Below are 56642 nucleotides of genomic sequence, written 5' to 3'. Positions count from 1 at the left end.
CCTGGTGCTCGACGAGCGTGGCGGTGAAGGCCTTCCAGAACTCGCGGTCCACGTGCTTGGCGGTGTCGATGCGGAACCCGTCGATCCCGAAGTCCATCCAGGTCGTGTAGATGTCCTCCATGGTCGCCAGCACCCGCGGGTCCTCGGTCATGAGGTCGTCCAGGCCGTCGAAGTCCCCGAAGGTCACCGACTCGCCCTCCCACGTCGAGTTGCCGCGGTTGTGGTACATCGTCACGTCGTTCAGGGCGTCCGGCACCATGGCGGGCTTGGACTCGTCGCGAACGGGCGTGTAGGGGAAGGACGTGGCCGGATCGAGCTGCGGGAAGTCGGGGGACTGGGCGAGCGCGGTGACGTCCACGGGGTTCCCGGCCGCATCGCGGTAGGGGGAGGTGGCCTGGTCGATGTAGGAGTACTGGCCCTCCTCGTAGTCGATGAGGTCCGCGGTGTGGTTGACGATGATGTCGAAGTACACCTTGATGCCGCGCGAGTGCGCGTCCTCGATCACCGCCTTGAGCTCCTCGTTCGTGCCCAGGTGCGGGTCGATCGTGGTGAAGTCGGTGATCCAGTAGCCGTGGTAGCCGGCGCTCGCGTCCGCGCCCTCGCCCTGCACGGGGTTGTTGGTGAACGAGGGGGTCAGCCAGATCGAGGTCATCCCCAGGTTTTCGATGTAGTCCAGCTGCTGGTGCAGGCCGGCGATGTCGCCGCCCTGGTAGAAGCCCTTGTCGGTGGGGTCGAAGCCGTGCTGGAGCCGGTCGCCGTCGATGCCGCCGGTGTCGTTGTCCGGATCGCCGTTCTCGAACCGGTCGGTGAGCACGAAGTAGAAGATCTCGCCGCCGCCGGGGTGGCGGTAGGGGGCCGACGCGAGCTCGGCGTCGGCGTCCGTGTATTCCCCGCCCTGCTCGGCGAGGGCCACGGACAGCCGCTTGGTCGCGGCGTCGAAGCGGAAGGTCACCGCGGTGGGCGCCGCGACGGCGAGCGGGATGTTCTGGTCCCCGCCGTCCAGGCCGTAGGACTCGTCCCAGCTGCCGCCGAGCGCGGCCTTGACCTCCCACTGCCCGGCGGGGACCTCGAGGGTCGACTGCCACACGCCGGCCTCGGCGGTGGGGGCGAGGGCGGTGGTCTCGCAGGCGGCCATCCAGTCCTCTGCGCAGCCGAGCTCGTCCTGCAGGGACCCGACCAGCACGGGCTGGTCCGGTCCGAGGGCGAGCGCGGTCGGCACCGCGGCGAGGAAGGCGGCCGACGCCATCACCAGGGCGGTGACGAGCGCGAGCGGGCGGCGGAGGGCGGGGATGACCGACATGCGGGGACTCCTCTGTCCGGGCAGTGGGGGAGAGCTGCGGAGACCTGCAAGCGGCTTGCAATCTTGCAAGGGGATGTCTCCTCGTGCGCACTGCGACGTCGCGGTGATCTACCTCAGCGACTATACGGCCTGAGAGGTCGGCCCTCAATGGGCTCGCCAGATCCTGCAAGAACTTTCTGTCCACAGAGCCTCATGGGGAATCCACGGGGATCGAAACAGGTCAATTGAGCGGCTCAAGCACTTATCCGATCCCCGGGGAGGGCAGGTCATGGATCGAGATCGGCCTTCGAGGGCATCGATCCATGCGCGACTGGATGCGGCACTCGCCCAGCTCCACGACAACCTCGGCGGTCTGCCCACGCGCCGTCAGGCGGCGTACGTCTGGGACGGCATCTGGCATGAGGAAGCACACCATTCCACGGCGCTCGAGGGCAACACGCTCGTGCTTCGCGAAGTGGAGCATCTGCTGGACAGCAACCGTGCGCTGGGAGCCAAGACCCTGACGGAGTACGCCGAGGCGAAGGGATACGGCGCGGCGGCGACCTGGGTCTACGGACAGGCACGCGAACCCGGCGAATGGTCGACGGGACAGCTGATCACCATGACGGAGATCCGGAGGATCCACCATGAGCTGATGGCACCCGTCTGGGCGTTCGACCCGCACCCGGACGCCACGGAACGGGAGGCACCGGGACCATTGGGGGAGCATGACATCCATCCGTTCGAGCAGGGGATGACCCCTCCGTCCTGGCCCCTCGTGCCGGCTGAGCTCGCTGCCTGGGTGGACGGCGTCAACAGTGGAGTGCTCGAGCGCGGTGACGGACCGCTGCCGGAGCGGCTCGCGAAGATGCACAACGACGCCGAGCGGATCCACCCGTTCGTCGACCGCAACGGGCGGACCGGCCGGCTGGTGATGAACCTGCTGCTGGTCCGGCTCGATCACCCGCCTGTCATCATCCTCAAGAAGCAGCGGGACAGGTGCCTGGACGCGATGGGGAAAGCGGATGTCGGCGATTACGACCCCCTGGGAGAGCTCCTCGCTCGGGCGATGATCGACAACCTGAACCGGTTCATCCTCCCGAGCATCGCGGGGCCCGCAAAGCTCGTCCCACTCGCTGCCCTGTCGGACATGGCGCTCAGCGTCGCCGCCCTGCGCCTTGCCGCGAGCAAGGGGAGGCTCGATGCCGAGAAGAGATCCGACGGTCAGTGGCTCAGCTCCCGGGCGGCCGTAGAGACGTACAAGGCGAGCCGCAAGCATGCCGGGAGGCAGCCCCTCGAGTGATCGCGCTCAGCGCGTGACCGCCTCCAGCAGCTCGAGCACGTGCCGGTAGCTCTTCCCGGTCGCGGCGCGCATCCCGATCTCGCAGGTGCGGTTCGCCGACACGTACCAGTCGGTCTGCCGCCGCGCCACCTCCGCCGCCTCCGCGCGGGTGGCGGAGGCGGTGAGCTCGGGGTGCAGCATGCCGCGGTCGCCCGCATAGCCGCAGCAGCCCCAGTCGGTGGGGACCACGACCTCGTCGGCGCAGGCCTCGGCGATCGCGACCAGATCCGCGGTCGCCCCGAGGTGCGTGGTCGAGCAGGTGGGGTGCACGGTCACGGAGGCGACGCGTTCGGTCACCTCGAGCCGGTCCAAGAGGTGCTCGCGCACGAAGGTCACCGCATCGACCACCTCGATCCCGGTGCCCTCGAGCGCGCCGAGGAAGCCCTCGGTGCAGCTCGCGGCGTCGACCACCACGGGGAGCTCCCCGCCGCGGCTCGCCGCACCCGCCGCCTGCCGCACCCGTTCGTGCATCTGTGTCTTCGCGTCCGTCATGCCCTTGGAGGAGAAGGGGGTGCCGCAGCAGAGCGAGGCCGCACCGTCCGGGACGACGAGCCGCACCCCCGCCCGCTCGGCGAGGAGTCCGAGGGCCGGCGGCACCCCGCGGCCCTGGTCCTCGCTCTCGGCGCCGAACATGGTGTGCACGCAGGCCGGGAGGTACACGGCGATCTCGTCGGCCGAGGCTCGGCCGCGCCCGCCGCCGCGCCGCACCGGCCCGCCCCGTCGGGGCAGCTCGGGCCGGTAGTCGGGCACGAGATCCTCCCCGAGCACGGCCCGCGCTGCCGTGGTCGCCGCCCGCGGCAGCGCCCTGGGCAGGGCGCCCGCCACGCCCATCGCGGCCGACGCCCCGCGGGTGACGAGGTCCCAGTTCCCCGCCGCCGCGGACCAGGCGGCGTTGGGGGCCTTCCCGTTCCCCTCGGCGCGCAGGCGCCGCACCAGGTCACCGGTGTCGATGCCGACGGGGCAGGCGGTCACGCACATCCCGTCGGCCGCGCAGGTCTGCAGGCCCTGGTACTCGTAGGCGCCGCGGATCGCCGCGGCGGTCGCTGCATCGCCGCGCTGCTCGGCCAGCGCCGCATCGCGCCGCAGCACGATCCGCTGGCGCGGGGTGAGGGTGAGGTCGCGGCTCGGGCACACCGGCTCGCAGTAGCCGCATTCCACGCAGCGGTCGGCCTCCTCCTCGATCCCGACCACGGGCTTGAGGTCGCGCATGTGGGCCGACGGGTCCTCGGTGAGCACCACGCCCGGGTTCAGGATCCCGGCGGGGTCCACGAGCCGCTTCAGCTCGCGCATGACGTCCGTGAGCTCGGGTCCGTACTGCCGCTCGACGAACGGGGCCATGACCCGCCCGGTGCCGTGCTCGGCCTTGAGGTTGCCGCCGTGGCCGAGCACGAGCTCGACCATGTCCTCGGTGAACGCCTCGAGCCGGTCGCCGCCGCTCTCGAGCCGCTCGTTCAGCAGGAAGTGGATGTTGCCGTCCTTGGCGTGCCCGAAGATCACCGGCGCCTCGTAGCCGTGGCGGTCGAACAGCCCCTGCAGCCCGGCGCAGGTCGCCTCGAGCGCCGGCACCGGCACGGCCACGTCCTCGAGCAGGGCGGTGGAGCCGGACGGCCGCGCCCCGGCGACCGCCGCGTAGAGCCCCTTGCGGGTGGTCCACAGCGCCGCCCGCCGGGCGGGATCGGTGGTCATCGCGAAGGGCGCGGCGAGCCCGAGCCCGTCCGCGAGGTGCTGGGCGGAGGCGCCGAGGTCCGCGAGCGCGCCCTCCTCGTCGGCCCGGTGCTCGATGAGCAGCGCCGCATGCCCGTCGACCGCGAGGCCCCGGATCTCCTCGGGCGCGCCGGGCAGGGCCTGGGCGACCTGCAGGGAGCGGGCATCGAGCAGCTCGGCCGTCGCGACCTGGGAGGCGACCACCTCGGGCAACGCCGCGGTCGCGGCCTGCAGCGAGGGCAGCACGAGCAGGCCGGTGGTGACATGGGCCTGCACCGGAACGGTGCGGAACACGGCCTCCGCGACGAAGCCGAGCGTCCCCTCGGAGCCGACCATGAGATGGGCGAGCACCTCGACGGGCTCGTCGAAGTCCAGCAGCGCGTTCAGGCCGTAGCCCATCGTGTTCTTCAGCGCGAAGCGCTCGCGCAGCACCCGCACCGACTCGGAGTTCTCCCGCACCCGTCGCATCAGGCGCACGAGCCCCGCGTGCAGAGCCGGCTCCTCGCGCCGCAGGCGCGCGTCGGCCGCCTCGTGGGAGGTGTCGACGACCGTGCCGGACGGCAGCACGAACCGCAGCGACTCGAGCGTGCGGTAGGAGTTCTCCTGGATCCCGGCCGCCATGCCGGAGGAGTTGTTGGCGATGACCCCGCCGATCGTGCACGCGATCTCCGAGGCCGGGTCCGGGCCGAGCCGGCGCCGGTAGCGGCGCAGGTGAGCGTTGACGCGGGCGAGGGTCACGCCGGGCCCGACGCGCACGCGCGCCCCCTCGTCCAGCACCTCCAGCGTCCGGAACCCGGTGCGCACATCGGCGAGCACCGAGGCGGACTGCGCCTGCCCGGACAGGCTCGAGCCGCCCGAGCGGAAGGTCAGCGGCCGGCGGGACCTCGTGGCCTCCGCGAGCAGCGCGACGACCTCCGCCTCGGTCGCGGGGGAGGTCACCGCCTCGGGGACGAGGAGGTAGTGGGAGGCGTCGTGCGCGAGGGCGTGACGGGCGACGACATCGGTGTCGAGCTTCGGCGTGCGGGGGTGCGGCGGTGCGACGGTCATGGCTCACGGTATCCCGGGCCGGGTACGGTCGGGGCGTGAGCGATGCACCCACCGCCCTTGCCCGCTATCTCGACGGCCTCGTCGCGGCCCTGTCCACCGCGACCGGCGAGTTCGACCCCGACGCCGTCCAGCCCGACCGTGGCATCATCGGCGGGGTCGAGACCGGCGGCGACATCCCGGAGCTGTCCTACCTCTCCGGCGCCCGCGAGGACCACCTCGGCGCGGCGATCTGCTCCGTGGACGGGGAGATCACCGCCTCCGGCACCGACCACGCCTTCCCGCTGCAGTCGATCTCCAAGGTCTTCGCCTACGGCGCCGCGATCGACCTGCACGGCCTGGACTACGTCGTCTCCGTGGTCGACGAGGAGCCGACGGGGGAGGAGTTCAACGCCCTCAGCATCGACCGCACCACGAAGAAGCCCAAGAACCCGCTGGTGAACATCGGCGCGATCCGCACCCACGCCATGCTCGGCACCTCCCGCGCCGAGCGCACCGAACGGCTGCGCGCCGCGATGGACGGCGCCGCCGGCCGGTCGCTGGACCTGCACCGCGAGACCTGCGAGGAGGAGCGCCGGAGCGCCGACCGCAACCTGGCGCTCGCCTACATGCTCCGCGCCGCCGGGTCCATGACCGAGGACTCGGAGGAGGTCGTCTCCGGGTACATCGAGGGCTGCGCCGTGCTCACCACCGTCACCGACCTCGCCGTCATGGCCGCGACCCTCGCCTCCGGCGGTACCAACCCGCTCACCGGCAAGCGGGTCTTCTCCCAGGTCGCAGCCCGGCAGGTGCTCTCGGTGATGCTCACCTGCGGCATGTACGACAACGCCGGCGACTGGGTCAGCGACGTGGGCCTGCCCGCGAAGTCCGGGGTGGGCGGCGGGATCATCGCCGCCCTGCCCTCCCGCTTCGGCGTCGCCAGCTACGCCCCGCAGCTGGACCTGCACGGCAACTCGGTGCGCGGCACCCTGTTCTTCGAGCGGCTGAGCGCCGACTTCTCCCTCCACATGCTCGACGGCACCGAGCCGCGACACCTCGAGGAGGCCGCGCGGGAACTGGTCGAGGCGGGCCTTCCCGGCGGAGCCCCTGCTGGTCGGTAGACTCCTGGCCATGAGTTCCACCTCCCGCAACGACCTGGTCCGCCGCCCCTTCGAGGGCCTGCCCAACGAGCAGGACCTGGTGGCGATGCGCCAGCTGATCCCCGCGGCCACCATGCGCGCCACGACCACGGCCGAGCACGGCGCCGTCGCCGTGCAGCTCGCCACGATCCTGCCCATGGCCTGGCCCGCGGTGCGCCGCACCGACGGCACCATCACCGTCGGCATCCAGGCCCCCTACCCGGGCGGCGACCTCTCCCGCGGCCTCGGCCAGGCGATCCGCCAGGCCCTCGCCCTCGAGCCGGGCACCCCGATCACCACGGTCACCCTCGAGGACGACTCCCCGCGCCTGCAGGACGTCCTCGACCTCTCCGGCGACTTCGCGATCGAGGTCCAGGACACCTTCGACTTCTGGCTCGACCCCAGCGCCGAGCGCACCGACGAGATCGAGGCCGCCATCCAGCAGGCCAACGACTCGATCATGACCACCCGCCCCGTCACCGGCCTCCCGCACGCCTACTGGGTCGACGCCGGCGCCAAGGAGCACGTGCGCTGGGTGCTCGACGCGGACGAGGAGAAGGTCATCGACGCCGTCACCCGCCTCCACGCCCGCCGCGAGTCGGCGCTGTGCGAGGGCGCGAAGTACGTCGGCTCCTTCCGCGCCGAGGGCCTGGCGATCCCCGTGTGGGACCTCGCCAAGGGCTCCGGCGTCGAGGCCGCCGAGGCGGAGGCCGAGGCCTTCCGCGCCCGCTTCGAGGAGGCGCTCGCCTCCGACGAGCCGCTGACCGCCAAGGAGCGGCGCGCCCGCGGCGGCATCGTCGCCCGACAGGTGACCCTGCGATGACCGGCGCGGGGCCGCTGACCGCGCACCGCCCCGAGCGGGTCGCGGTCGTGATCCCCGGCAAGAACGAGGCGGAGCGGATCCAGGCGACCATCGTCGCCGCCCGGGAGATCCCGGGCGTGGACATGGTGGTGGTCGTCGACGACGGCTCCACCGACGCCACCTCCGCCGTCGCCATGGGGACGGGCGCCCTCGTGGTGCGCCACAAGACCAACCGCGGCAAGGCCGCGGCCATGGCGACCGGCGCCCAGATGGTCGCCATCCGCGAGGACGCCCAGCGGGCCGACGGGGGCGAGGGCTTCACCGAGGAGCTCCACGCCGAGCCGCGCGTGCCCGGGCACACCGGCCCGCTGCCCGTGATCGACGACCGCGAGGCCGTGCCGCGCGCGCTGCTCTTTCTCGACGCGGACATGGGCGCCTCCGCCACCGCCGCCCACCCCCTCGTCGAGGCGGTCCTCGAGGAGGGCGTGGACATGGCCATCGCCACCCTGCCCCCGCAGGACGGCGCCGCGGGGATGGGCATCGTGGTGCGCACGGCCCGCCGCGGCATCGAGAAGGCCACCGGCTTCGCGCCCACCCAGCCGCTCTCCGGCACGCGCTGCATCACCCGCGAGACCTGGGAGGCGTGCCTGCCGCTCGCTCCCGGCTGGGGTGTGGAGACGTCCCTGACCATCGACGCGCTCACCGCCGGGTTCTGGGTCAAGGAGATCCCCGCGGACCTCCACCACCGCGCCACCGGCAAGGACCTGCGCGGCCAGCTGCACCGCGCCGCCCAGCTGCGCGACGTGATGCGGGCGCTCGCCCGCAAGCGCCACCTGTCCCCGGACCTGGGGGAGGAGGAGGCGGAGGTCGAGGAGGAGCCGCAGACCCCGTCGGCCGAGACGCTGCCGGCCGGGAGCGACGACCACGACGAGGCGAAGGTCTGGGCCGGCGTCGCGCCGGAGGTCGCGGAGGAGCAGGCGGAGGCGACCGCGGAGGCGCGGCGCCTCACCCTCGCCGACCTCCCCGTGGACGGCGAGTTCTCCGACGACGAGACCCGCGAGCTCGGCGACGTGGACGTGGACGCGCTCGATGCCCGGCTGCGCGCGCTCAAGGTCGAGGGCCTCTTCGCCCCCGATGACGTCGTCTACCTCGCCGGCGTGGACCTCGGCGCCCTCGCCGCCCGGCTCGACGAAGCCCCCGTGGAGGGTGCTTTCGCCCCCGAGCACGCGGTCATCATCGCCTCCCACCTGGACGCGGGCACCCCGTCGATCCCGGAGGGCGTCACCACGCCGCTCAGTGCGGACGAGTACACCTCCCTCGTCATCCACGCGGCGGTCGACGCGGAGAACGCCTGATCAGACCGCGCCGTCGCGCGCGGCCGGATCCGGCAGCACCGCGGGCAGGTAGGCGAGCCAGAGCCCGAGCATCGCGGCGACGAGCACCGGCCCGGTGTCGTTGACGGCATAGCCGACCCACGCCCCGACCACGAGCGCGATCCGCACCCGGTGGGCGGAGGGGTGGGCCGCATCGAGCGCGGCGAGCCGGCGCCAGCGCAGCCGTCCCGGCATGAGGATCGCGCTCGAGAGCAGCACCGCGATCAGGAGAAGCAGCCCGAGGATCCAGAACCCGGTCGCCATCGCCACGTTCTGGGCGAGCTTGCGGACGATCACCGCGAACAGCTCCCCGGAGAGCAGCTCGTCGATGAAGCGGCCCAGGTGGGTGCGGTCCTCCGGCGGACGCAGCCAGTCCAGGAAGGACACCCCGAGCACCACCGCGGCGCTGCCCGCGCCGAGCGCGAGCACATGCCAGGGCCGCAGCCGGATCCCGGAGACCAGCAGCGCGAGCAGCCCGAAGGCGGGGATGGTCGCCAGGCCCGAGCCGAAGTCCGCGCCCATTGACGGGGTGATGCACACGATCGCGACCGCCGCGCCCACGACCACGGTCGCGAGCACCCGGGCGCGGGCGGTGGCGAGCATGGTGAACAGGCACAGCAACGCCATCAGCGCCGCGGCGAGCACCATGCCGAACAGGTGGTTGGACAGCCCGTAGAAGCGCCCGCCGGAGATCGGCTGCGCCCCGAGCGGGGAGGAGAGCTGCAGGCGCGACCCGGTCGCGGACTCGAGCAGGATGATCCCCGCGACCAGCGCCGCGGAGACGCCCACGGGGCCGAAGCGGGAGCGGCGCCAGGGCCCGCCGAGCACGAGCACCGACAGCAGCGCGCACCCGGCCCACACCACGCCCGCAAGGGCCAGGGTGGGGTGCTCGGCCCGCCACCAGGGCACGAGTGAGGCGCACAGCCCGACGGGCAGGGCGAGCGGTGCGATCGCCGCGAAGGCCCGGCCGACGGCGGCGAGCCGCGGCCGACGGGCCAGCGCCGGGACCAGCACGATCACGATCCCGGCGACGCCCAGCAGCAGCCAGGACCCGAGCGCGGGGATCGTCGCGCGGTCCACGAGCCGGCCCGCCTCGGAGCGGTCCCAGGCCAGCTGCTGGGGATCGGCGTGGTCGACGCCGCGGAAGGGCTGACCGGGGATCAGACCCTCGGGGGAGGCGTCGTGGGAGTCGAGGATCGTGGCGAGCACGTCCGTGAGCACCACGATGCCGGTCTGCTTGGAGGCGCCGGAGGTGAGGGCCTGCCCGGGCAGGGCGGTGTCCATCGCGACCTGCAGGCCGACGGTGCGGGAGGCGACCGCGCCGGTGCGCTCGACCTGCTCCGGGTCCTCCGGGTCGGTCGCGGCGACGGAGACCAGCAGGGTGCGGGGCAGGTCCGCGGCCTGGCAGCCGCCGAGCGCGTCGAGGGTCTGGCCGACGGCGTCGTCGAGCACGGCGAGCTCCTGCTCCCGGGCAGGGTCCTCGTGGTCGGGGACCGAGGGCAGCTCGAGCTCCACCAGGTCCCCGGCGGCGAGGGCGGGAGCGACCGCGGCGGGGTCCCCGGTCACCGTGACCGGCACGTCCAGCTGCTTCCACTGGTCCGTGGGCGGGGTGGGGATGCCGCTCGTGCGCGGCGCCTCCTCGGCCAGGCCCCGATAGCCGGTGTGCAGCGTCTCCAGGCCCTGCCGCTTTGTGGAGACCACGGTCGTGGAGGTGGTGTTCATGGCGCCGACGCCGGAGCGGTCTGCGAGGCACTGGAGGTGCGGGGTGGTCTCTGCGTCGATGTCCTCCCAGGTCAGCCCCGCGGTCGCGAGCACGAGGCGCACGGGCGCCTCGGCGGTGTCGGCGTCGGCCCGGGCGGCGGGGGAGGGGACGAGCAGCAGCGCGCCGAGCAGGGCGAGCAGCAGTGCGCCGAGCGCACGGGCGGCGGGGCGGGGTCGGACGAGGGAGGGCACCCGTCGATGCTACGGGGCGAGGCACGGCGGGGCCGGGGTGCGCCGTGGAGAACTTGTGTCGGCCTCTTGACACAAGTGTGGCGGAGGCCGCATTGTGTCACCACCTCGATACAAGAAGGAGTGCCGCCATGTTCCTCGGTTCCCTGATCCCGCTGCTGATGCTGCTGCTCATCCCGCTGCTCGTCGTGGTCGCGGTGCTCCTGATCGCCGACGCCCTCGGCCACGAACGCACGGGCCTGCACCGCGGCGCCCTCATCGCCCGCTGGATCGGCGTTCCGCTCGGCATGATCGTCACCGTTGCGGTGGTCACCTGGGCCCAGACCGTCAGCGCCGGCAGCGAACACTTCGCCACCGGCGCCTTCGCCGCCGCCGGTCCCTTCCTCGGCGGGATCGTGCTGGTCCTCGCAATCGCCATGGGGGAGATGTCCCTGCCCGCGCCGCGCACCGCCGTGCGCCGCGCCAGCCTCCAGCGCCGCACCGCCGGCTCCATCGTCCCGCGCGGCGCCCTGGTGCTCGCGGGCCTCGCCCTCGCCGCGCTCGCCCTGGTCACCGCCACCGGTGCCCTGCTCGCGAGCGGCGGGAACACGTTCATGGTCGTCGAGGGCGTCGGCGACGACGGGGTGCCCTGGGGCGCGGTCTACGGTCCCTTCCCCGGCTGGCACTACACGGTCGTCATCGCCGTGGGCACGGTCGCGCTGCTGCTCGTCGCCCTGCTCGCGCTGCGCCTGATCCTGCGCCGCCGCCCGAGCGACGACCCGCAGGACATCCTCCTGCGCCGCCGCTCCTCCACCTCCGTCGCCGGCGCCGTCGTGCTGGCCGCGGCCGCCTGCACCCTCCCCGTCTCGGTGTTCCTCCTGCACCCGCTGGTGCTCGTGCGCGGACTGTACGAGATCACCCCCGCGATGCAGGCCGGCACCGCGATCGCCGGGATCGGCATCCTCGCCGCGCTCCTCGCCCTCCCCGTCGGCCTCGTCATGGTCGTCTTCCCCCAGACGATCGCGCGGCGCGCCCCGCGGCGCCGTCCGTCGGCCGCGCCCGGCGCCGGCGTCGCCGGAGTCGAAGGGGTCGCGCGATGACCCATATCGTGGTCGACATGAACAACCCCACCCCGCCCTACGAGCAGGTGCGCCGCGAGATCGTCGAGCAGATCCGCACCGGCGAGCTGCGCCCCGGGGACCGGCTCCCCGCGATCCGCGTCCTCGCCGGCGACCTCGGCCTCGCCCCCGGCACCGTCGCCCGCGCCTACAAGGCCCTCGAGGAGGCGCAGATGATCGTGACCCGCCGCGGCGCGGGCACCACCATCGCCCCCGGCGCCCAGGCCCTCGCCCGACGCTCCGCCGCGACCACCCTGCGCGAGTCCGGCGGTGAGGTCGACCCCGCGCTCATCCCGCTGTTCGCGGACCCTGTCGCCGAGGCCCGCGCCCGCGGCGCCCGCGACGTGGAGATCCTCGCCGCCGTGCGCGCCACGCTCGCGGGGGAGAGCACCGCGACCCTCGCGTGAGCGGGGGTGCGGGCGGGGGTGTGAGCGGGCTGCGGCTCGAGCCGCTCGGCCCGCAGCACGGCCTGGCGCTGCTCGCCGGGCAGGACGAGCAGCTCGCCCGGGAGATCATCGGCGGGCGCTGGGAGCCGGACGCGCTCGCCGACTTCCTCGATCGCGCCTCGCGCTGGCGGGCCGACGGGCCGGTGCGGGAGTACGCGGCGCTCGTGGATGGGGAGCTGGTGGGCGGGGGCGGCCTGCACCTCCTTGCTCCCGGTCTCGCGCGGGGTGAGACGGCGCTGAACTACTGGGTGCTCCAGGGGTGTCGGGGGAGGGGCCTCGGGCACGCGATCGCGGCGCTGCTGGTCGCGCAGGCGCGGGCGGACGCGGGGATCGCCCGGCTCGTGCTGCGTATCGCCCCGGGGAACGCGGGGTCCCTCGCGGTCGCGCGGGGGCTCGGGGCGCAGTCGACGGGGGCGGTCGAGCGCCACCCGGCCGACGGGCGACGTGCGGTGGAGCGGTGGGAGCTGGGGGTGCGATGAGGGGGTGAGGGGTGTGGTGTGAGGGTGTCAAGGCCCCGTCGAAAATGTGGATACATGGGGGAGGAAATGTGGACGAACGCCTTTTCTGTTGCGACCGTTCCTCCCCAGTCGAAGTTATCCACAGATTTCCGAGAAAAATACCCCAGCTATGGTGCTGAGGGGGTCGCGGGAGTAGAATTCAAGGGTGTTCCGGGAGGGGGATCTCCGGGGCGCGAGGGGTGATCCATCCCGTCGTCCATCGGTCGATCCCCGCTCGTTCGACGAGGAGAGGGGGAGGGTCCGATGGCTGCCATCGCAGAACCTGCATCGCGGCGCGACGACGCCTCCGCTGCTCCTGGTCCCGCCGCTCCTGGCGCCCTCGACCCCGCGTCCGCCTCCGGCGTCACCGCGGACGGCACCCTCCCGCTCGACCTCGGCATGCCGCGTCCGCGCGTGAAGGCCCGCGCCCCGCTCACCGAGGACTCCCTGGTCAGCCGCGGCGGCCTCGAGCCCGCCTCGGCGGACGCCACCACCGCCTCGCGCCTGCTCCACGCGGTGCAGGAAGACTCCCGCCGGCACGCCCTGCACCTGAAGCGGCTCGCCGCGTTCCACGTCGCCGAGGACGATTTCGAGCGCGAGGAGCACACCCTCGCCGTCGCGATCGCGCTGCGCACCACCACCGACAAGGCGCGCAGGCTCATCCTCGACGCCCACATCGCGTACACCGAGATGCCGCGCACCCTCGAGCGGCTCGCCCGCGGTGAGATGCCCGTGGAATGGCACGAGAGAATGCTCCACGCCACCCGTGACATGACCCCTTTCCGGCGCGGAGAGATCGACGAGAGAATAGGGGCATGGGATCTCGCCTCGATCCCGTCGGACCGATTCTTCGCCGAGCTGCGCACCCTCGTCGCCTGGTGCGATTCCCGCGACGCGGCACCCGATCCTGTGCAGTCCCGCTGCGTCGAGCTGGAGAAGGGCTTCCGCGACGACGGCACCGCGAGCCTGCGCATCACCGGTCCCATCCCCGAGATCCTCGCGCTCGCCCGCCGGCTCGACAGCTCCGCGCGCAGTGTCCAGGCCGCGCAGCGCCACGCCGTCCGCGACGGGGCCCCGATCCCCTTCGATCTCGACGACGCGGTGACGACCACGGGGAGAGCTCTGTCCCTCGCCACCCTCCGCTACGCGATCATCACCCGCACCGTGCTGGACACCGCCGGGGTCGAGGTGCCCGCCCCGCGCTACCGCGTCAATGTCACCGTCCCGGCGCTGACCATGATGGGCCTGGCCGACACCCCCGCCACCTTCGACGGCCGCACCCCGATCCCGGCGAAGCTGGCCCGCGACCTCGCCGCCGCCGAGCCCGTCTGGCACCGGGTCCTCACCGACCCCGTCACCGGCGAGTTCCTCCCGCTGCCCGCCGAGCGCTACACCCCCACCCCCGCGATGGTCGAGCACCTGCGCCTGCGGAACGCCAGCTGCGCCGTCCCCGGCTGCACCCGCTCCACCACCGACGACGCGGAGACCGACCACATCCACGAGTTCGACCACGAGGATCCCGCCCGCGGCGGCCCGACCCACCTCGCGAACCTCCACCGCCTCCACTTCGGCCACCACGACCTGAAGACCGCGGGGCACATCGACCCGGTGCGCCACCCCGACGGGACCACCGAATGGACCGTCGGCTCCCCGCCCCTCGTCAGCACCCGCGTCGCCCCCGACCGCGACCTCGCCACCCCCGAGATGGCAGGGTGGCTCATGGAGCAGTGGGACATCCACCGCGCCGACGAGGACTGGAAGGCGATGGTGGCCTGCGGCGAGGTCGACCGCCTCATGCGCGAATGGGGACCCGCCTACGAGGACTTCGGCGACCCGCCCGGCACTGCCGAGCTGCTCGCCGAGGTCGCCGAGGAGGAAGCGGCGAAGAAGCGCGAGGCCGGGATCGACCAGCCCCCGCCCTGGGCGTCCGCGCCACCGTTCTGAACGACGCCTTCCTGACGTGGGCAGTACCCTTCCCTGCATGCGGTACGGATTCCTCGGCCCCGAGACGACCTTCACTCACCAGGCCCTTCTACAGGCCCTCGCGGAGACCCCCGAGGAGTTCGCCGCGGAGGAGCCGGAGCTGGTGCCCTTCTCCTCGGTCGCCACCGCCACCACCGACCTCCTCGCCGGGGACATCGACGCGCTCATGGCCCCCATCGAGAACTCCGTCGAGGGCGGGGTCTCCGGCACCCTCGACGTGCTCGCCGCGACCGACTCCATCACCATCGTCGCCGAGCAGACCGTGCAGATCACCTTCGTGCTCGCCGCCCGCGAGGTCACCCCCTTCGAGCAGATCACCTCCGTCGCCTCCCACCCCCACGCACAGGCACAGGTGCAGGGCTGGCTGCGCGCGAACACCCCGAACGCCCAGATCGCCGCCGCGTCCTCCACCGCCGGCGCCGCCCGCGACCTCGCCGCCATGAGCGAGGACGAGGCCTGGGGCCGCGCCGCCGTCTGCTCGCCGCTGGCCGCGAAGCACTTCGGCCTCACCGTCCTCGCCGAGGGCATCGAGGACTACGACGGCGCGATCACCCGCTTCGTCCTCGTCACCCGCGAGGGCCGGATCCCCGCCCGCACCGGCACCGACAAGTCCACCGTCGTCATCCAGCTGCCCCACAACCGCTCCGGCGCCCTCCTGGAGGCGCTCGAGATCCTCGGCTCCAACGGCGTGAACATGTCCCGCATCGAGTCCCGCCCCGTCGGCGACTTCCTGGGCCGGTACTCCTTCTCCATCGACCTCGAGGGCCACATCGAGGACCGCCGCGTCGCCGCCGCGCTGCGCTCCCTGCACCGCCTGTGCCCCGTCGTCCACTACCTCGGCTCCTACCCGCGCGTGGACGGGACCGGCAGCGAGATCCGCGAGGACTTCTCCGACGACGCCTACGACCAGTCCCGCGAATGGGTCGACCAGCTCACCGCGATGATCACCCCGCCGGCAGGGGCATGACATGGCGGCGCGCTCCACGGACCCCGTCTCCGGCACCGGCCGCGTCCGCGCGATCGACGACCGGCTGATCATCGCCCTCGCCGAGGACGTCTCCGCCGGCCTGCCCTCCCGCGGTCAGGTCGCGGCCGACGCCGTCATCGGCGGCCACGAGCTCCAGGTCGTCGTCGAGCCCGACGGGCGCAAGGGCCACTGGCTCGACGTCGACGAGGAGCTGCGCACCGCGCTCGCCCTCGAGGATGGCGACACCGTCGAACTGACCCTCACCCCCGCCGCCGAGTGGCCCGAGCCCGAGGTCCCCGACGACCTCCGCGCCGCGCTCACCGCGGCGGAGGAGCAGGTGGGGGAGCAGTGGGAAGCGATCACCCCCATGGCCCGCTGGGAGTGGGTGCGCTGGGTCGGCGCGACCCGCTCCGCGCAGACCCGCGCCAAGCGCGTGGACGTGTCCGTCGACAAGCTTCGCAAGGGCTCCCGCCGCCCCTGCTGCTTCGACCTGTCCTCCTGCACCGATCCCGAGCTCGCCCGCAGCGGCAAGCTCCGGGAGTGACGGTCAGGAGACGCCCGAGACCTCCGAGGTCTTCGCCCCCTCCGGGACCCGCAGGCGCAGCGCGCCCGGATCGATGGTGGCGACCATGTGGGTCGCCTCCACGTCCGTGTCGCCGTCCAGCTGGACCGGCTGCGCCTTCGTGGTCGTCACCCGCACGCCCGTGGTGAGGTATCGCTCCATCGAGGACAGCTTCGGCCCCACCTTCGGGGTGAGCTTCGGATTGATGACCTGGGTGGCGACCTGGCTGAACCCGGCCGCGCCGCGCCAGCCGGCGACGACCACCTCGAGCTTGCCGTTGTCGATCGTGGCATCCGGCATGAGCACGAAGCCGCCGGGCAGCTTGCCCACGTTCCCCAGCAGCACCGTGCGTGCCTTGTGCGCGTGACGGGACTCGTCGGGCAGCTCCACGATCACGTCGACCGAGCGGCGGCCCAGCACCGTGCGCACCCCGCCGAACACGTACGCGACCCAGCCGAGGCGCTTCTTCAGCCCCGGATCGGTGTAGCCGATCATCTCCGCGTCGGCCCCGAAGCCCGCGATCACCAGGAAGATCTGGCGCGGGGCGGCCAGCGCGGCCGACGGGGAGTCCCCGTGGCGCAGCCAGCCGACGTCGACCTGGTGGTCGGAGCCGGTGAGCGCCGCGACCATCGCCGCGCCCGGGTCCTCCAGCGGGATGTCCACGTTGCGGGCCAGGAGGTTGCCGGTGCCGGAGGGGATGATGCCCATGCGGGTGTCGGTCCCGGCGAGGACCGAGGCGACCATGCGCACGGTCCCGTCGCCGCCCGCGGCCATCACCAGGTCCGCGCCGTCGGCGAGAGCCTGCTCGGTCTGCCCCTTGCCGGGGTCGTCGATGGTGGTCTCGTAGAACACCGTCTCGGCGCCCTCGACGCGCGAGACCACCTCGGTGAGGCGGCGGCGGATCGAGTCGGTCTCGTCGAACTTCGACGGGTTCAGCACAACCGCGACCTTGCGCACCCGGTCCGGATCCCCGGGGGAGCGTTCGGCCGCGGAGGTGCCCTCCGCGCCGCCGGAGCCGTCCCCGCCCTCGGAGGTGCCGCCGTCGGCCGACCTCCCGAGCGACGACGCGCGCGCCTCGGCGGCCGCGTGCAGGGCCGAGATCTCCCGGCGATGCCGCCCCAGGCGGCGCAGCACGACCACCAGCAGGGCGATCGTGACGACGGTCGTCACCACAGAAGCGATGCTGAGCACCAGCAGGGTCATGTCCATGGCGGAAGACTATCGGGCCCGCCTGCGCAGGTACCCTGGAGCAATGATCGATCTGCGCCAGCTGCGAGAGAACCCCGATGTCGTCCGAGACGCCCAGCGGGCGCGGCGGCGCGACGCCTCCACCGTCGACGCCGTCCTGGAGGCGGACTCCCGCTGGCGCGAGACCACTGCGGCCTTCGAGTCCGCCCGCGCCGAGCAGAAGTCCTTCGGCAAGCGCGTCGCCCAGGCGAAGGGCGAGGAGAAGCAGGCGCTGCTGGCCGAGGTGAAGCAGCTCGCCGCCGACGTGAAGCGGCTCGAGGGCGAGGCCGCCGAGGCGCTCACCGCCCGCGACGCCGCCCTGCGGGAGATCCCGAACCTCGCCGAGGGCGCCCCAGAGGGCCTCGAGGCCGACTTCGTGGTCCGCGAGACCGTGGGCGAGACGCCGACCTTCGACTTCCCGATCAAGGACCACCTCGAGATCGCCGAGGGGCTGCGCGCCATCGACATGGCCCGCGGCGCGAAGGTCTCCGGCGCCCGCTTCTACTTCCTCACAGGCGTGGGCGCGCAGCTCGAGCTCGCGATCCTCAACTCCGCCATCGACCAGGCCACCCGCGCCGGGTTCACCCCGATGATCACCCCCACCCTCGTGCTGCCCGAGGCGATGGAGGGCACCGGCTTCCTCGGCGAGCACGCCGACGAGGTCTACCACCTGGACAAGGGCGACGACCTGTACCTCGTGGGCACCTCCGAGGTGGCGCTGGCCGGTTACCACAAGGACGAGGTCCTGGACCTGTCCGACGGCCCCAAGCGCTACGCCGGCTGGAGCGCCTGCTACCGCCGCGAGGCCGGCAGCTACGGCAAGGACACCCGCGGAATCATCCGCGTGCACCAGTTCCACAAGGTGGAGATGTTCTCCTACTGCCGCATCGAGGACTCCTACGAGGAGCACGAGCGGCTGCTGGACTGGGAGCGGGAGATGATGGCGCGCATCGACGTGCCCTACCGCATCATCGACACCGCCGCCGGCGACCTCGGCACCTCCGCCGCCCGCAAGTTCGACTGCGAGGCGTGGATGCCCAGCCAGGACACCTACCGCGAGCTCACCTCCACCTCGAACACCACCCAGTTCCAGGCGCGGCGGCTGAACATCCGCGAGCGCACGGAGGACGGCCTGCGCCCTGTCGCGACGCTGAACGGCACCCTCGGCACCACGCGCTTCATCGCCGCGATCCTCGAGAACCACCAGCAGGCCGACGGGTCCGTGGTGGTCCCCGAGGGGCTGCGCCCGTACCTCGGCGGTCGTGAGGTCTTCGAGGTCGCGGGCGGCGCTGCCTGAGATGCCCTCCCCCCGACCCCTCCACCGCCTGCTCGAGGCGCTTCGTCACCGACGGTTCACCCCACGGTCGCGCGGCGGTGCCACACTGCCCGCCATGAGCACCTCCACCGCCGAGTCCGCGACCGCCGCCCGCGAGGCCACCCGGGCGCGCCTGCAGGAGCGCCTCGCGCCGCTGGAGGGGAAGGACCTGCTGATCGGCCTCGACGTCGACGGCACCCTCGTCGACCACGACGGCACCATGTCCTCCTCCATGCGCGACATCCTGCGCCGCACCGCGACCGAGCACACCGTCGTCATCGCCACCGGCCGCTCCCTCGGCGCGACCCTGCCGATCGTCGAGGCCGCCGGAATCACCCGCGGCTACGCCGTGTGCTCCAACGGCGCGGTGACCGTGCAGATGGACCCCGAGGCCGAGGGCGGTCACCGCATCGTCGACACCCGCTCCTTCCAGCCCGGTCACGCGCTGCGCACCCTGCGCGAGGTCGCGCCGGACGCCCACTACGCGGTCGAGACGGCCGATGGGGCCTTCCACTCCACCACCGGCTTCCAGGACGCCAGCTTCGGCGTCGAGGCGACCGAGGCGAACCTCGACGAGCTCATGGAGCTCGAGGCGGTGCGCGTCGTCGTCCACGTCCCCGACCTCTCCCCACAGGAGTTCTCCGAGGTCATCGCCCAGTCAGGCGTGCACGGGGTCGAGTACTCCATCGGCTGGACCGCGTGGCTGGACATGGCCGCGCCCGGCATCTCCAAGGCCAGCGCCCTCGAGGCGATCCGGGAGCGGCTCGGCATCGAGCGACTCGCCACGGTCGCCGTCGGCGACGGCTTCAACGACACCGAGATGCTCACCTGGGCCGGGGTCGGCGTCGCCATGGGGCAGGCGCCGCAGGGCGTGAAGGCCGTCGCGGACGTCGTCACCGAGTCGATCTACGAGGACGGCACCGTGCTGGTGCTCGAGGGCGTGCTCGGCTGAACCGTCCCCGGGGTCCCCGGGGTCCCCGGCATCACCTCGTCATGAGCCACGCCAGCAGGTAGCTGCGGGTGTTCCCATCGTCCAGGTGCTCGTCGGCCAGGTCCCGCGCCGCCTCGAGCGCCGCGTCCCGCTCCTCGTCCCCGCCGAGCGCGGAGTACATGAGCAGCCAGTCCCCGTACTGCTGATCGAACCCGCCCGACGCCGTGCCCTCGGCGACGTTCCGCCGCACCCGCTCCGGGTCGTCGGCCAGGTGGTCCGAGCTCGGCGACAGGGGCAGCACCAGGATCGCGAGCGCCGCCGCGGGCTCCGCGGAGAACCACGTGGCGTAGTCGCGCTTGCCGCCGAACTGCAGCGGCAGCACCTGATGCGCGAAGCCGTCGTAGACCGGGTCCGCGGCGTCGAAGTCGGTCCAGTACGTGCGCGCCGCGAGGGCCTCATGGGCCAGCAGCCAGGCCGCCAGCTCCTCGAGCTCGGCGTTCCCGCGCGCCCGCGCCCACAGCTGCAGACCCGCCCAGGCGGTGGTCGCCTCCGAGCTGGACTCCTGGTTGTTGCCGTCAGCGAAGGGGGAGGTGCCCGACGCCCACGAGTGCGAGGCGTAGGCGTCGAACACCCGCCGCACCGGCAGCATGTCCGTCGCCGCGTCGCTCGCGATGTCGGCGGCGAGGGCGTCGATCACCGGCGCGATCTCCTCGGCGAGCTCCGGGTCGTCCGCGGCGAGGGTGCCCGCGGCGTACAGGAAGTAGCCGTAGTGGAAGTGGTGGTCGTTGAACTCCTCCGAACCGAACGACGGGGTCAGGCCCACGACCCCGCGGTTCGTCCTGTCGTACGCGAAGCAGAAGGCATCGCGCTCCGCCGCCGCACCCACCTCCGTCCAGCGGCGCAGCTGGGTGAGGACCCGCTCGCGCAGTGCGGCGGCGGGCCCCTCGGCCCCGACCTGCTCCGCGATCGCGAGGAGCTGCGCGTCGCGGTGCAGGGCCTTCCCGCCGAAGTAGGTGTCGGCCGGGTAGTCGAGCAGGGCGGGGACGTCGAGCGCGACCTGCGCGGCGAGCTCCTCCCGCTGCGCATCGTCCAGGCCAGAGAGATCCAGTGCCGCACGGGCCTCGCGCCGCGGCGCGGACCAGGTGAGCTCGGTCGCCTCGCGCAGCACGAGGGTGCCGTAGACGCTCGGGTACGTGCCGAGCACGTCGTCGGCCGACGGGTCCGCGCCGTGGTGCGGCATCGCGGCGATGGCCGTCGGCCCGTTCCCGGCGGTGGTGTAGGTGAGGGTCGTCGTGGCCGCGTCCTCGGTGAGGGAGCGGGTGAGGGCGGTGCTCTCCAGCGGCACGGCGAGGGTGGCGAGGTGCGCGGCGTCGGCGCCCTCCGGGAGGGCGAGGAACGTCGCCGTGCCCCCGGAGGCGACGTGGCACGCGGCGCCGTCGAGCGACCCGTCCTCGAGGGCGAGGGCGTAGGTGTGGGGGCCGACGGCGAGGGTGGGCGGGTCCTCGCCCGCGAAGGGCGCCGAGAGGGTGAGGTCCAGGCCCGTACTCGCGCGCAGGGCGACGCAGGGCCAGCCCTCGGCGATCGTGACGGTCGCGAGGTCGATGCCCGACCCGTCGCGCAGGGTCATGGTCACCGAGGCCTCGTCGTAGGCGGTGACCAGGGCGGACTCCGCACCGTCGACCGCGACCTCGAGCTCCGGGGAGTTGCCGCCCATGAGCGTCCGCTCCGAGGTGACGACGGTGGGCAGGCCCAGGGTGAACCCGCCGTCCACGAGCGCGAAGGACAGCGGCAGCGGGTGCACCGGCTGGGGCTCCTCGCCGAAGACGAGTCCGGAGAACCAGCGGTTCGTCGGCGGGACGAGGCCCTCGCCGAGGCGCAGAGCACGCAGGTCCGCGGGCTCGGGGAGCGGGGGCAGCGCGGTCATCGACGCGTCGACCTCCTCGGCGGTGAAGGCGGGGCTGCTCGGCGCGGAGGCCGCACCGCGGTCCTTGCATCCTGTCATGCCCGCGGCGAGCAGCCCGAGCGGCAGACCGGCCAGCATCGTGCGGCGCGCGGGCCTCATCGCAGACCCACGCTGCGCAGGAAGTCCATCAGCGCATCGGTCGGGCCGGCGAGGACGCCGTCGTCGGTGAGCTCGACCCGCACCGACACCGGCGCGCCGTCGGTCGCGATGAGGTCCAGGTCCTCGCCCTCGAGCTCCTCGCTCGTGATCAGCGCCCGGGTGACCGCCTTGCCGTTCTCGGTGACGACCGAGGCGGAGACGACGTCGCCGACCACGGTGCGGTCGTCCGGCAGGAGGATCTCGGCGCGCGCGCCCTCCTCGAGCCGTCCGTAGTCCCGGGAGGTGAGCAGGAACTGCGCCTCCACCGCGCGGGGGCTGGAGCGCACGATCGTCGCCACCGCCGCCCCGGCGCCCAGGTAGTTGCCCGGGGTGGCGGAAAGCTCGGTGACCCGGCCGTCGGCGGTGGCGCGGTAGACGATCACCCCGGTCACCGGGTCGATGTCCATCGCGTCGTTCGAGCTGGCGGCCAGGCCGTGCACCGCGTCCTGCTGCAGCTCGACGCTGGCCATCGTGAACAGGACGTCCCCGGCGGAGACCTCGTCCCCGAGGGCCACGGCCATGTCGATCACGACCCCGGGGGCCACCGCCGCGATCGCGTAGCGGGGCTGGACGATGGCGGCGCTCACGGAGGCGCTCTGGCGCTGGCGCTGGTTGAACACGAGGGTCAGTCCCGCGGTGAGGGCGAGGACGAGCAGGACGGAGGTCAGCAGGCGGAGGCGGGCGATCCAGGTCATGAAGTGGTCCTCATCAGTCGGGTGCGGGCGTGACGGGCCGCGACGGCGTCCGCCGGGGTGGACAGCGGCATCGGGGCGGCGAGCGCCGCGGAGGTCGCGAGCACCTTCGCGCGGTCGGCGCGGGCGGCGAGGGAGCCGGTGCGGGCCGCGCGGATCTCCCCGAGGGCGACGACCACGAGGATCAGCAGCACCGCGGAGTTCACCGCGCACCAGAGCGTGGCGATCGAGGGGCGGCCCAGCATCGTGTCCCGCCAGATCCCGACCGCCGTGGTGCACAGCAGGAACACGAGCATGCACACCTGCGGGCCCATCACCGTGAAGGGGGAGACCTGTTTCTGCGCGCCCGTCACCGACCACGCCTGGTCACGGCCGGTCACGGCGTTCACCAGCGCCTTCGTGTAGATCGGGAAGGAGCAGGCGGCGAGGGTCAGCACCTCCCAGCGGAAGGAGCCGAGCGTGAAGAAGGCCAGCACGATCTGCAGCACGTAGAAGCCGCCGTAGAACACCACCCAGGTGCCCCAGCCCACGTCCATCGACACCGGGCGCAGATCGAAGAACACCTCGAGCGCGGGGACCATCAGCAGCACGCCCGGCACGATGCCGGTGAGGTAGTGGGTGGCGGTGATGAAGTACATCAGCCGCTGGTCCAGGCTCAGGCGCCGCCGAGGACTCAGCGGATTGGCCTGCAGCAGGATCTCGAAGCCGCCGGTCGCCCAGCGCAGCTGCTGCTTCGAGTAGGCGACGATCGTGTCCGGCGCGTCGCCGATCGCGAGGGTCGTGGGCAGGAAGATCGAGCGCCAGCCGCGCTCGTGGAGGGTCAGGGACGTCCACACGTCCTCGGACTTCGAGTCCGTGACCATCCCGCCGATGTCGTCGATCGCCCGCCGACGGAAGACCACGTTCGTGCCCACGCAGAACGCGGCGTTGAAGTGGTTCCGGCCCGGCTGGATGAACCGGTAGAACATCGCCTGCATGTACCCGGCGCCGCGGGAGATGACGTTGTGGAGGTTGCCGTAGGTCTGCGGGGTCTGCACGAAGGCGACCGTCTCGTTGGTGAAGAAGGGCAGCGTCTCCTCGAGCAGTCCCGGCAGGGGCACGAAGTCCGCATCGAGGATCACGAAGAACTCGCTCTTGGCGAGAGTGAGGGCGTGGTTGACGTTCCCGGCCTTCGCCCCGCCGCCGCTGAGGCGGCGCACGTACCGGCAGCCGATCTGCGCCGCCAGCGCCCGCACCTCGTCGCTGCGCCCGTCGTCGAGGATCCACACCTCGTGGCGGCCGCGGATCGCCATCGCGGCGGTCGCGGTGCGGCGCACCACCTCGAGCGGTTCGCCGAAGACCGTGATCAGCACGTCCACGTCGACCCGCCGCCCGTTCAGCTGCAGCGGCCAGCGGGAGGGGTCGCCGCGCTGGGACAGCCGCGAGAGCAGGTACAGGTCGTCCCGCGCCCGCCAGTACTCGTGGTCGCGCACGTCCCGGGTGCCGGCGAGCACGGTCCACATGGCGCACAGCGCGTGGAGCACGAGGATCGCCTCGGACACGATGACCAGCAGCCAGGGGATCAGGTCGCCGCGGTGCGAGGGCTGGAGGAGGAACACCCCGTAGGCGAGGCAGCCGACCGTGGCCAGCAGCGTCAGCAGGATCATCACGGGGGAGAACCGGTCGGTGGCCGCGGCGCGGCGGCTCACCGGGGTGAAGCGGTCTACGGAGGCGAGATCGTGGGCGGAACGGGGCATGGGAGCTTTCTTGGCCGGCGGGCGATCGGGCCTTGCAAGGCCGCGATGCCCGATCCGGACCGAGGTCCGTCCCGCATTATGTGTGGGTGCAGACAGACTCCGCGAACGGGGTGAATCGGTCAAGTCCGATTCGCCCGGTTCATCATTCCGTGACCTTTCCCCGGATCACGCCTTCCGGCGGCGTCCCCGGCGGTGGTCGCCCGACGGGGGAGCGACCTCGAGGATCACCTTGCCGATGTGGCCGCCCTGCCGCAGGATCGCGTGGGCGTCGGCCGCCTGCTCGAGCGGCAGCCGCGCATGGATCGGGACCTGGATCGCGCCCGAGGCGAGCTGCGGCCAGACCAGGTAGCGGGTGGCCTCGAGGATCGAGGCCTTGTTCTCCATCGGGCGGGAGCGCAGGGTCGAGCCGATCACGCGGGCCCGCTTGGCCATGAGCTGCCCGATCGGCAGCTCGCCGCTCGCACCGCCGAGCGTGCCGATGATGACCAGGCGGCCGCCCGGGTTCAGCATCGCGAGGTTGTCCGCGAGGGCGGAGCCGCCCACCACATCGAGGATGACGTCGGCGCCGCCGGCCCTGCGCACCGCGTCCGGCAGGTCGATGATGCGGCGGTTCCAGGCCTCGGCCGCGCCGAGCTCGGCGACGACCGGGAGGGCCTCGTCGGAGCCGACGGTGGTGAGCACCCGCGCCTCGAGGAACGTCGCGATCTGGATGCCGAGGGTGCCGACCCCGCCGGTGCCGCCGTGGATCAGCACGGTCTCGCCCTCGCGCAGGCCCGCCTCGAGCACGAGGTTGGAGATGGCGGTCGCGGCCGCCTCGACCACGCCCGCCGCATCGATGAGGGAGAGCCCCTCGGGGGCGGGGAGGACCTGTCCCCCGGGCACGGCGACGACCTCGGCGTAGCCGCCGCCCGCGAGCAGCGCGACGACCGGCTCGCCGGTGTCGCGGCGGTGCCCGGAGACCTCCAGGCCCGGCAGCGGCGAGGCGCCGGGCGGCGGGGGATAGGAGCCGGCGGCCTGGGCGAGGTCGGCGCGGTTCACGCCCGCGGCGACCACGTCGATGAGCACCTCGCCCTCTCCTGCGACGGGCTCGGGCAGCTCGGCGAGCTCCAGCTGGGTCGTCCCGGCGATGGTGATCGCGCGCATGGTCCTCTTCTCGCTCATCGGGTGCAGGTCATCGGGTCACGTCCACGACCGTGCGGCCGCGCACCTGCCCGGCGAGGATCCGCTCGGCCGCGGGCAGGGTGTCGGCGAGGCCGATCGTGGTGGTCATGGAGGCCAGCAGGTCGGTGTCCAGCTCGGCGGCGAGGACCTGCCAGGCCCGTTCGCGCCGGTCCGTCGGGCACTCGACGGAGTTGATGCCGGCCAGGGTGACGCCGCGCAGGATGAAGGGCAGCACGGTCGCGGGCAGGTCCGGGCCCTGGGCGAGGCCGTAGGCGGCGACGGTGCCGAGCGCGCGGGTGCCGGCGAGGACGTTCACGAGCGTGGTCGAGCCGACCCCGTCGATCGCGGCGGCCCAGCGCTGGGACTGCAGCGGCCTGCCCACCTCCTCGGACAGCTCCCGGCGGTCCACGAGCTCCGCCGCGCCGAGGGAGCGGAGGTAGTCGCCGTTCTCCTCGGCCCGGCCGGTCGCGGCGAGGACCCGGTACCCGCGCGCCGCGAGCAGGGCGACCGCGATCGAGCCGGCCCCGCCGGACGCGCCGGTGACCAGCACGTCCCCGCTCTCCGGGGTGATCCCGTCGTCCTCGAGGCGCAGCACCGACAGCATCGCCGTGAACCCGGCGGTGCCGATCGCGGCGGCGCGCTCCGGGGTCATGCCCTCCGGCAGGCGGACCAGGGCGTCGGGGCGCACCCGGGCACGGGTCGCGAAGCCGCCGTGGCGGGTCTCCCCGAGGCCGTCGCCGTTCAGCACGACCGCCTCGCCCGGCGCGAAGCGCCCGTCGGCCGACTCCGTCACCACGCCCACCAGGTCGATCCCGGGGATCAGCGGATGGGTGCGGGCGATGCCGCGGCCCGCGAGCGCCATCCCGTCCTTGTAGTTCAGGGACGAGTGGGTGACGTCGACGGCGACCTCGCCGTCGAGCAGCGACTCGTCCGCATCCTCCAGCAGGCGCGGCGGGGCGCCCTTCGACTCGAGCAGGATCGCGCGCACAGGGGCACCTCCAGGTGGTCGGGCAGGGCGGGACCAGCCTAGACCCGGTGACCGAGGTCCCGGGAAGGGGGGCGGGGGCGGGGAGAGGATGGGGCGACGATGAGCAGCGAGAACCGGACGCCCACCGAGACCGTTCCCGATCCCCATGCCCGTCCCGGCCCCGAGGTGCTGGACGCCCTCGGCACCGACCCCACGGGCCTCACCGCCGACGAGGCCGCCGCCCGGCTCGACCGGCACGGTCCGAACGCCCTGCCCACGGGCGAGAGCGAGTCCGCGCTGGTGCGCTTCCTGCGCCAGTTCAAGGACCCCATGATCTACGTCCTGCTCGGCGCGGCCGTGCTCACCACGGTCATGGGCCAGGTCGTCGACACGATCGTCATCCTCGCCGTGGTGCTGGTGAACGCGATCATCGGCTACGTCCAGGAGGGGCGGGCGGCCGATGCGCTCGAGAGCATCCGCTCGATGCTGTCGCTGGACGCGCAGGTGCGCCGCGACGGCGCCTGGCGCACCGTCCCCGCCGAGGAGCTCGTGCCCGGGGATGTGGTGCGCCTGGCCGCCGGGGACAGGGTGCCGGCCGACGTGCGGATCCTCGAGGCGAGCAACCTCTCCGCCGAGGAGTCCGCGCTGACCGGCGAGTCCCTCGCCGTGGAGAAGACACCCGAGCCCGTCGACGCCGAGGCCGCGCTCGGCGACCGCAGCGCCATGGCCTTCTCCGGCACCACCCTCGCCTCCGGCTCCGGCACCGGCGTGGTCACCGCGACCGGCACCGGCACCGAGATCGGTCACATCACCTCCCTGCTCGGCGAGGTCGAGTCGATGGAGACGCCGCTGACCCGCCAGATGAGCGCCTTCTCCACGAAGCTCTCCCTCGTGGTCGTCGCCGCGGCCGTGGTGATGTTCGTGCTCGGCGGGGTGATGTACGACTACGGGCTCGGGGAGCTGGTCCTCGCCGCGATCGGCTTCGCTGTCGCCGCGATCCCCGAGGGCCTGCCCGCCGTCCTCACCATCACCCTCGCCCTCGGCGTGCAGACCATGGCGAAGCGGAACTCGATCACCCGCCGCATGAACTCGGTGGAGACCCTCGGCTCCGTCACGGTGATCGCCTCGGACAAGACCGGCACGCTCACGAAGAACGAGATGACCGTGCGCACGGTCGTCACGGCCGACGGGGCCTACGAGGTCACCGGGACCGGATACGCGCCGGACGGCGAGATCCGGTGCGACGGACGCCGCGTCGACGACGTGCGCGGGCAGGAGGACCTCCACCTCCTCGCCGAGGTCGCCGCCCGCACCAACGACTCGACCGTCTCCCGCGAGGGCGACGCCTGGGTGCTCTCCGGCGAGCCGACCGACGGAGGCCTGCGCACCTTCGCGATGAAGGCCGGGATCGACGGCGACGACGCGCACCGCCTGGCCGTGGTGCCCTTCGACTCCGCGTACAAGTACATGGCGACTCTCGACGAGATCGAGGGCATCGGCCGGATCGTGAATCTCAAGGGCGCCCCGGACCGGCTGCTCGAGCGCTGCGACCTGAGCGCCGACGAGCGCACGGCGTGGGAGGCGCGGATCGACGAGCTGAGCGGCCGGGGACTGCGCGTCCTCGCCGCCGCGACCCGCCGGGCCCGCAGCGAGAGCACGCACCTGACCACGGAGGACGTGGATGCGGGCGGCTTCACCTTCCGCGGCCTCTACGGCATCATCGACCCGCCGCGCGAGGAGGCCATCGAGGCGATCCGCACCGTGCAGCGCGCAGGGATCCGGGTCCTCATGATCACCGGCGACCACGCCGGCACCGCCACCGCCATCGGTCGCGAGATGGGCATCACCGACGAGTTCGGTGCGGTCACCGGCGCGGAGCTCGACACCGCGGACGACGCTGAGTTCGCCGAGCTCGCGCGCACCCGCACCGTCTTCGCCCGCACCAGCCCCGAGCACAAGCTCCGCCTGGTCACCGCCCTGCAGGAGCAGGGCGAGGTGGTCTCCATGACCGGCGACGGCGTCAACGATGCCCCCTCGCTCAAGAAGGCCGACGTGGGCGTCGCCATGGGCATCAAGGGCACCGAGGCCACCAAGGAGGCGGCCGACGTGGTCCTCGCCGACGACAACTTCGCGACCATCGGCGCGGCGGTCGAGATGGGCCGCACCATCTACGACAACCTCCGCAAGGCGATCGTGTTCATCCTGCCCACCAACGGTGCGCAGGGCCTGGTCATCCTCGTCGCCGTGCTGCTGGGGATGACGCTGCCGCTCACCCCCGTGCAGGTGCTGTGGGTCAACACCATCACCGCCGTCACCCTCGCACTCGCCCTCGCCTTCGAGCCCGGGGAGCCCGACATCATGGACCGCCCGCCCCGCAGGCCCGGCGGATCGATCCTCTCCGGCGCCGGGATCACGAGGATCGTCTACGTCTCGGTGCTGCTCGGCGCGATCACCATCGCCGTGTTCCTGGGGGGACAGTCCGCCGGCGTCGCCCTCGAGGTCTCCCGCACCACGGCCGTGAACACCCTCGTGGTCGGGCAGATCTTCTACCTGCTCGCCTCCCGCTTCAGCGCCGGCACCAGCCTGCGCAAGGAGCTCTTCACCACCAATCCGATCTCCTGGCTGTGCATCGCCGTGATGCTACTGCTCCAGGCCGCCTTCGTGTACCTGCCGCTCCTGCAGACCGCCTTCGGCTCCGCGGCCGTGGGCTGGGCCGGCTGGCTGATCCCGCTCGGCGCGGGCGTGGTGGTGCTCGCCGTGGTCGAGGTCGACAAGGCGCTCCGCCGCCGACGGTAGAATCCTCCGGGTGCCTCCGGGCACCAGGAGGGTTGACAGAGCGGCCGAATGTGGTGGTCTTGAAAACCACTGTGCAGTGACCCTGTACCGCGGGTTCGAATCCCGCACCCTCCGCCGTCGGCCCGTCAGTTTCCGGGCCGCAGCCCCTGCAGGTAGACGTCGACCATCCACTCGCGCTGCTGCGGGATCCGCGCGGCGACCGCGTCCGGCAGCGGACGGGTGAGCACGGCGAGCCCCACCAGGAACCGCTCGGGGTCGGTGTCCGCGGCGAGCAGGCCCGCGCGCTTGGCCGCCTCGAGGAGCGGCGGCAGGGCGTCCGCGACCTTCTCCCGGCGCTCCATCGCCTGCGCGAAAAGGCCCGGGGAGTGCTTCGCGAAGGGACCCAGCTGGTAGGCGATCGACCCGAAGCCGAGCTCCGCGATCTCATGGACGAAGCCCCGCCAGGCCGCCTCCGGATCCGCCTCCCAGCGCTCGAGGTGGGCGGCGACGATCGCCAGCACTCGCTCGGCGAAGTCCGCCCTCGCGCTCGCGCTGGGCACCTCCGTGATCTCCCTGTTCGTGCTCGGCATGGAGTCGCTGCTGGGCTACCCCGGCCTCGGGATCGGCGCGATCCTCATGATGTTCGTGGCGAACCCGCTCTCCGGCATGGCCACCGGCTGGCAGTGGCTGCCCAGCCCCTGGGGCCTCATCGGCCAGCTGCTGCCCATCGGCGCCTCGGGCACGCTGGTGCGCTCGGTCGCCTTCTTCGACGGGCACGGCGCCGCGCGGCCGATCCTCGTGCTCGCCTGCTGGGCCGTGCTCGGCGCGCTCCTGGTGGGGCTCTCGGCGGTGCGGGGACGTCGCCGCCGCACCGCCTGAGCGGAGCCCTCAGCGCTCCGTGCGCTCGACCTTGCGCTCGCCGGCGCGCACCTCGACGGGGAGGTGGTTGCCCGCCGGCGGGCGCGGGCAGGTGCCCCAGGCGCTAAACGCGGAGGGGAAGTTGACCGCCCGGTTGAGGTCCACCTCCATGCGGTGCCCGTCGATGACCCCCTCGGCCGCGCGCCAGTCGGCGCTGTCGCCCCCGGAGGTCTCGTCGGTGAAGGACAGGGTGGCGCGGCCGGTGACCACGAGCTCCACCTCGCGGCCGTCGACCTCGAAGGTCGCGACACCGGGGGAGGGCAGGCGCTGCTCGAGCCACGGCAGGGCCGAGCCGACCGTGACCTCCTCCGGGCGCGGGGTGAAGGTGCCCCTCAGCACGAGCTGCGGGTCGTAGTCGTAGGTGGGCACGCCGTCGAAGGCGGCCAGACGCGGGGCCGACGGGTCCAGCACACGCAGCCCGATCCGATCGCCGCGGCGGATCACGTCGAACTGGACATCGTTCCCGAAGCGGGCCAGGCGCACGTCCCCGGCCGCGCCGACGGTCACGCGGGTGGTGCCGTCCCGCTGCTCGACGAGCACCTCGGGGGCGTCCGCGAGCAGCTCGAGCTCGCCGTCCTCCCAGACGCCCTCGAGCACGTCCCCCTCCCGTTTCCACGTGCCGGGCACTCCCTCGAGGGTGTGGGCGCCGTCGGCCGGGTCGGTCCAGTGCAGGGCCACCTGGGAGAGGATCCCGTGCGGATCGGCGAGGCCGGCGTCGCGGCGGGCGCGGAAGTCGGTGAAGTCCTGCGGGGCGGGAGCGGCGGCGGTGGTCATGGGGCCTCCTCGGCGGGCGGGGGAGCAGTCGTGGCGATGCCCTGCAGTCTGCCCCTCCGGCCCTGGTCGCGTCGAGGCGGGCGTCATCCGCGGTCATCGTCGGCGTCACGGCCGCGGGGAGACCTTCGGCGGCGCGGCGGGGTCCTCCGCCGCGTAGGCTGTGCGGCACCATGACCACCCGGCCACGACCGAGGAGATGACGACGATGGCGCAGTACACAGGTGTGGCAGTGAGCCCCGGACGGGTGATCGGCACGATCCGATCGATGGCCCCGCCGGTCAAGGAGCCCGCTGCCGACCAGGTCCTCCCCGACGGGGCAGACGCGAGCGCCGAGGCCGAGCGGATCCCCGCCGCGGCCGCCGCCGTCCAGGCGACCCTCACCCGCCTCGCCGAGCGCGCCAGCGGGGACGGGAAGAAGATCCTCGAGGCCACCGCGCAGATGGCCGCGGACCCCTCGCTCAGCCAGACCGCGCAGGGCCTCGTGCTCTCCGGCGGCAAGACCCCCGAGCGGGCCGTGTGGGAGGCCGGCGACCAGGTCGCCTCCATGCTCGAGAGCCTCGGCGGGTACATGGCCGAGCGCGCCACCGACGTGCGCGACGTGCGCGCCCGCATCGTCGCCGAGCTGCGCGGCGAGCAGGCCCCCGGCATCCCCGAGGTGGACGAGCCGTTCATCCTCACCGCGATCGACCTCGCGCCCGCGGACACCGCGACCCTCGACCCGACCCGCGTGATCGCCCTGGTCACCTCCGACGGCGGCCCCCAGTCGCACACCGCGATCCTCGCCCGCCAGCTCGGACTGCCCGCGATCGTCGCCGCCAAGGGCATCCACGAGTTCTCCGACGGCACCGAGGTGTTCGTCGACTCGGGCCTGGGCACCATCACCGACGAGGTCACCGAGGAGCATCACCGACTCTCCGAGGCGTGGGCCGAGCTGCAGCGCAACCCCCTGACCTACGAGGGCGGGGGCGGCGTGCTCGCCGACGGCACCCGCGTGCAGCTGCTGGCCAACATCGGCGGCGCCAAGGATGCGGCCAAGGCCGCGGCCGCGAACGCCGACGGCGTGGGCCTGTTCCGCACCGAGTTCCTGTTCCTGGACCGCGAGGACGAGCCGAGCGTCGAGGAGCAGACCACGGCCTACGAGGAGACCTTCACCCACTTCCCCGGCAAGAAGGTCGTCGTCCGCACCATCGACGCGGGCGCGGACAAGCCTCTGCCCTTCCTCACCGACGCCGACGAGCCCAACCCCGCGCTCGGCGTGCGCGCCTACCGCACCTCCTGGGAGAAGCGCTCGGTGCTGACCAACCAGCTCGACGCGATCGCGGCGGCGGCGAGGACCACCGACGCGAAGCCGTGGGTGATGGCGCCGATGATCGCCACCGTCGACGAGACCGAGGACTTCGTGGGGCTGTGCCGCGAGCGCGGGCTCGAGCCCGCCGGGATCATGGTCGAGACCCCGTCGGCCGCGATCATCGCCGACCGCCACCTCACCGAGTGCGACTTCGCCTCGATCGGCACCAACGACCTCACCCAGTACACGATGGCGGCGGATCGCCAGCTCGGCTCCCTCGCCCACCTCAACTCCCCCTGGCAGCCCGCCGTGCTGGCCCTGGTCAAGGCCACCTGCGACGGCGCCCGCACCGCGGGCGACGACCCGGAGGCCTTCGGGGAGAGCGCGAACAAGCCCGTCGGCGTGTGCGGCGAGGCCGCGGGCGACCCGGGCCTGGCGGTCGTGCTCGTGGGCCTCGGCGTGAACAGCCTCTCCATGACCCCGCGCTCCCTGCCGGCGGTCGCGAAGGTGCTCTCCACCGTCACCCTCGAGCAGGCCAAGGACCTGGCCGCGCAGGCGCTCGCCGCCCGCACCTCCGAGGACGCCGTCAGCGCGATCCGCGCCGGACTGCCGATCCTGGGGGAGCTGGGGCTCTGACGAGCCCGCGCTGACCCTCGGGCGCTGAGCCCTCACGCAGCGAGCCCCGCCGCTCCCGGAAGGGAGGGGCGGGGCTCGTCGTTCGTGCCGGGACGTCGGGGAGGATCAGCCCTCCGCGTCGAGGTCCTTCTCGAGCAGGTCCGCGAGGGCGTTGACCGACTCCTCGGCCCCGTCGCCCTCCGCACGCAGGGTGACCTCGTCGCCGTGACCGGCACCGAGGGTCATGAGCATGAGCATGCTCGAGGCCTGGACGGCGTTGCCGCCGACCTTCTCGATGGTGACGGACGCCGGCTGCTCCGCAGCGGCCTGGGCGAAGATGCCGGCCGGACGGGCGTGCAGGCCCGAGGAGCTGGCGATCTTGACGGTGCGCTCTGCCATGGTGGTGTGCCTTTCGGTTCTGTCCCGGGGTTGGGACGTCGGGTCACTCGCTGTGACGGGAATATACCGGGGACGCGATCCGCTCGCGCACCTCGGCGTACAGGGGATGGGACGGCTCCAGGCCCGTGATCTCGGCCGTGGCCGCATCGGGGTCGGAGGAGGAGAGGATCTCCTGGAGGCGGTCGACCTCCTCGTCGCCCTCCGGCGTGAACACCAGTGCGGCGGAGAGGGCGTTCAGCAGCGCCTCGTGGCCGAGTCCCCGCTCGGCGAGCTCGGCGGCGGGGCCGATGATGCGGTCCTCGCGCGAGAGCTTGCGCAGCGGGGAGCGGCCCACGCGCTCCACCGGGTCGGGCAGGGAGGCGTTGGCGAAGCGGCCCAGCACCTTGGTGCGGTAGCTCGTCATCTCCTCCTCGGAGAAGCCGTGCTTGGCGACCAGCAGCGAGGAGGTCTCCTCGAGCACCGCCGTCACCTGCGCGGAGACCTCCGGGTCGGAGATCGCCTCGGCGATGGTGGCATGGCCCGTGCGGGCGCCGTGCCAGGCGGTGGTCGCGTGGCCGGTGTTCACCGTGAACAGCTTCCGCTCGATGTACGGGCCGAGCTCGTCCACCCAGGTGATGCCCGGGACGTCCGGCTCCGCGCCGTCGAAGGGGCCGCGCTCGACGGCCCACTCGTGGAAGTCCTCCACCACGACGTCGAGCCCGGAGCCCTCGGCCTGGACCGGCACGATGCGGTCCACCGCGGTGTTGGCGAAGAAGGCCTTCTCGTCCAGGTCGTCGTGTTCGGCATCACCATGTTCGACAGGGATGTGCCGACCTTCTGCAGTGCCACCCGCGGGCTGAACCCGCTCGTGGCCTCGGTCGTGGTGGTCATGGGCCAACCTCACTCGGGTGCGGGACCACGGACCTGGTCCTCGGGGCGAGCGGCGCGGGGCGAGGGCCCCGCCGCGGCCGACGGGCCGTCGGCGTGCCCCGAAGTCTAGTCCCGAACCGGGCCCTGGTCAGGGACTCCGGGCCCGGCGTCGTGCGAGGTGGGCGCGGAGGCGCGGGTCGCGCGCCAGCGCCGGAAGGAGGCGATCGTCAGCGCGATCACCACGATCCAGGAGACCACCACGACGGCGCCCGCGGGAACCGAGGGAGAGGCGACGAACGCGCCGATCGCGATGAGGGAGACCTGGCCGGGCAGGGCCGAGAGAGCGGTGGCGAGGAGGAACTCGCGGAAGGGGATGGCGAGCGCCCCGCTGCCGTAGTTCACGGGCCAGAAGGGGATGCCCGGCATGAGGCGCAGCGTGCACACCGCGTAGAAGCCGCCGCCCTCGAGCCGGTCCTCGACGATCTCGCGGTGGGAGCCGAGCGCCCGCATCACCGTCTCGCGGCCCAGCCCCCGCGCCATCCAGTACGCGCCGACGCAGCCGGTGACCACGCCCACCATCGACAGCACCGTCCCGAGCGGCACCCCGAACAGCAGCCCGCCCGCGACGGCCATGATCGTCACCGGGATCGGGGTCAGGGCGACCACGGCGTACAGCGCGATGAAGGCGAGCGGGGCCCAGGCGCCGAGGTCCTCGATCCCACCCCGGAGCTCGGACAGCGAGGGCAGGCGCACGTTCAGGGCGAGCCATAGCATCACCGCCGCGACGACGACCAGCAGGACGTTGCGCAGCACGGAGCCCCAGGGGGTGCGGTCGCGCTCCTCGCGGGGCGGGCGCTCCTCCTGGGGCTCCAGGGCGTCGGCGGTGCTCAGAGGGCGCCCTGCTGCGCGGTGCCCGCGGGGATCGGGGTCATGCGGGTGACGGTCGCGGGGCCCTCGATCAGGTCGGCGATGTCCGCGCGCAGGATCTTGACCTGGTCGCTGTCGCCGTGGGTGTCGAGGTCCTCCGCGCTGGTCCACTTCTCGATCATGGTGATCGTGCCGTCCTCGGCCTCGTGGATCGCGTAGAGCTCGCAGCCCTGCTCGGTGTGCACGGCCTCGATGCCGCGGCGCATCGCCTCGGCGAGCTCCTTCTGCTTGCCGTCCTTGGGCTGGAACACGGCGGTGACGACGACGGTCATGGAGTCTCCTTCGGTGGAGGCGGGGGTGAGTGCCCCATCCTGCCCCATCCCCGCGCTCAGCCGTGCGCTCAGCCCCTCACAGCGCCCGCGGTGATGCCCGCGACGAACCAGCGCTGCAGCAGCACGTAGGCGACGATCATCGGGATCGACGCGATGACCACGCCCGCGAAGAGCACCGGGAAGTTCGTCGTGTACTCGCCCTTGAAGTCCAGCAACGCCTTGGGGAGCGTGGCCAGGTCCGGGTCGGTGATGAACAGCAGCGGGTAGAGCAGGTCGTTCCAGTGCATGACGAACAGGAAGATCGCCACCGCCGCGAGGGACGGCGTGGACAGCGGCAGCGCGATCCGCCAGTACAGCTGCCAGGTGTTCGCCCCGTCGATCTCTGCCGCCTCGAACAGCTCCCCGGGCAGGGTGCGGAAGAACCCGGTGAGGATGAAGATCGCCACCGAGCAGGTGACCGCGATGTTGATGAGGATCAGGCCCAGCAGGGAGTTGGTCAGCCCCAATTGATCGAAGATGACGTACTGCGGGATCATCGCCACCTGGGCGGGGACGGCGAGGCCCAGGCTGAAGAGCGCGAACACGATCGTGCCGAGCCGGCCGCCGAGCCGTGCGATCGCGAACGCGGCGAGGCTCGCCACCAGCAGCGTCACCGTCACCGAGACGAGGGTGACGGTCACCGAGTTCAGGAAGCTCGTGCCGATCCGGCCGCCGGCCCACAGCTCCGCGAAGTTGTCGAGCGTGGGCGTGGGCGGCAGCCCGAAGGGGTCGCGGTACATCTGCTGGGAGGTCTTGAAGGCAGTGAACACCACCACGACCAGCGGCACCGCGATGATCAGGGCATACACGGTCAGCAGCGCCCAGCGGGGCAGCTCGGACCAGTCCCAGCGGGTGCTCCTCCTCATCGGTCGCTCCCTCCGGAGGCGAGGGACACGGCCTTGCGCTGCAGGATCGTGATGACGGCGATCACGACCATGAAGATCACCGACTGCGCGGCGGCGTAGCCCATCTCGAAGTTGCGGAAGGCCGTCTGGTAGATCAGCGTCGCGAGGATCTGGGTGGCGTTGTTCGGGCCGCCGCCGGTGCTCGCGATGATCAGGTCGAAGGCTTTGAACGACTGGATCGTCGTGTACGCGACGACGATGACGGTCGCCGGCTGCACGAGCGGGAAGGTGAGGTATCGGAAGGTCTGCCAGCGCCCCGCACCGTCGAGCGCGACCGCGTCGTAGAGCTCCTGCGGGATCTGCTGCAGCCCCGCGATGTACACGACCATCATCTGGCCCGAGTGGAACCAGATCTGCACGATGGCGAGGTAGAAGATCGCCATCTGCTGGTCCCCGAGCCACGGCTGCTGCAGGGACCCGAGGCCCACCGCGGCGAGGGCGCGGTTGGCGAGCCCGAAGTTCGGGTCGTAGATGAACGACCAGATGAACGCCACCGAGACGGAGCTCAGCACCGTGGGGAAGAAGAACAGGGCGCGCAGGAGGATCGAGATCCGCGAGCTGCGCAGCAGCGCGAGGGCGAGGGCGAGCGAGAGGATCGTCTGCCCGATGACCACCACGAGCATGAACGAGATCGAGTTCCCGAAGGCCTTGCGGAACACCGAGTCGTTCGTGGCGAGGTTCTCGTAGTTCCCGAGCCCGACCCAGTTGAAGTCCGCCGAGAGCCCGTTCCAGTCGGTCGCCGAGTACTGGAAGGCCTGCAGCGTCGGCCACAGCACGAACCACAGGTAGACGACCCCGGCGGGGACCAGGAAGAGCAGCAGGAGCGGGTCGATCCGGCGGCGGCGCCGACGGCGGGGCGGGGCGACGGCCGCCTGCGGGCTGCCCGCCGTCGCCGTGGTGCCGGCGCTCAGAGCTGCTCCTCCACCAGCTTCTGCGCCTCCTCCGCCGCCTGCTCCGGGCTCTTGCCGGTGGCGACGGCGACCAGCGAGTTCTCGATCGCGGAGCGGATGTCGAGGTTGATGAACTGGAAGCGCGGGGCCAGCAGCGTGTTGCGGCTCTGCCAGGGGGCGAGGGCCTGCAGGTCCGGGTTCTCGTACTCGACCCCGGCGACGGTCACGTGCTGGGAGGTGCCGTCGCCGTAGGCGGCGGCGTTGACCGGGTCGGAGAGGAACTCGATCCAGGCCGCCGCACCCTCGGGGTTCTGGGCGGCGGAGTTCACGCCCAGGATGAAGGTCGAGTTGAAGATGCCCTCATAGGCGGGCTCCTCCCCGGCGACATTGGTCATCACCGGCGCGAAGTCGAGGCCGAACGCGCCGCCGGCCTCGCGGACCTGCCCGATCTGGTAGCTGCCGGTGGGCAGGATCGCCGCCTCGCCCTGGCTGAACAGGGACAGCACCCCGTCCACGCCGGAGCCGGCGAAGTTGTCCTGGAAGTAGCCGGACAGCTCCTGGAACTGGGTGAGGCTCCTGATCCACCAGTCGTCGGTGGCCTTGTTCTCCCCGGTCTCGATCTTCGCGAACATCTGGTCGTCCGGGCCGTTGTTCATGGCCAGCGAGTTGATGATCTGGAAGGCGTTGGCGGGGTCGTTGCCCGGCCATGCGATGGGGGTGACGCCGAGGCCGCGCAGCTTGTCGAGCATGTCGAGGTAGGCGTCCCAGTCGCCGGGGACCTCGCTGAGGCCCGCCTGCTCCGCCAGGTCGGTGTTCAGCAGCGGCATGTTGAAGACCAGCTGGTAGGGAAGGCCCAGCTGCACTCCGTCGTGCTCGCCGGGGGTGATGAGGTTCGGCTCGTAGTTGCCGACGTACTCCGCGTCGCCGAGGTCGGTGAAGATCCCCAGCTCCGCGAACTGGTCCAGCTGGGTGCCGCGGAAGGCGGTGAGCGCATCGCCGATGTCCCCGCCGCGCGCCTTCTGGGCGGCGGTGGACTGGTACTGCTCCGAGGGGTCGATGGTCTGCTCGACCTCGACCCCGGTCTGCTCGGTGAAGGTCGCGACGAGCTCGTCGAGCACCGCCTTGTCCTCGCTGCGCCAGTGGTAGAAGTTCACGCTCCCGGACAGGTCGCCGCCCGCCGACGGCGCGGCCGCGGGCTCGTCCGAGCCGCCGGAGCCGGGGCCGCCGCAGGCCGCGAGCGCGGCGGCGGCACCGCCCGCGCCGAGGGCGGAGAGCAGCGCGCGGCGCGAGGGCCCGGCGCCGCGGGAGGTGAGAGCGCGGGGGGAGTGGGCACGGCGAGTGGTCATGGCGGGCTCCGTTGCGTGAGGGGGGGAGGGGAGAGCGGCGGGGTCAGGCGCCGACGGCGGAGGACTGGGCGCTGTCGCGGCCGGACAGCCGCTCGCGGACGCGGGGGAGGACCTCGCGTCCCACCCGCAGCGCCTCGTCGCGGTGCGGGTAGCTGGAGAGGATGAACTCGTCGATGCCGAGGTCGGCGTACTCCACGAGCCGGTCGGCGACCTCGTCGTGGGAGCCGACGAGCGCGGTGCCGACGCCCTCGCGCATCAGCCCGATCCCGGACCACAGGTTCGGGCCGACCACGAGGTCCTGCACGCTGCCGGGGATCTCGGTGCCGTGCAGGGCGCCCATGCGGGCCTGGCCCACGGAGTCCATGGAGGCCTTGAGCTTCTGCACCTCGGCGACGGAGTCCGTGTCGAAGCCGGACTGGATGTCCGCGGCGACCTGCCACGCCTCCTCAGAGGTGTCGCGGGAGATGACGTGGATGCGCAGGCCGTAGGAGAGCTCCCGCCCCGCCTGCCGGGCCGCCTTGCGCACGGTGTCGAGGCGAGCGGCGATGTCCGCGAGCGGTTCGCCCCACAGCAGGTAGGTGTCCGCGCGGGCGGCGGCGACCTCGACGGCCTTGGCGGAGGCGCCGCCGAAGAAGATCGGGACCGGCTGGGTGGTGGGCTCGGGCAGCTGCGCGCCGACGAGGTGGAGGTGGCGGCCCTCGAAGTCGACCTTCCCCCCGTCCAGCAGAGGGCGGATCGCCTGCAGCGTCTCGTCGGTGATGTCGTAGCGCTCGTCGTGGGGGACGTGCACGCCGTATTCGGCCTGCTCGGCGGGGTTGCCGCCGGTGACGATGTTGAGGATCAGCCGGCCGTGGTGGAGGCGGCGGAAGGTGTCGGCCTGCTGGGCGACGAGGGTCGCCGAGGCGAGGCTCGGGCGCAGCGCGACGATGAAAGTGAGGGTGGAGGTGCGGGCCGCGACCGCGGAGCAGACCACCCACGGGTCCGGGCAGTTGATGCCGACGGGGGTGAGCACTCCCGTGAAGCCGCCCTGCTCGGCGGCGAGTGCCACCTCGGTCTGGAAGTCCATCAGCTGCGCCGGGTCCGCGGGCTCGGCGTTCTCCACGGCGACCGCGGTGGGGGCCATGGCGTCGCCGCGCGGCGGCAGGAACCAGTGGAAGCGGGGGGAGACGGCGGCGTCGGACACGGGGCCTCATTTCCTTCGCGGTGCGGCAATTCCTTCGCGGGGCCGCGGAGCGGGGATCGACCAGGACCCGCCCCCGGGCCGCCGGGGTTCTCTCCCCGCACCCTAGCGCGCCGGACCCGCGAGGTCCGCTGGATCACATCGGTGGGTCTCCCGGGAACGACCTTGGCCCGCGATGCCGTAGGGTGGTCGATGTCGGCCGCACGGCCCCGCCCCCCGGCGGTGGGTGCGCCGACACGCACGGCGCAGGATGCCTCCCTCGGAGGCGACCGACGACGGTCGCGCAGACACACCGAGAAGACAAGGGTCCCATCACCTCCTCCGCCCCGGCCGCACCGGCCCCACATTCCGACCGCACCGGCGACGTCCCGTCGTCGGCGGTGGTCCGCGCCGCCTCCGGGCAGCGCATCTCTACGGGTCACGTCCTGTGACTCACGACAACGAAGGAAAACACCCCATGGCTACTGGCATCGTCAGCTGGTTCAACTCCGACAAGGGCTTCGGCTTCATCGCTCCCGAGGACGGCTCCGCCGATGTGTTCGCGCACTTCAGCGCCATCGTCGGCACCGGCCGCCGCGACCTGGTCGAGAACCAGCGCGTGGAGTTCGACGTCGAGCAGGGCCCCAAGGGCCTGCAGGCGACCAACATCCGCGCTCTCTGATCTGCTGATCCGCGCGCCTCGCGCGCGGCGCGGTCCGCTGGGCCGCCCCTGATCTCCGACGCCCGTCGCCCCGGCTCCTGCCGGGTGCGGCGGGCGTCGTCATGCGTCGGGGGAAGGACGACTGGGGACGGTCACCAGGTCAGCACGTGCTCCCCGGGGCCGAGATCACGCTCGAGGCCCGGAAGGAGGACCTGCGCACTCGTGCCGTCCGGCACGGTGAGCGAGAGGGTGCGGGCGTCGCGGTCGACCTTGAGGACGATCTCGCCGAGGTCGGTGCGGCGGGTCATGGTCAGGCGGCCGACGGGGACGTCGGGATCCGGGGCGACCCGGAACTCCTGCCAGCCGTCCCTCCCGCGCTGCAGCCCGAGCGCATGCTCGTGGATCCAGGTCACCGGCGTGCCCATGAAGTAGTGGGAGTGGGAACGGGGATCCTCCCACTTCTCGGCGAGGGTCGCGTTCCCGGCCTCGAGCCAGGCCCGCCAGCCCGGCGCGGTGGGGTTCTCGAGCACCCGCAGGGCCAGCGCCCCGTGGCCGTGACGGGACAGGACCGGCAGCAGGTGCCGCACCCCGAGATGGCCGCAGTCGTGGTGGTCGCCGCGCGCCTCGATGTCCTCCACCAGATGGGCGACCACGGCGTCCACGTGCTCGGCGGGGACCACGTCGAAGGCCAGCGGCAGGATGTTCGAGGTCTGGCGGTAGGCGCGGGAGCCGGGGGAGTCGGGGTCCGGATCGCGGTAGAGGCCGCGCTCGGGGTCGAGGAAGACGGTGTTCACCGCCCGCTCGAGCGCCTCCGCCTCGGCGCGGAGCCCGGCGGGATCCAGGAGTGCGCTCCCGTCGGCCGCCGGCTCCTCCCCTGCCAGCTCGAGCGCATGGGCGAGGGCGCGCAGGGCGCGGGCGACATGGAGGGTCGCGGACAGGCGCCGGTCCTCCGGGGCGGGGCCGGGACTGCCGGGGGAGAGGTAGTCGCCGAGCACCCCGCCGATCAGCCCGTCGCCGTCGCGCCGGCCCAGCTCATGGGCGAGGTACCGGCCGGCGGCCGGGGCGTGGCGGGCGACGAGGTCCGCCTCCCCGTGCTCGACCACCATCTCCTCCAGCAGCATCGGCAGCAGACAGGTCCACTCCGGGGCGGGGGAGAGCTCCTCGTAGCCCCAGCCCGGGCTGGGAGAGATCACCGCGAGGGACCCGTCGGGGCGCTGGGCGTCGACCTGGTCGTCCAGCCACTTGCGCAGCATGCGGCGCATGTCGAAGGACGTGGTCATCGCCGCGAGCGCCGTCAACGCATCCCCGGTCCAGCCGTTCTTCTCCTGGCTCGGCGAGTCCGTGGGGACATGGTGCATGTTGTTCAGCAGCGATGCGCGCATCGCGGCGTCGAACCGCTGGAGATACGGGTCGGCGCTGGTGAGGGTGCTGGCCGCGCGCAGGTCGGCGTGGGCCAGGAACCCGGTGACGCGCAGGCGGGCGAGATCCCCGGGCGCCGCCTCCACCTCGACGTAGCGGAAGCCCTTGTAGCTGTGGCGCGGGGCGAAGGAGCGGGCATAAGCGGGATGGAGCAGCACCCGGTCCTCCTGGAACCGGTCCGTGTGCACGTGCGGGTTCGCGGCGTCGACCCGTCCGTCCTCCCGCAGCTTCTCGGCGTGGCGGGCGACCAGCTCGAGTGGCGGGGCGTCGGCGGGGACGTCGTCCGCGAGGGAGAACTCGCACCAGCCGGCGATCACCCGCCCCATGTCCAGCACGGCGCGGGTGAGGGTGGAGGAGACCAGCTCCGGCACGATCTCGTCCTGCTCGACGACCGGCTCCTGGACGCGGCGCTGCATCACCGGCTCCGGCAGCTCCGCCCGGCGCCGCGCGCTCCGGGAGGTGCGGGCCACCAGCACCGGCTCCCAGTCCGCGGCGTCGTAGCCGGGACGGGTCCAGGCCGCGGGGTCCTCCGTCGGCGCGAAGGTCTCGCCCTCGTACATCGAGTCGAACGTGACGGGCCCCGGGCGGGTGCGCCAGTCCTCACCGGTCGCGACGGCGCGCGAGGAGCCGTCGGCGAGGTGCAGGCGCAGCAGGGCCCAGGCCCGTACCGGGGAGCGCCACGGCGCCTCGTGCCACCGCCACTCGTTCGGGGTGGTCATCGTGTGGAAGCCGCGGCCCAGCTCGATCCCCAGCACGTTCTCGCCGCGGTGCAGCAGCGTGGCGATCTCCAGCTCGACCACCTGCACGCGCGAGCGCGGGTCGGTCAGCCCCGGCTCCAGACGGCCCTCCCCGACCTCGACCCCGTTCACATGGGCGCGGAAGGTGCCCAGCCCCGTCACCAGCCATGTGGCGGACACGGGCGGGGCGGGCAGGTCCAGGCCGAGCCGCAGCAGCGGGTTCTGGGGGTCCGGGCCCGGGGCGGTGATCCAGCGCGCCAGGGAGGAGGAGATGCCGACCATCCGTGTCTCCTGTTTCGTCGCTCGCTCGCGCGGATCGGTCCAGTCTGGCACGGGCGCCCTCCCAGGCACGGCCAGGACACGGGTGCCACCATGTGCCGATGGACATCGGCGAGATCCTCCGCGAGATCCTCGGTGGGATCGGGGAGCGCACCGGCCCCGTGGCCGCCCCGGCCCAGGGGCGGTGGGTGCTGCTCGCCCTGCTCATCGCCGCGCTCGCCGTCGCGGTGCCGCCGCTGTGGCGGCTGCTGCGCCCGGGGGTGACCATCGTCCACGAGCTCGGCCATGCGCTGGTCGGGATCCTCATGGGGCGGAGGTTCACGGGCTTCGTGGTCAGCGCGGACATGTCCGGCCATGCCGTCACCGTCGGCCCCCGGCGCGGCCTCGGTCGGATCCTGTCCACCTGGGCCGGTTACCCCGCCCCCGCCGTGGTGGGGGCGCTGCTGATGCAGATCGCCCTGCACGGCTGGTCCCGCACCGCCCTGTTCGCGGCGCTGGTGGTGCTGGTGATCTCGCTCGTGTTCACCCGCTCCGGGCACACGGTCCTCGCCGTCCTCGCCACCGCCGCCGGGATCGGGGCGCTGTGGTGGTGGGGCAGCCCCGCCTTGACCGCGCTGCTCACCCTCGCCGCCGGGGTGTTCCTGCTGCTGGGCGCGTGGCGGCACCTCGGCGCCGTCGCCCGGCGGGGAGGCCGCGCCGACGACCCCGGCCAGCTCGCCCAGCTCACCCCGCTGCCGGCGGTCGTGTGGACGGTGAGCTTCGCCCTCGTGCTGGGGCTGTGCACGTGGTGGGCGGGCGTGACGATGTGGCCGCTGCTGCGGGGGTGAGCGGGGTCAGCTCCCCGCGGGGAACTCGATGAGGACCTTGATCTCTCCGCTCGCCCCCTGCGCGGCGGACTCGAGCGCCTCCGCGGCGCCGGTGAGGGGCACGATCCTCGTGCGCAGGGGCGAGACGTCGACGACCTTCCGTGCGAGCAGGTCGATGAGGGTGTCGAACACCCCGGCGCTGTTGCGGGAGCCGAGCACGGTCAGCTCCTTCTTGATCAGCGTGGACTGGTTGAAGGTCACCTCGCGGGTGCCGTTCCCGATCAGCACGATGCGCGCACCGACGGCGGAGGCCTCGACGGCGTTGAGGAACGAGACAGGCAGACCGGTCGCCTCGCAGACGACGTCGTCCGCGATCCACACCTCCGCACCCCGGGTGAGGGCCGAGAGCTTGGTCAGCAGGCCGATGGCGCCGGCGCCGAGCACGAGGACCCGGACCCCCTCGGCGACATCGGCGCGCAGCACGGCGTGGTAGCCGATGGAGAAGGGCTCGACCAGGGCCAGGTCGCGGGGATCGACCCCGTCCGCCGTGTGGAGGCGGTCCAGGGGCATGGTGATCAGCTCCTGGAACGCGCCGTCTCGGTGCACGCCCATGGTCTCGTTGTGCACGCAGGCGTTGATCAGTCCGCGGCGGCACGAGTAGCAGGTGCCGTCCTGGAAGTACGGGACGCCGGTGACGACATCGCCCACCGCGAAGTCCTCGGAGGCACCGCCCAACTCGACGATCTCCGCGGAGAACTCGTGCCCGGGGACGCGGGGGTAGCTCGCGAAGGGCTGGGTGCCCCGGAAGGTCTGGATGTCGGACCCGCAGATCCCGGCGTAGCAGACCCGCAGGAGCGCCTCGCCCGCCCGGGGCCGGGGTGCGTCGACCTCCGCCACGGTGACGGCGCCGGGCCGGGTGACCTGGATGGACTTCATCGTTCTCCTCCCTGGGCGAGCGGGACAGGGCCGTCCCTGCACCGAACATACCCAGGTCGAACGGGCCCGGCGGCACCCTCCATCCGTCGGGCGGGGGCAGACGCACCTGCGGACAGTGCGTAACCTGGCCCTTGCAGTCCCACCGCTCAGCCCCGAGGAGTTCCATGTCCGCGCTCGCCGTCCCGGCCCGCCGCCCCGTCCTGGCCGATGCCCTGGCCCCGCACCGCTCCCGCGTCCTGGACGCGGGTCTCGTGCTGGCCGGCGCCGCCGTGGTCGCGCTCCTCGCCCAGGTCACCATCCCGCTGCCGCTCGTGCCGATCACCGGGCAGACCCTCGGCGTGATCCTCGTGGGCGCCGCCCTCGGCGCCCGCCGCGGCGCGCTCTCCATGGCGGCCTACCTGCTCATCGGCCTCGCCGGTGCGCCTGTGTTCGCCGAGTTCTCCGGGGGCCCGGCGATGCTGCTCGCGCCGAGCTTCGGCTTCGCCCTCGGCTTCGTGCCCGCCGCGTTCGTGGCCGGCTGGTTCGCCGAGCGCGCCTGGGACCGGCGCCCCGTGCTCGCGATGATCGGCTTCGTCGCCGCCAGCGCCGTGCCCTTCCTCGTGGGTCTGCCCTACCTCGCCATGATCATGAACGCGGTCCTCGGGGCCGACGCCGGGCTCGGCGCCGTGCTCGCCGCGGGCCTGTGGCCCTTCGTCCCCGGCGGCCTGGTCAAGGCCGTGCTCGCCGCGGTGCTCATCCCCGCCGCGTGGAAGGGCGTGCGCGCCCTGGACGCGCGTCGCTGAGCGGCACCGCCTGCGGGCGTTACGCTCACCCCGGGGCTCACCCCAGCGCCGCGACCGCCCAGGGCAGCGCCAGCACGATCGCCGCGGTGAGCGGCGCTGCCGCGAGGCACCACCAGCGCCGATAGGACAGCAGGATCAGCGCTTCCCGCAGCGCGGCCGCGGGCAGGTCCGCGAGCGGCGTCGGCGCGCCGATCCCTGTGTCGTCCACACCGAGCCGGCGCATCAGCACGCCTGCGCGGAAGGCGTGGTAGCCGCTCGTGCACACGGTGTACGGGGGCTCGAGCCCGGCCGCGGCGAGCAGCGGGCACGAGAGATGAAGATTCTGCTCCGTCGTCAGCGCCCGGGTCTCGGCCCGCACCGCCGACGCCGGGATGCCCGCCGTCTCGACCAGGTACTCGGCCATCGCCGTGCCCTCCGCGCGTGACTCTCCGGGGCCGCGCCCACCCGAGGGCACCAGCAGTGCGTCGACGCCGCGCCCGCCCAGCCGCTCCCGCTCCGCCGCCGCGAGATCCAGGCGGGCCCGCAGCAGCGGGGACAGCTCGCCGCCGACGAGGGCGGAGCCCAGCACGATCACGCCGCTCGCGTCGGGGCGCGGACGCGGCAGGGCGTGCAGCAGCGCGGCACCGAGGAACACGGCCGAGGTCAGTCCCGTGTGCAGGGCGAGCCCGAGCAGCGGGGCCGCCACGATCAGAGCCCGGGCCGCCTCCGTGTGCCAGAGCGCCAGTGCGAGCGGCGGCGCGGCGAGCAGGGCGAGGCCGCCGAGGCCCGTCAGCAGCGTCGGCCGCGTGGGGGTCTCGGGCCGGCCCGCTCGCAGCCCGGTCCAGCACATCGCGAGCCCGGCGACCAGCACCCCGAGCAGGCCCCACAGCACGGTGGAGAGCACCAGCGCGGGCACCGGCCCGAGCGCGGGGACGAGCCCGACGAGGAGTGCCGCGAGCGCGGCGACCAGGGCACCGAGCAGCAGCGCGCCCGTGCCCAGGCGCCGCGGGTCGCGGCGGACGGTGACGGCACAGGCGACAGCGCAGGCGACGGTGCACAGCATCATCACTGCCAGAGCTCCGAGCACACCGCTCCCTCCCGTCTCTCCTCCCGCATCTCTCCTCCCGCACGGACGAGCGCTCATCGTGCCACGCGGCGCGTCCCGTGCCCGCCCGCGCGGGCCTGTCGGCCGTGTCGCTCGACACCCCGTCCGGGGTGCCGGGCAGGGCCCGGGGTCGACTAGTCTCGCGCCATGACCGCTCCGGAGACCCTGATCGGCGACGTGCCCGGCGTCGGCCGGCCCGCCGCCCGCGCCCTGGCCGTGCAGGGGCTGACCACCCTCGCCCAGCTCGACGGCCGCGACTGGGCCGAGCTCGCCCAGCTGCACGGCGTCGGCCCCGCCGCCGGGCGCCGCCTCCAGGCCCGGCTCGAGGAGCACGGCGCCGGGATGCTGAACCCGCCCGCCCCGGAGAAGCGCGAGGACCGCGTGACCAAGGGCGCGACCGGCAAGGTCGCCAAGGACATCAAGACCGCCGCGACCGACGTCGACCCCGCTGAGTACGTCGCCGGGCTCGACGCCCGCCGCAGCCGCGAGGGCGCACGCCTGCTGGAGATCTTCGGGGAGGCGACCGGGGAGCGGCCGACCATGTGGGGCGCGAGCATGATCGGCTACGGCGAGGTGCACTACCGCTACGCCACCGGCCGTGAGGGCGACACCTTCCAGATCGGCTTCAGCCCCCGCAAGGCCGAGCTCGCGCTCTACGGCATCCAGGGCTTCCCCCGCTCCGACGAGCTGCTGGAGCGGCTCGGGAAGAACCGCCGCGGCGCCGGCTGCGTGTGGGTGCGGAAGCTCGAGGACATCGACGAGGACGTGCTCGCCGAGCTCGTCGCCCACTGCTGGGAGAACGGGCCTGCCCCCGAGGGCGAGCGCGGCTGATGCAGGGACACGACTGAGCGATGGGCACAGAGGTGTCGGGGCCCAAGCGCGCCCTGAAGCAGCTGATCGGCGGGCGCCGCTCCCGCGCCGGGATCCTGATCCTGGCGCTCGGAGCGGTGATGGTGCTTACCCACGCCGCCGCGTTCGTGCTCCTGATGCGCCACGAGGGCCAGGAGCACTCCTTCCTCTCGGCGATCTACTGGGCCGTCACCACGATGTCCACCCTCGGGTACGGGGACATCACCTTCGACACCGACGCGGGACGGCTGTTCTCCCTGTGGGTGCTGCTGTCCGGGGTGGTGTACCTGCTGGTGCTGCTGCCCTTCTTCGTCACCCAGTACGTGGTCACGCCCTGGCTGGACCGCCGCCGCGCCTCGCGCACGCCCCGCAAGGTGCCGCCCCAGCTGCGTGACCACGTGCTGATGGTCGGCGCGGACGCCGTGACCCAGGCCTTCGGGGCGCGCGCCGAGAGGTCCCTCGTGCCCGCCGTCGTGGTGCTCGAGGACGCGACCCTCGCCGGCGAGCTGCACGACCAGGGCCGCCAGGTGGTCGTCGGCCCCCTCGACTCCGCCGCCACCTACCGCAACGCCGGCGCCGCCCGGGCACGGATGGTGGTCTCCACCCTCTCGGACACCGCCAACACCAATGTCGCCTTCACCGTGCGCCAGGTCGCCCCCGAGGTGCCGATCGCGGTCACCGCCTCCAAGCCCGTGTCCGTGGACGTGCTGGGCCTGGCCGGCGCCGACCACGTCCTCGAGCTCGGCGCGGTGCTGGGCCGGGAGATGGCCTCGCGCGTGCTCGGCTCGACCGGTCGCCACCACGTCATCGGCAGCTTCGGCTCGACCCGGATCGCCGAGGCCGCCGCGCGCGGCACCGAGCTCGTGGGCCGCTCCCTCGGCGAGGCCCGTGCCTCGCTGCGCGCCCCTGTGCGGATCCTCGCGATCCTGCGCAAGGGCCGCCTGCGCCCCATGACCGACGACATGCCGATCACGGCCGACACCGTGCTGGTCCTCGCCGGCTCCCCGGACGCGCTGGCGGGCTACGACGACCAGTTCCAGGTGGGCGGTCGGCCCGAGGAGCCGGTCGTGATCCTCGGCGGCGGCCGCGTGGGCCGCGCCGCCTCCCGTGCGCTCAGCGACGAGGGCGTGCCGAACACGATCGTGGAGCTGCTGCCCGGGCGGGTGGAGACCTCCTACTCGGTCCTCGAGGGCACCGCCAGCTACGTCGTGGTCGAGGGCGACGCCGCCGACCAGAGGATCCTGCGCCGCGCGGGCCTCGACCAGGCCTCCGCCGTGCTCGTCACCCCGCGCGACGACGACCTGAACGTGTACCTCACACTGTTCTGCCGGCGCCTGCGCCCCGAGCTGCAGGTCGTCTCGCGCGCCACCTACGAGCGCAACGTCGCGACCCTCTACCGCGCCGGCGCCGACTCGGTGCTGTCCTACGCGACCATCGGTGCGACCGACCTGTGGAACCACGCCGGGCTCAGCCATCGCGTGCTGGTCGCCGAGGGCAGCGAGCTGTACCTCGTGCCGCGCCCGGCGGCGCTGGGCCGCCGCGCCCCGCGGGCCGAGGAGGTGCGTCGTCGCACCGGCTGCCACCTCGTGGCCGTGGTCGACGAGCACGGCGTGCTGCACGACGCCGAGGCGCAGCCCCCGGCCGGTGCCTGCTCCCTCCTCCTGCTCGGCGACCGCCATGCCGAGAAGCGCTTCCGGGAGACGTACTCGCGGAAGCGCCTCGCGGGGGCCGGGACGCGCTGACGCGCCCGGCCCGGAGGGCCCGTCGGCCGACGGGGGCGCTCCCGCCGAGCGACGGAGCCCGTAGCTGTCAGGCGGCCAGGCGGGCGGCGGGTCGCTCGGGCAGGAAGCCCTCCATCGCCTCGGTGAACTCGCGCCGGGGGCGGCGGAACACCAGTCGGCCGCGGCGCACGCTCGCGAGCACGTCCGCGTGGTGCCACAGGGCGTCCTTGTCGTCCCTCGCGTCCAGCAGCACGAGGTCCGCCTCGGCGCCGACGTGCACGCCGTAGTCCCGAAGGTCCAGGCCCAGGTTCCGGGCGCCGTTGACGGTGATCAGGTCCAGGCAGCGCTGCAGCATCGGCTCGGAGAGCAGGTGGCCCACGTGCAGGCCGCTCTCCAGCACCCGCAGCAGGTCGCCCTCTCCGATCGGGTACCAGGGGTCGGCGATCGAGTCCTGGCCGAGGGCGACGTTCAGCCCGGCCTCGAGCAGCTCCTTGATCGGGGCGACCCCGCGCGCCATCGGCGCCGCCTGGCCCCAGCCCTGCAGCTGCAGGTTCTCGGTGGGGTTCACGGCGAAGCGCATCTCGGCCTGGACCAGCTTGGGCAGGAGCTTGGCCATGTAGCCGGGGGAGTAGTACGCCATCGCCACCGCATGGCTCGCGGTGACCCGGCCCTGCCATCCCCGCTCCACGGCGAGCTCCGCCATCACCTCGAGGTAGCGGGACTGGTCGTCGTCGATCTCGTCGCAGTGCACGTCGATCAGGGCGTCGTGCCGCTCGGCGAGGTCGAAGACGTGGTGGAGGGAGGCGACGCCCGACTCCCGGCTGCGTTCGAAGTGGGGGATCCCGCCGACCACGTCGGCCCCGCGCCGCATCGCCTCGGCCATCAGGTCCGCCCCGCCGGGGTAGGCGAGGATCCCATTCTGCGGGAAGGCGATGACCTGCAGCTCGCACCAGTCGCGGACCCGGTCCTTCAGCTCCAGCACCGCGTCCAGGGCGGTGAGGTCCGGATCGGTGACGTCCACGTGGGTGCGCAGGAAGCCCACGCCGTTGCCCACCTCGGCCCGCACCGCCGCGGTCGCGTTCTCGAGCACGGCCTCCCTGGTCACGTAGCCCTCCGCCTTGTGGTCGGCCCAGATGTCGATCGCCTCGAACAGGGTGCCGGAGGCGTTGTGCCGCGGCTGGCCGACGGTGTTGGCGTAGTCGAGGTGCACATGGGCGTCCACGAAGGGCGGGATCAGCAGCGCCCCGTCGGCGTCCAGGACGTCGTCCCGGCCGGGTGCCGCGGTGCCTGCGGCGGGGGTCACGGCGGCGATGCGGCCGTCGGTGGTCTCCACGTCGTGGAGGGCGTCGCCCCGGTGGCGGAGGCGGGCGTTGGTGATGAGCATGGAAGGGTCTCCTGGAATGCGGTGCGGAGGGGGAGCGGCGGGGATCAGGCGGCGGGGCCGTCGGTCGGGGCCGCGGCGGCCGGGACCGGGGGGACCGCTGCCGCGACCGGGACGGCGACGGGGGCCGCCGGTGCCGGGATCGAGGCGGACGCGCCGCCGAGACCCGCGCTGCGCAGCGGCAGCCTGCGGCCCTTCTGCAGGACGTAGTACAGAGTCCCGGCGGTGACGGCTCCGGCGAGCCAGGAGAGGTCCAGCCCGCCCATCGCGGTCGCGATCGGGCCCTGCAGCGCCGGGACCATGCCGTAGAGGAACATCCAGGTCATCGCGACACCGGCGAGGAAGGCGATGATCGCGCGAGGGTTGAACGCCGCGACGCGGGTGGTGCCGACCGGATCGGCCAGCGCCGAGAAGTCGGTGGTGCGGCGGTCCAGGAAGGTGTGGTGGACGAACACGACGGCGCCCCAGGTGGCGGTCCAGCCCACGACCCCGGCGAGCCAGGCGTCGAGCGTCTCGGCGATGCCGTGGGAGAACACGAAGCCCACCACGGCGATCAGGGAGAGCACGCCCACGACGATGCTGAGCACCTTGCGGGAGATGTCCAGGTCCAGGGAGCGGGCGGTGACCGAGAAGGAGTAGATGTTCAGGATGTTGGTGGCGATCGGGCCGTGCACGACGAGCAGCAGCACCGGGATCGCGAGCGCCCCGAAGTTGTCCACGATCATCGCGCCGGGGTCGATGTCCCCGCCGCGGGTGGCGAGGCTCGCGCCCAGCAGGCCCAGCCACACCACCGGGATCAGCTGGCCGAGCGCGGAGGCGAGGAACAGGCGGCGGCGCGGCACGGCTCGCGAGACGAAGCGGGAGTAGTCCCCGGCATAGGTGAGCCAGGTCAGGCCCCAGCCGATGCCGATCGCGGTCATCACCTGGCTCATGGCGACCAGGCGCTCGTGTCCGGAAAGGCCCGCGCCCGGGTAGGACCAGTCGATGTCCATGAAGCCCCAGGCCGCGACCGACATGGCGACCAGCACCAGCAGGGTGGGCGGCACCGTCCAGCGCTCGAAGGCGCTGATCACGCGGAACCCGAAGAAGGAGATGACGACCTGGATCGCCATGATCAGTGCGCCCACGGCGATGCGGGCGGCGAGGTTCGCAGCGGCCTGATCGACCCAGCCGAGCGTGCCCAGCAGCGCCATCACCAGGTCGAGCACGATCCAGGTGTTCACCGCGCACCATCCGATGACCACGATCATCTGGACCACGGCCGGGAGATAGGCCCCGCGCCGACCGAACACGCCGCGGGCCATGACCATCGAGGTCAGCCCCGTGCGCCGGCCCAGCACGGTGAAGGCGCCGAAGACGGACACGCCGATCAGGTTGCCGAGGCCGAGGACCAGCATGGTGTCCACAAGGGAGAGGCCCATGGAGACGCCGAGCGCGCCGAGCACCCAGTTGATCGGGGCGATGTTCGCGCCCGCCCAGATCCAGAACTGGCGGCTGACCTTCGTGGTGCGCTGGGACTCGGGGATCGGGGTGGTGAGGTCGTCGACCTCGACGGACTCCGTCGCAGGCGGGGAGACGGTGGACATGGCGGTCCTCTTCCGATGGGAGGGTGCCGGGTGCCGCGGTGCGGGGCTCGGCCGGAGGGTGCGGCCACGCCGTCGTGGTCAGGACGGGACTGTCCGCCTGTAGCGCGCTGAGCAACAGCGTTGAAGGGTTCCGTGATCATTCCGTGATCCGGCGTCCCAGAACCGGCCCGTACAGTGGCGCCGAACCCTTCACCCCCGTCAGGAGCACCATGCCCACCCCCGTGAAGCTCGCCGTCGGCGACCCCGCCCCCGCACTCGACCTGCCGCTCGCGGGCGGCGGCCGCGTCACCCTCGAGGACCTCCGCGGCGCCCCCGCCCTGCTGTGGTTCTACCCCGCGGCGAACACCTCGCTGTGCACGAAGCAGGCCTGCGACCTGCGGGACAACCATCAGATGTTCCTCGACGCCGGCTACCGGGTCATCGGCATCTCCCCGGACCCCGTGCCCGAGCTCGACCGCTTCACCGCCGAGCAGGACCTGCCCTACGACCTCGCCTCCGACGAGTCCCACCAGGTGATGGAGGCCTACGGCGCCTGGGGTGAGAAGAATATGTACGGCAAGCTTGTCGAGGGCGTGATCCGCTCGACCTTCGCCGTGGACGCCGAGGGCGTGCTGAGCTTCGTGAAGTACCGCGTGGGCACCCCGAAGCACATCTCCCTGCTGCAGGAGAAGCTCGGACTGTGACGTGATCGGCGCGCTCCAGCTTTTGGAGCACCCCGTCCGCTCCCGTATGCTGGATCGGCGTGCCGTGCGGAAGCCCGGCGCCAGGAGACGTGGCAGAGCGGCCGAATGCGCTCCCCTGCTAAGGGAGTAGGCGACCAAAATCGCCTCGGAGGTTCAAATCCTCTCGTCTCCGCCGCACGGACGGGCCGTCGATCAGGTGAAGAACCTGGTCGGCGGCCCGTTCCGCGTCCGGGTCACTCCTCGCCGAGGGTGGTCCACTCGGGGCCGTCGGACTCCAGCAGGTCCGGGTCGCGCACCAGCTCCTGATGGGTCTTGCCGCTGCGCAGCCGGCCGGCGAGCTCCTTGAGGGTCTCGCGCAGCACGGCGCGGGCGCGGGAGTCGTCCCCGGCGTCCAGCGCATCCAGCAGGCGCGCGTTCGCCTCGGTGAGATCCGCGCGCACGCCGTAGCCCAGCGGATCCGAGAAGCTGCCCATCCGGGTGAGGATCACGATGGTGTTCATCGAGGAGATCAGGAAGCGGTTGCGGGTGATCTCGGCGATCTGCAGGTGCAGGTCGAGATCCGCGTTGCCGGCCTCGATCACCTCCTCGGCCTCCAGGGCCCGACGGGTGCGCTCGAGCGTCTCGCGCAGCGGTGCCAGCAGCGCCGCCACGCCTGCGTCGTCGCCCCCGGCTCGCAGGCCCGCGACCCGATCGGCGACGATCGAGGCGGACTGCATCTCGATGCCCAGGCGGTAGTCGATGAAGTCCGACATCGTGCGGGCGTCCATCGTGGTGACGAACAGGCCGCGCCCGGGGATCTGCGTGAGCAGGCCGTCGCGCACCAGGCGCTGGCACGCCTCGCGCAACGAGGAGCGGGAGATCCCCATCTGCTTGGAGACCTGCACCTCGGGGATCGTGTCCCCGGGGCGCAGGTCGCCCACGTAGATCGCATTGCGCAGCTCCAGCTCGGCCTGGTCGATGATCGAGGGCCGGCGCAGCGGCTGCATCATCGGCAGCCGGACCGCTTCCTGGCGGGGGCTCATGGGGATCCTCCTGGGCTCGGGCGAGGCTCGGGCGCGCACGCGCGGGGCGACGACCCATCATCCCCTGCCGAGGGGCCTATGCCGGGGCCGTCGGGAGTCATCGCGCTCACATTCTGCCCCTGCGGGGCGTCGGAGACGAGGGTCCGGCGTGCCGGTCCGCGGTCGGGCACGGGCCCGTCGCAGGGGGCCCGGGCTGATCACGACCCCATCACGAACTGCCCGCGAACCCGTCACCGCACTGGCGGAGTCGCTAGCGTGGGCCGTGATCCGATCCGCAGATCGTCGGATTGTCCGACACGTGTAGTGTCATGGGGCACATCCGTCACTGCAGACACCGACGCCAAGGGAGCATCTTCCATGCAGAACCGCCGCAGCTTCATCCGAGGAAGCGGACTCGTCCTCTCGGCCGCCGCGCTGGGCGGCCTCGCCGCCTGCAGCCGCACCAGCACCAGCTCCGGCGGCGGCTCCGGGTCCGGCAGCAGCGACGGCGGCGGGGGCGATCTCCTCAGCCAGCTGCAGGAGGCCGGCACCATCACCGTCGGCTTCGCCGGCGAGGCGCCCTACAGCTTCGAGGACGGCGGCGAGCTCACCGGCGCCACCGTCGCCATGCACCGCGAAATCTTCGGCGAGCTGGGCATCGACACCGTCGAGGGCAAGCTCACCGACTGGGGCTCGCTGATCCCGGGCCTGAACGCGGGCCAGTTCGACGCGGTCAGCGCCGGCATGTCGATCCTCCCGGATCGCTGCGCCCAGGCCGCCTTCAGCCACCCCGAGTTCCAGTACACCACCGCGCTGATGGTGCCCGAGGGCAACCCGGAGGGCCTGGAGAACATGCAGTCCTTCGTGGACTCCGGGCTCACCGTCGCCACCATGTCCGGCGCGGTCGAGGCCGGCTACGTCGAGTCCCTGGGCCTGGACGGCATCGAGGTGGGCGGCCCCCAGGATGGTGTGGACGCCCTGAAGGCCGGCAACGCCGACGCCTTCGCCCTCACCGCCATCTCGCTGAACTGGCTGGCGGACAACACCGTCGACGGCGTCGAGGTGACCGCGAGCTTCGTCGCGGACATCGACGGCGTGAAGCAGTACGGCGCCGGCGGCACCGTGTTCCGCCAGGAGGACACCTCCCTGCTGGACGCCTACAACGAGAAGCTCGACGAGATCATCGCCGATCCCGATCGCTACCTCTCCATCGTCGGCGACTTCGGCTTCACCGAGGGGGAGCTGCCCCCGTCGGAGATGACCACCGAGATCCTCTGCTCCGGTGATCTCTCCTCCCTGCAGTGACACTCGCTCCCATCGATAGTGCTCCGGCGCACCCCGTCACGGGGTGCGCCGGAGTGCCGAGCGTTCGAGAGGTGATGTCCCGATGGACGGAGTGATCGGCTTCGTCGAGGATCTGGGCCCGAACCTCCAGCTGGTGCTGGAGCGGATGCCGATGATCGTCGACGGCGTGATCACCACACTGCAGGCCACCGTGCTCGGTGCGCTGCTGGCGCTGGTGATCGCCTTCGTGTTCGGCCTCGCCCAGATCTCGAAACTCCTGGTGGTGCGGGTCGTCGCCCGCGTGTTCGTGGAGTTCTTCCGCGGCACGTCCCTGGTGGTGCAGCTGTTCTGGCTCGCCTTCGTGATGCCGCAGCTGCCCTACCCGCTCGGCTTCCAGCTGGAGCCAATGCTGGTGGCCGTGCTGGCGCTCGGCCTGAACTACGGCGCCTACGCCGCCGAGGTGGTGCGCGGCTCGATCGGTTCGGTGCCGAAGGGCCAGTACGAGGCGATCAGCGCCCTCAGCCTCAGCCCGGCCCGCGGCATGTTCCGCGTCGTGATCCCGCAGGCCTGGGCGCTGATGATCCCCTCGCTGTCCAATCTGTGGATCCAGCTGCTCAAGGGGAGTGCGATCGTGAACACGGTGCTGCTGTACGACCTGTTCTTCCAGGTGGAGCAGCTGCGTGATCGCACCGGCACCTGGTTCGCGTACCTCTTCGCGCTGCTCGCCTATTACCTGCTCGCCTGGCTGATCGTGATCCTCATGAACGGGCTGGAGGTCCGTGCCAAGCACCGCATCGGCCGCGGCCCGGCACTCACGGAGAACTGGCGCGCCCTGTTCCAGGCGCCCGGCACCACCCCGGCCGGCAAGCGGTCGCTGCGTGTGGTGAAGGACAAGGCGGCGGCCCGCGCGGCCACCGCGAGTGCAGGAGGTGGCACGCCATGAACCAGAACCCGTCCTGGTGGGACTGGAGCCATGCGGCCGCAGCCCTGCCCACGCTGCTCGACGGCTTCCGGTACACGCTGCTCGCGACGGTGCTCGGCACCCTCATCGCGCTGGTGCTGGGCCTGCTGGTGGCTATGATCCGCCGCAGCGCGCCGAGGATCATCGCCACGCCCTTCACCTGGGTGGTCGAGTTCGTGCGGATGACCCCTCTGGTCGTGCAGCTGGTGTTCGCCAACCTCGTGCTCTCGCCGTACTTCGACTCGACCCTGATGATCGGCATCTGGGTGCTCGGCATCCACTACACCACCTACATGGCCGAGGTGTACCGCGCCGGCATCGACTCGGTGCCCAAGGGGCAGTGGGAGGCCGCGACCGCGCTCTCCCTGCCGCGGGCACGCACCTGGCGTGCCGTGGTGGTGCCGCAGGCGATCCGCAACACTCTCCCGGCCCTGGGCAACTACGCGATCTCCATGTTCAAGGAGACCCCCTTCCTCGTGGTGATCTACGTGGGGGAGATGGTGCGCAACGCCCAGACCTACGGCGCGGGCACCTTCCGCTACACCGAGGCGATCACCCTGGCCGGCCTGATCTTCCTGGCCGCCAGCTATCCGACCTCCGTCCTGATCCGACGACTGGAGAAGAAACTTGCCTGAGAACACCGAGAGCTCCGCCGGCAGCGGCGGGCAGCCCCACATCGAGTTCCGCGACGTGGTCAAGAGCTTCGGCAGCAACACCGTGCTGGACGATCTCAACTTCACCGTCGGCAAGGGCGAGCGGGTCACGCTGATCGGCCCCTCCGGCTCCGGCAAGACCACGATCCTGCGCCTGGTGATGACCCTCGAGGAGCTCACCGGCGGGTACATCCACGTGGGCGGCGTGCCGCTGCAGTACGAGGAGCAGGGCGGGCGCCGGGTGCGGATCTCCGACAAGCGTCGCCGCCGCACCACCCAGCAGATCGGGATGGTGTTCCAGCACTTCAACCTGTTCCCCAACATGACGGTGATGGAGAACATCATCGAGGCGCCCGTGCACGTGATGGG

Annotated in this window: 50 protein-coding genes and 2 tRNA genes (2 of these 52 only partly in view); 27 read left to right on the top strand and 25 right to left on the bottom strand. The window is 72.6% G+C overall.

Going from position 1 to position 56642, the window contains the following annotated elements:
* Positions 1-1300 carry the 5' portion of a pullulanase-type alpha-1,6-glucosidase gene (gene pulA / locus HNR70_RS11200; protein ID WP_184325734.1) on the bottom strand. Its footprint begins 4712 nt before the window's first position, so only the first 1300 of its 6012 coding nucleotides appear in the window; it begins with the start codon at positions 1298-1300; the stop codon falls past the left edge of the window.
* A gap of 268 nt (positions 1301-1568) precedes the next feature.
* On the opposite strand from pulA, the gene HNR70_RS11195 reads away from it, so the two are divergent.
* On the top strand, positions 1569-2582 hold the full coding sequence (locus tag HNR70_RS11195; protein WP_184325733.1) for a Fic family protein: 1014 nt from the start codon (positions 1569-1571) through the stop codon (positions 2580-2582).
* Positions 2583-2588: 6 nt separating this feature from the next.
* Here HNR70_RS11195 and HNR70_RS11190 read toward each other — a convergent pair whose 3' ends face one another.
* Positions 2589-5372: an FAD-binding and (Fe-S)-binding domain-containing protein gene (locus HNR70_RS11190; RefSeq protein WP_184325732.1), complete on the bottom strand. Its 2784-nt coding sequence runs from the start codon at positions 5370-5372 to the stop codon at positions 2589-2591.
* Between the two features lie 35 nt (positions 5373-5407).
* Here HNR70_RS11190 and glsA point away from each other — a divergent pair, with 35 nt between their 5' ends.
* From glsA to HNR70_RS11175, 3 genes are read left to right on the top strand one after another with little or no spacing between them, the layout of a single operon-like run.
* Entirely contained in the window at positions 5408-6469 is a 1062-nt protein-coding gene (gene glsA / locus HNR70_RS11185) for a glutaminase A (protein WP_184325731.1), read from the top strand.
* A 10-nt stretch (positions 6470-6479) separates the two neighbouring features.
* Positions 6480-7310: a DUF5926 family protein gene (locus HNR70_RS11180; protein WP_184325730.1), complete on the top strand. Its 831-nt coding sequence runs from the start codon at positions 6480-6482 to the stop codon at positions 7308-7310.
* Positions 7307-8644: a glycosyltransferase gene (locus HNR70_RS11175; protein WP_184325729.1), complete on the top strand. Its 1338-nt coding sequence runs from the start codon at positions 7307-7309 to the stop codon at positions 8642-8644. The genes HNR70_RS11180 and HNR70_RS11175 overlap by 4 nt, the downstream gene beginning before the upstream one ends.
* Here HNR70_RS11175 and HNR70_RS11170 read toward each other — a convergent pair whose 3' ends face one another.
* Positions 8645-10615, bottom strand: a complete 1971-nt coding sequence (locus HNR70_RS11170) for a hypothetical protein (RefSeq protein ID WP_312857643.1) — start codon at positions 10613-10615, stop codon at positions 8645-8647.
* A 128-nt stretch (positions 10616-10743) separates the two neighbouring features.
* Between HNR70_RS11170 and HNR70_RS11165 the strand changes: the two genes are divergently transcribed.
* The 6 genes from HNR70_RS11165 (at position 10744) to HNR70_RS11140 (ending at position 16146) form a co-directional block, all read left to right on the top strand.
* Complete coding sequence (locus HNR70_RS11165) at positions 10744-11691, top strand: hypothetical protein (RefSeq protein WP_184325728.1); 948 nt, start codon at positions 10744-10746, stop codon at positions 11689-11691.
* On the top strand, positions 11688-12116 hold the full coding sequence (locus tag HNR70_RS11160; RefSeq protein WP_246375203.1) for a GntR family transcriptional regulator: 429 nt from the start codon (positions 11688-11690) through the stop codon (positions 12114-12116). The genes HNR70_RS11165 and HNR70_RS11160 overlap by 4 nt, the downstream gene beginning before the upstream one ends.
* 20 nt (positions 12117-12136) lie before the next feature.
* Positions 12137-12634: a GNAT family N-acetyltransferase gene (locus HNR70_RS11155; protein WP_312857642.1), complete on the top strand. Its 498-nt coding sequence runs from the start codon at positions 12137-12139 to the stop codon at positions 12632-12634.
* A gap of 282 nt (positions 12635-12916) precedes the next feature.
* Positions 12917-14596, top strand: a complete 1680-nt coding sequence (locus tag HNR70_RS11150; RefSeq protein WP_184325727.1) for an HNH endonuclease — start codon at positions 12917-12919, stop codon at positions 14594-14596.
* 37 nt (positions 14597-14633) lie between these two features.
* Complete coding sequence (gene pheA, locus HNR70_RS11145) at positions 14634-15602, top strand: prephenate dehydratase (protein ID WP_184325726.1); 969 nt, start codon at positions 14634-14636, stop codon at positions 15600-15602.
* A 1-nt stretch (position 15603) separates the two neighbouring features.
* Positions 15604-16146, top strand: a complete 543-nt coding sequence (locus HNR70_RS11140) for a YdeI/OmpD-associated family protein (protein WP_184325725.1) — start codon at positions 15604-15606, stop codon at positions 16144-16146.
* Between the two features lie 3 nt (positions 16147-16149).
* Here HNR70_RS11140 and HNR70_RS11135 read toward each other — a convergent pair whose 3' ends face one another.
* Positions 16150-17373 carry a diacylglycerol/lipid kinase family protein gene (locus HNR70_RS11135; RefSeq protein WP_184325724.1) on the bottom strand — a complete coding sequence of 408 codons (1224 nt, stop codon included), beginning with the start codon at positions 17371-17373 and terminating at the stop codon, positions 16150-16152.
* Between the two features lie 43 nt (positions 17374-17416).
* Here HNR70_RS11135 and serS point away from each other — a divergent pair, with 43 nt between their 5' ends.
* Both serS and HNR70_RS11125 read left to right on the top strand, forming a co-directional pair.
* Entirely contained in the window at positions 17417-18688 is a 1272-nt protein-coding gene (gene serS / locus HNR70_RS11130; RefSeq protein WP_184325723.1) for a serine--tRNA ligase, read from the top strand.
* 94 nt (positions 18689-18782) lie between these two features.
* Positions 18783-19658: an HAD family hydrolase gene (locus HNR70_RS11125; protein ID WP_184325722.1), complete on the top strand. Its 876-nt coding sequence runs from the start codon at positions 18783-18785 to the stop codon at positions 19656-19658.
* 31 nt (positions 19659-19689) lie between these two features.
* Here HNR70_RS11125 and HNR70_RS11120 read toward each other — a convergent pair whose 3' ends face one another.
* From HNR70_RS11120 to HNR70_RS11100, 5 genes are all read right to left on the bottom strand, one after another.
* On the bottom strand, positions 19690-21699 hold the full coding sequence (locus HNR70_RS11120) for a glycosyl hydrolase (RefSeq protein WP_184325721.1): 2010 nt from the start codon (positions 21697-21699) through the stop codon (positions 19690-19692).
* Positions 21696-22433 (bottom strand): HlyD family efflux transporter periplasmic adaptor subunit, encoded by a 738-nt coding sequence (locus tag HNR70_RS11115; protein WP_184325720.1) that lies wholly within the window; start codon positions 22431-22433, stop codon positions 21696-21698. The genes HNR70_RS11120 and HNR70_RS11115 overlap by 4 nt, the downstream gene beginning before the upstream one ends.
* A complete protein-coding gene (locus tag HNR70_RS11110) occupies positions 22430-24166 on the bottom strand; it encodes a glycosyltransferase family 2 protein (RefSeq protein ID WP_184325719.1) in 1737 nt (578 codons plus the stop codon). Before HNR70_RS11110 ends, HNR70_RS11115 begins: the two co-directional genes overlap by 4 nt.
* A gap of 165 nt (positions 24167-24331) precedes the next feature.
* Entirely contained in the window at positions 24332-25309 is a 978-nt protein-coding gene (locus HNR70_RS11105; protein ID WP_184326657.1) for an NAD(P)H-quinone oxidoreductase, read from the bottom strand.
* A gap of 28 nt (positions 25310-25337) precedes the next feature.
* The gene (locus HNR70_RS11100; protein ID WP_184325718.1) at positions 25338-26315 is read right to left on the bottom strand and encodes an MDR family oxidoreductase; all 978 of its coding nucleotides are present in this window, start codon (positions 26313-26315) and stop codon (positions 25338-25340) included.
* Positions 26316-26414: 99 nt separating this feature from the next.
* Here HNR70_RS11100 and HNR70_RS11095 point away from each other — a divergent pair, with 99 nt between their 5' ends.
* Together HNR70_RS11095 and HNR70_RS11090 are read left to right on the top strand one after the other, a co-directional pair.
* Positions 26415-29090: an HAD-IC family P-type ATPase gene (locus HNR70_RS11095; RefSeq protein WP_184325717.1), complete on the top strand. Its 2676-nt coding sequence runs from the start codon at positions 26415-26417 to the stop codon at positions 29088-29090.
* Between the two features lie 26 nt (positions 29091-29116).
* A tRNA-Ser gene (locus HNR70_RS11090) sits at positions 29117-29204 on the top strand.
* Positions 29205-29215: 11 nt separating this feature from the next.
* Here the strand turns inward: HNR70_RS11090 and HNR70_RS11085 are convergent.
* The gene (locus tag HNR70_RS11085) at positions 29216-29629 is read right to left on the bottom strand and encodes an SbtR family transcriptional regulator (RefSeq protein ID WP_184325716.1); all 414 of its coding nucleotides are present in this window, start codon (positions 29627-29629) and stop codon (positions 29216-29218) included.
* Between the two features lie 4 nt (positions 29630-29633).
* Between HNR70_RS11085 and HNR70_RS11080 the strand changes: the two genes are divergently transcribed.
* Positions 29634-29948 carry a hypothetical protein gene (locus HNR70_RS11080; protein WP_184325715.1) on the top strand — a complete coding sequence of 105 codons (315 nt, stop codon included), beginning with the start codon at positions 29634-29636 and terminating at the stop codon, positions 29946-29948.
* Between the two features lie 9 nt (positions 29949-29957).
* Here the strand turns inward: HNR70_RS11080 and HNR70_RS11075 are convergent, their stop codons facing one another.
* Positions 29958-30761 (bottom strand): DUF1684 domain-containing protein, encoded by an 804-nt coding sequence (locus HNR70_RS11075; RefSeq protein WP_184325714.1) that lies wholly within the window; start codon positions 30759-30761, stop codon positions 29958-29960.
* A gap of 205 nt (positions 30762-30966) precedes the next feature.
* Here HNR70_RS11075 and ptsP point away from each other — a divergent pair, with 205 nt between their 5' ends.
* The gene (ptsP, locus tag HNR70_RS11070) at positions 30967-32685 is read left to right on the top strand and encodes a phosphoenolpyruvate--protein phosphotransferase (protein ID WP_184325713.1); all 1719 of its coding nucleotides are present in this window, start codon (positions 30967-30969) and stop codon (positions 32683-32685) included.
* A 105-nt stretch (positions 32686-32790) separates the two neighbouring features.
* Here ptsP and HNR70_RS11065 read toward each other — a convergent pair whose 3' ends face one another.
* The 8 genes from HNR70_RS11065 to HNR70_RS11030 form a co-directional block, all read right to left on the bottom strand.
* Positions 32791-33063 (bottom strand): HPr family phosphocarrier protein, encoded by a 273-nt coding sequence (locus HNR70_RS11065; RefSeq protein WP_184325712.1) that lies wholly within the window; start codon positions 33061-33063, stop codon positions 32791-32793.
* Positions 33064-33106: 43 nt separating this feature from the next.
* Positions 33107-33946 carry a mannitol dehydrogenase family protein gene (locus tag HNR70_RS11060; RefSeq protein ID WP_376768822.1) on the bottom strand — a complete coding sequence of 280 codons (840 nt, stop codon included), beginning with the start codon at positions 33944-33946 and terminating at the stop codon, positions 33107-33109.
* Positions 33947-34038: 92 nt separating this feature from the next.
* Positions 34039-34725 carry a TVP38/TMEM64 family protein gene (locus HNR70_RS11055; protein WP_312857641.1) on the bottom strand — a complete coding sequence of 229 codons (687 nt, stop codon included), beginning with the start codon at positions 34723-34725 and terminating at the stop codon, positions 34039-34041.
* Between the two features lie 74 nt (positions 34726-34799).
* Entirely contained in the window at positions 34800-35111 is a 312-nt protein-coding gene (locus tag HNR70_RS11050; RefSeq protein ID WP_184325711.1) for a putative quinol monooxygenase, read from the bottom strand.
* 68 nt (positions 35112-35179) lie between these two features.
* Positions 35180-36016 carry a carbohydrate ABC transporter permease gene (locus tag HNR70_RS11045; RefSeq protein ID WP_184325710.1) on the bottom strand — a complete coding sequence of 279 codons (837 nt, stop codon included), beginning with the start codon at positions 36014-36016 and terminating at the stop codon, positions 35180-35182.
* Positions 36013-36831 carry a carbohydrate ABC transporter permease gene (locus HNR70_RS11040; protein ID WP_312857640.1) on the bottom strand — a complete coding sequence of 273 codons (819 nt, stop codon included), beginning with the start codon at positions 36829-36831 and terminating at the stop codon, positions 36013-36015. Before HNR70_RS11040 ends, HNR70_RS11045 begins: the two co-directional genes overlap by 4 nt.
* A gap of 131 nt (positions 36832-36962) precedes the next feature.
* Positions 36963-38291, bottom strand: coding sequence for an ABC transporter substrate-binding protein (locus tag HNR70_RS11035; protein ID WP_184325709.1), 1329 nt, complete (start codon positions 38289-38291; stop codon positions 36963-36965).
* Positions 38292-38334: 43 nt separating this feature from the next.
* Positions 38335-39474, bottom strand: a complete 1140-nt coding sequence (locus HNR70_RS11030) for an LLM class flavin-dependent oxidoreductase (protein WP_221421126.1) — start codon at positions 39472-39474, stop codon at positions 38335-38337.
* Between the two features lie 454 nt (positions 39475-39928).
* Here HNR70_RS11030 and HNR70_RS11025 point away from each other — a divergent pair, with 454 nt between their 5' ends.
* Positions 39929-40132 carry a cold-shock protein gene (locus HNR70_RS11025; protein ID WP_184325708.1) on the top strand — a complete coding sequence of 68 codons (204 nt, stop codon included), beginning with the start codon at positions 39929-39931 and terminating at the stop codon, positions 40130-40132.
* 131 nt (positions 40133-40263) lie between these two features.
* On the opposite strand, the gene HNR70_RS11020 is transcribed toward HNR70_RS11025, so the two are convergent.
* Positions 40264-42549, bottom strand: a complete 2286-nt coding sequence (locus HNR70_RS11020; RefSeq protein ID WP_184325707.1) for a family 78 glycoside hydrolase catalytic domain — start codon at positions 42547-42549, stop codon at positions 40264-40266.
* A gap of 98 nt (positions 42550-42647) precedes the next feature.
* Here HNR70_RS11020 and HNR70_RS11015 point away from each other — a divergent pair, with 98 nt between their 5' ends.
* A complete protein-coding gene (locus HNR70_RS11015) occupies positions 42648-43373 on the top strand; it encodes a M50 family metallopeptidase (protein ID WP_184325706.1) in 726 nt (241 codons plus the stop codon).
* A gap of 6 nt (positions 43374-43379) precedes the next feature.
* On the opposite strand, the gene HNR70_RS11010 is transcribed toward HNR70_RS11015, so the two are convergent.
* Positions 43380-44288 carry a zinc-binding alcohol dehydrogenase family protein gene (locus HNR70_RS11010; RefSeq protein ID WP_184325705.1) on the bottom strand — a complete coding sequence of 303 codons (909 nt, stop codon included), beginning with the start codon at positions 44286-44288 and terminating at the stop codon, positions 43380-43382.
* 164 nt (positions 44289-44452) lie between these two features.
* Between HNR70_RS11010 and HNR70_RS11005 the strand changes: the two genes are divergently transcribed.
* Positions 44453-45070, top strand: coding sequence for a biotin transporter BioY (locus HNR70_RS11005; protein ID WP_184325704.1), 618 nt, complete (start codon positions 44453-44455; stop codon positions 45068-45070).
* Positions 45071-45107: 37 nt separating this feature from the next.
* On the opposite strand, the gene HNR70_RS11000 is transcribed toward HNR70_RS11005, so the two are convergent.
* Positions 45108-46136, bottom strand: coding sequence for a YdcF family protein (locus HNR70_RS11000; protein WP_184325703.1), 1029 nt, complete (start codon positions 46134-46136; stop codon positions 45108-45110).
* Between the two features lie 165 nt (positions 46137-46301).
* On the opposite strand from HNR70_RS11000, the gene HNR70_RS10995 reads away from it, so the two are divergent.
* Together HNR70_RS10995 and HNR70_RS10990 are read left to right on the top strand one after the other, a co-directional pair.
* A complete protein-coding gene (locus HNR70_RS10995) occupies positions 46302-46985 on the top strand; it encodes a DUF1801 domain-containing protein (protein ID WP_184325702.1) in 684 nt (227 codons plus the stop codon).
* Between the two features lie 20 nt (positions 46986-47005).
* A complete protein-coding gene (locus HNR70_RS10990) occupies positions 47006-48745 on the top strand; it encodes a potassium channel family protein (protein ID WP_184325701.1) in 1740 nt (579 codons plus the stop codon).
* A gap of 67 nt (positions 48746-48812) precedes the next feature.
* On the opposite strand, the gene HNR70_RS10985 is transcribed toward HNR70_RS10990, so the two are convergent.
* Together HNR70_RS10985 and HNR70_RS10980 are read right to left on the bottom strand one after the other, a co-directional pair.
* A complete protein-coding gene (locus HNR70_RS10985) occupies positions 48813-50108 on the bottom strand; it encodes an amidohydrolase family protein (RefSeq protein ID WP_184325700.1) in 1296 nt (431 codons plus the stop codon).
* A 44-nt stretch (positions 50109-50152) separates the two neighbouring features.
* Entirely contained in the window at positions 50153-51691 is a 1539-nt protein-coding gene (locus tag HNR70_RS10980; protein ID WP_184325699.1) for a purine-cytosine permease family protein, read from the bottom strand.
* A gap of 209 nt (positions 51692-51900) precedes the next feature.
* On the opposite strand from HNR70_RS10980, the gene HNR70_RS10975 reads away from it, so the two are divergent.
* Both HNR70_RS10975 and HNR70_RS10970 read left to right on the top strand, forming a co-directional pair.
* Complete coding sequence (locus HNR70_RS10975; protein ID WP_184325698.1) at positions 51901-52374, top strand: peroxiredoxin; 474 nt, start codon at positions 51901-51903, stop codon at positions 52372-52374.
* 83 nt (positions 52375-52457) lie between these two features.
* Positions 52458-52546, top strand: a tRNA-Ser gene (locus tag HNR70_RS10970).
* A gap of 61 nt (positions 52547-52607) precedes the next feature.
* On the opposite strand, the gene HNR70_RS10965 is transcribed toward HNR70_RS10970, so the two are convergent.
* Positions 52608-53396 carry a GntR family transcriptional regulator gene (locus HNR70_RS10965; protein WP_184325697.1) on the bottom strand — a complete coding sequence of 263 codons (789 nt, stop codon included), beginning with the start codon at positions 53394-53396 and terminating at the stop codon, positions 52608-52610.
* 357 nt (positions 53397-53753) lie between these two features.
* On the opposite strand from HNR70_RS10965, the gene HNR70_RS10960 reads away from it, so the two are divergent.
* The 4 genes from HNR70_RS10960 to ehuA all read left to right on the top strand — a co-directional run.
* Positions 53754-54680, top strand: a complete 927-nt coding sequence (locus tag HNR70_RS10960) for a transporter substrate-binding domain-containing protein (RefSeq protein WP_184325696.1) — start codon at positions 53754-53756, stop codon at positions 54678-54680.
* An 82-nt stretch (positions 54681-54762) separates the two neighbouring features.
* Positions 54763-55602: an amino acid ABC transporter permease gene (locus HNR70_RS10955; RefSeq protein ID WP_184325695.1), complete on the top strand. Its 840-nt coding sequence runs from the start codon at positions 54763-54765 to the stop codon at positions 55600-55602.
* Positions 55599-56255, top strand: a complete 657-nt coding sequence (ehuD, locus tag HNR70_RS10950; RefSeq protein WP_184325694.1) for an ectoine/hydroxyectoine ABC transporter permease subunit EhuD — start codon at positions 55599-55601, stop codon at positions 56253-56255. Before HNR70_RS10955 ends, ehuD begins: the two co-directional genes overlap by 4 nt.
* Positions 56248-56642, top strand: the 5' end (the start) of a protein-coding gene (ehuA, locus tag HNR70_RS10945) for an ectoine/hydroxyectoine ABC transporter ATP-binding protein EhuA (RefSeq protein WP_184325693.1). Its footprint extends 406 nt past the window's final position; only the first 395 of its 801 coding nucleotides appear in the window; it begins with the start codon at positions 56248-56250; its stop codon lies beyond the right edge, outside the window. The genes ehuD and ehuA overlap by 8 nt, the downstream gene beginning before the upstream one ends.

It is taken from the genome of Brachybacterium aquaticum, assembly GCF_014204755.1.
GTDB lineage: Bacteria > Actinomycetota > Actinomycetes > Actinomycetales > Dermabacteraceae > Brachybacterium > Brachybacterium aquaticum.
The sequence above is the reverse complement of the archived record's forward strand: the minus strand, read 5'-3'. Positions and strand labels throughout refer to the sequence as shown.

Bases quoted from the DNA above. Each gene is read 5' to 3' on its own strand.
- HNR70_RS11075 (WP_184325714.1), bottom strand. From the start codon at position 30,761: ATGACCACCGCCGCCGCTCCCGCCCCGCAGGACTTCACCGACTTCCGC.
- HNR70_RS11095 (WP_184325717.1), top strand. From the start codon at position 26,415: ATGAGCAGCGAGAACCGGACGCCCACCGAGACCGTTCCCGATCCCCAT.
- HNR70_RS11025 (WP_184325708.1), top strand. From the start codon at position 39,929: ATGGCTACTGGCATCGTCAGCTGGTTCAACTCCGACAAGGGCTTCGGC.
- HNR70_RS11165 (WP_184325728.1), top strand. From the start codon at position 10,744: ATGTTCCTCGGTTCCCTGATCCCGCTGCTGATGCTGCTGCTCATCCCG.
- HNR70_RS10990 (WP_184325701.1), top strand. From the start codon at position 47,006: ATGGGCACAGAGGTGTCGGGGCCCAAGCGCGCCCTGAAGCAGCTGATC.
- HNR70_RS11050 (WP_184325711.1), bottom strand. From the start codon at position 35,111: ATGACCGTCGTCGTCACCGCCGTGTTCCAGCCCAAGGACGGCAAGCAG.
- serS (WP_184325723.1), top strand. From the start codon at position 17,417: ATGATCGATCTGCGCCAGCTGCGAGAGAACCCCGATGTCGTCCGAGAC.
- HNR70_RS10985 (WP_184325700.1), bottom strand. From the start codon at position 50,108: ATGCTCATCACCAACGCCCGCCTCCGCCACCGGGGCGACGCCCTCCAC.
- HNR70_RS10965 (WP_184325697.1), bottom strand. From the start codon at position 53,396: ATGAGCCCCCGCCAGGAAGCGGTCCGGCTGCCGATGATGCAGCCGCTG.
- HNR70_RS11175 (WP_184325729.1), top strand. From the start codon at position 7,307: ATGACCGGCGCGGGGCCGCTGACCGCGCACCGCCCCGAGCGGGTCGCG.
- HNR70_RS10995 (WP_184325702.1), top strand. From the start codon at position 46,302: ATGACCGCTCCGGAGACCCTGATCGGCGACGTGCCCGGCGTCGGCCGG.
- HNR70_RS11140 (WP_184325725.1), top strand. From the start codon at position 15,604: ATGGCGGCGCGCTCCACGGACCCCGTCTCCGGCACCGGCCGCGTCCGC.
- HNR70_RS11120 (WP_184325721.1), bottom strand. From the start codon at position 21,699: ATGAGGCCCGCGCGCCGCACGATGCTGGCCGGTCTGCCGCTCGGGCTG.
- HNR70_RS11125 (WP_184325722.1), top strand. From the start codon at position 18,783: ATGAGCACCTCCACCGCCGAGTCCGCGACCGCCGCCCGCGAGGCCACC.
- HNR70_RS11160 (WP_246375203.1), top strand. From the start codon at position 11,688: ATGACCCATATCGTGGTCGACATGAACAACCCCACCCCGCCCTACGAG.
- HNR70_RS11045 (WP_184325710.1), bottom strand. From the start codon at position 36,016: ATGAGGAGGAGCACCCGCTGGGACTGGTCCGAGCTGCCCCGCTGGGCG.
- HNR70_RS11135 (WP_184325724.1), bottom strand. From the start codon at position 17,373: ATGGACATGACCCTGCTGGTGCTCAGCATCGCTTCTGTGGTGACGACC.
- HNR70_RS11150 (WP_184325727.1), top strand. From the start codon at position 12,917: ATGGCTGCCATCGCAGAACCTGCATCGCGGCGCGACGACGCCTCCGCT.
- HNR70_RS11105 (WP_184326657.1), bottom strand. From the start codon at position 25,309: ATGCGCGCGATCACCATCGCCGGGACGACCCAGCTGGAGCTCGCCGAG.
- HNR70_RS11015 (WP_184325706.1), top strand. From the start codon at position 42,648: ATGGACATCGGCGAGATCCTCCGCGAGATCCTCGGTGGGATCGGGGAG.
- ptsP (WP_184325713.1), top strand. From the start codon at position 30,967: ATGGCGCAGTACACAGGTGTGGCAGTGAGCCCCGGACGGGTGATCGGC.
- HNR70_RS11035 (WP_184325709.1), bottom strand. From the start codon at position 38,291: ATGACCACTCGCCGTGCCCACTCCCCCCGCGCTCTCACCTCCCGCGGC.
- HNR70_RS11020 (WP_184325707.1), bottom strand. From the start codon at position 42,549: ATGGTCGGCATCTCCTCCTCCCTGGCGCGCTGGATCACCGCCCCGGGC.
- HNR70_RS11065 (WP_184325712.1), bottom strand. From the start codon at position 33,063: ATGGCAGAGCGCACCGTCAAGATCGCCAGCTCCTCGGGCCTGCACGCC.
- HNR70_RS11180 (WP_184325730.1), top strand. From the start codon at position 6,480: ATGAGTTCCACCTCCCGCAACGACCTGGTCCGCCGCCCCTTCGAGGGC.
- HNR70_RS11110 (WP_184325719.1), bottom strand. From the start codon at position 24,166: ATGCCCCGTTCCGCCCACGATCTCGCCTCCGTAGACCGCTTCACCCCG.
- HNR70_RS11010 (WP_184325705.1), bottom strand. From the start codon at position 44,288: ATGAAGTCCATCCAGGTCACCCGGCCCGGCGCCGTCACCGTGGCGGAG.
- HNR70_RS10960 (WP_184325696.1), top strand. From the start codon at position 53,754: ATGCAGAACCGCCGCAGCTTCATCCGAGGAAGCGGACTCGTCCTCTCG.
- HNR70_RS10980 (WP_184325699.1), bottom strand. From the start codon at position 51,691: ATGTCCACCGTCTCCCCGCCTGCGACGGAGTCCGTCGAGGTCGACGAC.
- HNR70_RS11190 (WP_184325732.1), bottom strand. From the start codon at position 5,372: ATGACCGTCGCACCGCCGCACCCCCGCACGCCGAAGCTCGACACCGAT.
- HNR70_RS10955 (WP_184325695.1), top strand. From the start codon at position 54,763: ATGGACGGAGTGATCGGCTTCGTCGAGGATCTGGGCCCGAACCTCCAG.
- HNR70_RS11115 (WP_184325720.1), bottom strand. From the start codon at position 22,433: ATGACCTGGATCGCCCGCCTCCGCCTGCTGACCTCCGTCCTGCTCGTC.
- ehuD (WP_184325694.1), top strand. From the start codon at position 55,599: ATGAACCAGAACCCGTCCTGGTGGGACTGGAGCCATGCGGCCGCAGCC.
- pheA (WP_184325726.1), top strand. From the start codon at position 14,634: ATGCGGTACGGATTCCTCGGCCCCGAGACGACCTTCACTCACCAGGCC.
- HNR70_RS10975 (WP_184325698.1), top strand. From the start codon at position 51,901: ATGCCCACCCCCGTGAAGCTCGCCGTCGGCGACCCCGCCCCCGCACTC.
- HNR70_RS11005 (WP_184325704.1), top strand. From the start codon at position 44,453: ATGTCCGCGCTCGCCGTCCCGGCCCGCCGCCCCGTCCTGGCCGATGCC.
- HNR70_RS11195 (WP_184325733.1), top strand. From the start codon at position 1,569: ATGGATCGAGATCGGCCTTCGAGGGCATCGATCCATGCGCGACTGGAT.